Source organism: Actinomadura sp. 3N407, assembly GCF_052245875.1.
Taxonomy (GTDB): Bacteria; Actinomycetota; Actinomycetes; order Streptosporangiales; family Streptosporangiaceae; genus Spirillospora.
The window spans coordinates 228,732-283,160 of sequence record NZ_JBQQBP010000003.1; the positions used below are offsets into that span (position 1 = coordinate 228,732).

General features: G+C 71.8%; 57 protein-coding genes (1 of these 57 cut by a window edge). 33 read left to right on the top strand and 24 right to left on the bottom strand.

What is annotated here, in order from left to right; translation table 11 throughout:
• On the bottom strand, window positions 1-1,642 hold the 5' portion of the coding sequence (gene dxs, locus ACTWPP_RS08795; RefSeq protein ID WP_443103630.1) for a 1-deoxy-D-xylulose-5-phosphate synthase. The gene continues 296 nt to the left of window position 1, outside the view; only the first 1,642 of its 1,938 coding nucleotides appear in the window; the start codon lies at window positions 1,640-1,642; its stop codon lies off the left edge, out of view.
• 170 nt (window positions 1,643-1,812) lie between these two features.
• Here dxs and idi point away from each other — a divergent pair, with 170 nt between their 5' ends.
• The 6 genes from idi (at window position 1,813) to ACTWPP_RS08825 (ending at window position 7,026) form a co-directional block, all read left to right on the top strand.
• Window positions 1,813-2,394 (top strand): isopentenyl-diphosphate Delta-isomerase, encoded by a 582-nt coding sequence (idi, locus tag ACTWPP_RS08800; protein ID WP_443103631.1) that lies wholly within the window; start codon window positions 1,813-1,815, stop codon window positions 2,392-2,394.
• Window positions 2,395-2,581: 187 nt separating this feature from the next.
• Window positions 2,582-3,889, top strand: a complete 1,308-nt coding sequence (locus ACTWPP_RS08805; RefSeq protein ID WP_443103632.1) for an ABC transporter substrate-binding protein — start codon at window positions 2,582-2,584, stop codon at window positions 3,887-3,889.
• Entirely contained in the window at window positions 3,886-4,779 is an 894-nt protein-coding gene (locus ACTWPP_RS08810) for a carbohydrate ABC transporter permease (protein ID WP_443103634.1), read from the top strand. Before ACTWPP_RS08805 ends, ACTWPP_RS08810 begins: the two co-directional genes overlap by 4 nt.
• Window positions 4,776-5,630, top strand: coding sequence for a carbohydrate ABC transporter permease (locus ACTWPP_RS08815; RefSeq protein WP_443103636.1), 855 nt, complete (start codon window positions 4,776-4,778; stop codon window positions 5,628-5,630). The genes ACTWPP_RS08810 and ACTWPP_RS08815 overlap by 4 nt, the downstream gene beginning before the upstream one ends.
• Before the next feature lie 255 nt (window positions 5,631-5,885).
• Window positions 5,886-6,323: a hypothetical protein gene (locus ACTWPP_RS08820; protein ID WP_443103638.1), complete on the top strand. Its 438-nt coding sequence runs from the start codon at window positions 5,886-5,888 to the stop codon at window positions 6,321-6,323.
• 91 nt (window positions 6,324-6,414) lie between these two features.
• Window positions 6,415-7,026 (top strand): Uma2 family endonuclease, encoded by a 612-nt coding sequence (locus tag ACTWPP_RS08825; protein ID WP_443103639.1) that lies wholly within the window; start codon window positions 6,415-6,417, stop codon window positions 7,024-7,026.
• Here the strand turns inward: ACTWPP_RS08825 and mug are convergent.
• From mug to ACTWPP_RS08840, 3 genes are read right to left on the bottom strand one after another with little or no spacing between them, the layout of a single operon-like run.
• Window positions 7,013-7,576: a G/U mismatch-specific DNA glycosylase gene (mug, locus tag ACTWPP_RS08830; RefSeq protein WP_443103640.1), complete on the bottom strand. Its 564-nt coding sequence runs from the start codon at window positions 7,574-7,576 to the stop codon at window positions 7,013-7,015. The two genes, ACTWPP_RS08825 and mug, sit on opposite strands and share 14 nt — an antisense overlap.
• Window positions 7,576-8,295 (bottom strand): sulfite exporter TauE/SafE family protein, encoded by a 720-nt coding sequence (locus ACTWPP_RS08835; protein WP_443103641.1) that lies wholly within the window; start codon window positions 8,293-8,295, stop codon window positions 7,576-7,578. The genes mug and ACTWPP_RS08835 overlap by 1 nt, the downstream gene beginning before the upstream one ends.
• Window positions 8,296-8,340: 45 nt before the next feature.
• On the bottom strand, window positions 8,341-9,270 hold the full coding sequence (locus tag ACTWPP_RS08840; RefSeq protein WP_443103642.1) for an aldo/keto reductase: 930 nt from the start codon (window positions 9,268-9,270) through the stop codon (window positions 8,341-8,343).
• A gap of 82 nt (window positions 9,271-9,352) precedes the next feature.
• Between ACTWPP_RS08840 and ACTWPP_RS08845 the strand changes: the two genes are divergently transcribed.
• Complete coding sequence (locus tag ACTWPP_RS08845; RefSeq protein ID WP_443103643.1) at window positions 9,353-9,979, top strand: LysE family translocator; 627 nt, start codon at window positions 9,353-9,355, stop codon at window positions 9,977-9,979.
• 224 nt (window positions 9,980-10,203) lie between these two features.
• Here ACTWPP_RS08845 and ACTWPP_RS08850 read toward each other — a convergent pair whose 3' ends face one another.
• On the bottom strand, window positions 10,204-10,515 hold the full coding sequence (locus tag ACTWPP_RS08850; RefSeq protein WP_443103645.1) for a hypothetical protein: 312 nt from the start codon (window positions 10,513-10,515) through the stop codon (window positions 10,204-10,206).
• Between the two features lie 550 nt (window positions 10,516-11,065).
• Between ACTWPP_RS08850 and ACTWPP_RS08855 the strand changes: the two genes are divergently transcribed.
• Window positions 11,066-11,665: a hypothetical protein gene (locus ACTWPP_RS08855; RefSeq protein WP_443103646.1), complete on the top strand. Its 600-nt coding sequence runs from the start codon at window positions 11,066-11,068 to the stop codon at window positions 11,663-11,665.
• Here ACTWPP_RS08855 and acnA read toward each other — a convergent pair.
• Entirely contained in the window at window positions 11,611-14,376 is a 2,766-nt protein-coding gene (gene acnA / locus ACTWPP_RS08860) for an aconitate hydratase AcnA (protein ID WP_443103999.1), read from the bottom strand. The two genes, ACTWPP_RS08855 and acnA, sit on opposite strands and share 55 nt — an antisense overlap.
• A gap of 491 nt (window positions 14,377-14,867) precedes the next feature.
• Here acnA and ACTWPP_RS08865 point away from each other — a divergent pair, with 491 nt between their 5' ends.
• From ACTWPP_RS08865 to ACTWPP_RS08875, 3 genes are all read left to right on the top strand, one after another.
• Window positions 14,868-15,644: a lytic polysaccharide monooxygenase gene (locus tag ACTWPP_RS08865; protein ID WP_443103647.1), complete on the top strand. Its 777-nt coding sequence runs from the start codon at window positions 14,868-14,870 to the stop codon at window positions 15,642-15,644.
• A complete protein-coding gene (locus tag ACTWPP_RS08870) occupies window positions 15,641-16,246 on the top strand; it encodes a DUF305 domain-containing protein (protein WP_443103649.1) in 606 nt (201 codons plus the stop codon). The genes ACTWPP_RS08865 and ACTWPP_RS08870 overlap by 4 nt, the downstream gene beginning before the upstream one ends.
• Before the next feature lie 138 nt (window positions 16,247-16,384).
• Window positions 16,385-17,062 carry a response regulator transcription factor gene (locus tag ACTWPP_RS08875; protein ID WP_443103650.1) on the top strand — a complete coding sequence of 226 codons (678 nt, stop codon included), beginning with the start codon at window positions 16,385-16,387 and terminating at the stop codon, window positions 17,060-17,062.
• 8 nt (window positions 17,063-17,070) lie between these two features.
• On the opposite strand, the gene ACTWPP_RS08880 is transcribed toward ACTWPP_RS08875, so the two are convergent.
• Window positions 17,071-17,598: a hypothetical protein gene (locus ACTWPP_RS08880; RefSeq protein WP_443103651.1), complete on the bottom strand. Its 528-nt coding sequence runs from the start codon at window positions 17,596-17,598 to the stop codon at window positions 17,071-17,073.
• Between the two features lie 77 nt (window positions 17,599-17,675).
• On the opposite strand from ACTWPP_RS08880, the gene ACTWPP_RS08885 reads away from it, so the two are divergent.
• Both ACTWPP_RS08885 and ACTWPP_RS08890 read left to right on the top strand, forming a co-directional pair.
• On the top strand, window positions 17,676-19,055 hold the full coding sequence (locus ACTWPP_RS08885; protein ID WP_443103652.1) for a sensor histidine kinase: 1,380 nt from the start codon (window positions 17,676-17,678) through the stop codon (window positions 19,053-19,055).
• Between the two features lie 181 nt (window positions 19,056-19,236).
• Entirely contained in the window at window positions 19,237-19,536 is a 300-nt protein-coding gene (locus ACTWPP_RS08890) for a DUF1905 domain-containing protein (protein WP_443103653.1), read from the top strand.
• 51 nt (window positions 19,537-19,587) lie between these two features.
• Here the strand turns inward: ACTWPP_RS08890 and ACTWPP_RS08895 are convergent, their stop codons facing one another.
• Together ACTWPP_RS08895 and ACTWPP_RS08900 are read right to left on the bottom strand one after the other, a co-directional pair.
• Window positions 19,588-20,925, bottom strand: a complete 1,338-nt coding sequence (locus tag ACTWPP_RS08895; protein ID WP_443103654.1) for a carotenoid oxygenase family protein — start codon at window positions 20,923-20,925, stop codon at window positions 19,588-19,590.
• Between the two features lie 8 nt (window positions 20,926-20,933).
• Window positions 20,934-21,560, bottom strand: a complete 627-nt coding sequence (locus ACTWPP_RS08900) for a TetR/AcrR family transcriptional regulator (protein WP_443103655.1) — start codon at window positions 21,558-21,560, stop codon at window positions 20,934-20,936.
• 174 nt (window positions 21,561-21,734) lie between these two features.
• Between ACTWPP_RS08900 and hpnC the strand changes: the two genes are divergently transcribed.
• The 6 genes from hpnC (at window position 21,735) to hpnH (ending at window position 28,747) form a co-directional block, all read left to right on the top strand.
• Window positions 21,735-22,607, top strand: a complete 873-nt coding sequence (hpnC, locus tag ACTWPP_RS08905) for a squalene synthase HpnC (RefSeq protein WP_443103656.1) — start codon at window positions 21,735-21,737, stop codon at window positions 22,605-22,607.
• A gap of 65 nt (window positions 22,608-22,672) precedes the next feature.
• Window positions 22,673-23,524 carry a presqualene diphosphate synthase HpnD gene (gene hpnD / locus ACTWPP_RS08910; RefSeq protein ID WP_443103657.1) on the top strand — a complete coding sequence of 284 codons (852 nt, stop codon included), beginning with the start codon at window positions 22,673-22,675 and terminating at the stop codon, window positions 23,522-23,524.
• Window positions 23,521-24,852, top strand: a complete 1,332-nt coding sequence (gene hpnE, locus ACTWPP_RS08915; protein WP_443103658.1) for a hydroxysqualene dehydroxylase HpnE — start codon at window positions 23,521-23,523, stop codon at window positions 24,850-24,852. Before hpnD ends, hpnE begins: the two co-directional genes overlap by 4 nt.
• Window positions 24,849-25,859 (top strand): polyprenyl synthetase family protein, encoded by a 1,011-nt coding sequence (locus ACTWPP_RS08920; RefSeq protein ID WP_443103659.1) that lies wholly within the window; start codon window positions 24,849-24,851, stop codon window positions 25,857-25,859. The genes hpnE and ACTWPP_RS08920 overlap by 4 nt, the downstream gene beginning before the upstream one ends.
• Window positions 25,859-27,739: a squalene--hopene cyclase gene (shc, locus tag ACTWPP_RS08925; protein ID WP_443103660.1), complete on the top strand. Its 1,881-nt coding sequence runs from the start codon at window positions 25,859-25,861 to the stop codon at window positions 27,737-27,739. Before ACTWPP_RS08920 ends, shc begins: the two co-directional genes overlap by 1 nt.
• Window positions 27,740-27,742: 3 nt before the next feature.
• Window positions 27,743-28,747, top strand: a complete 1,005-nt coding sequence (gene hpnH, locus ACTWPP_RS08930; protein ID WP_443103661.1) for an adenosyl-hopene transferase HpnH — start codon at window positions 27,743-27,745, stop codon at window positions 28,745-28,747.
• 16 nt (window positions 28,748-28,763) lie between these two features.
• Here the strand turns inward: hpnH and ACTWPP_RS08935 are convergent, their stop codons facing one another.
• Window positions 28,764-30,746: a phosphatase PAP2 family protein gene (locus ACTWPP_RS08935; RefSeq protein WP_443103662.1), complete on the bottom strand. Its 1,983-nt coding sequence runs from the start codon at window positions 30,744-30,746 to the stop codon at window positions 28,764-28,766.
• A gap of 195 nt (window positions 30,747-30,941) precedes the next feature.
• On the opposite strand from ACTWPP_RS08935, the gene ACTWPP_RS08940 reads away from it, so the two are divergent.
• Both ACTWPP_RS08940 and ACTWPP_RS08945 read left to right on the top strand, forming a co-directional pair.
• Complete coding sequence (locus tag ACTWPP_RS08940; protein WP_443103664.1) at window positions 30,942-31,637, top strand: PadR family transcriptional regulator; 696 nt, start codon at window positions 30,942-30,944, stop codon at window positions 31,635-31,637.
• A 2-nt stretch (window positions 31,638-31,639) separates the two neighbouring features.
• On the top strand, window positions 31,640-32,122 hold the full coding sequence (locus ACTWPP_RS08945; RefSeq protein WP_443103665.1) for a DUF1707 SHOCT-like domain-containing protein: 483 nt from the start codon (window positions 31,640-31,642) through the stop codon (window positions 32,120-32,122).
• 61 nt (window positions 32,123-32,183) lie between these two features.
• On the opposite strand, the gene ACTWPP_RS08950 is transcribed toward ACTWPP_RS08945, so the two are convergent.
• Complete coding sequence (locus ACTWPP_RS08950) at window positions 32,184-32,864, bottom strand: response regulator (RefSeq protein WP_443103666.1); 681 nt, start codon at window positions 32,862-32,864, stop codon at window positions 32,184-32,186.
• Entirely contained in the window at window positions 32,861-34,225 is a 1,365-nt protein-coding gene (locus ACTWPP_RS08955) for a sensor histidine kinase (RefSeq protein WP_443103667.1), read from the bottom strand. Before ACTWPP_RS08955 ends, ACTWPP_RS08950 begins: the two co-directional genes overlap by 4 nt.
• Before the next feature lie 130 nt (window positions 34,226-34,355).
• On the opposite strand from ACTWPP_RS08955, the gene ACTWPP_RS08960 reads away from it, so the two are divergent.
• On the top strand, window positions 34,356-36,896 hold the full coding sequence (locus ACTWPP_RS08960) for an ABC transporter permease (protein ID WP_443103669.1): 2,541 nt from the start codon (window positions 34,356-34,358) through the stop codon (window positions 36,894-36,896).
• 13 nt (window positions 36,897-36,909) lie between these two features.
• Here the strand turns inward: ACTWPP_RS08960 and ACTWPP_RS08965 are convergent, their stop codons facing one another.
• Window positions 36,910-37,839: a LysR family transcriptional regulator gene (locus tag ACTWPP_RS08965; protein WP_443103671.1), complete on the bottom strand. Its 930-nt coding sequence runs from the start codon at window positions 37,837-37,839 to the stop codon at window positions 36,910-36,912.
• 73 nt (window positions 37,840-37,912) lie between these two features.
• Here ACTWPP_RS08965 and ACTWPP_RS08970 point away from each other — a divergent pair, with 73 nt between their 5' ends.
• On the top strand, window positions 37,913-38,092 hold the full coding sequence (locus ACTWPP_RS08970) for a hypothetical protein (RefSeq protein WP_443103672.1): 180 nt from the start codon (window positions 37,913-37,915) through the stop codon (window positions 38,090-38,092).
• Here ACTWPP_RS08970 and ACTWPP_RS08975 read toward each other — a convergent pair.
• From ACTWPP_RS08975 to edd, 4 genes are read right to left on the bottom strand one after another with little or no spacing between them, the layout of a single operon-like run.
• The gene (locus ACTWPP_RS08975) at window positions 38,083-38,472 is read right to left on the bottom strand and encodes a PPOX class F420-dependent oxidoreductase (RefSeq protein ID WP_443103673.1); all 390 of its coding nucleotides are present in this window, start codon (window positions 38,470-38,472) and stop codon (window positions 38,083-38,085) included. The two genes, ACTWPP_RS08970 and ACTWPP_RS08975, sit on opposite strands and share 10 nt — an antisense overlap.
• A 36-nt stretch (window positions 38,473-38,508) precedes the next feature.
• Window positions 38,509-39,135 (bottom strand): bifunctional 4-hydroxy-2-oxoglutarate aldolase/2-dehydro-3-deoxy-phosphogluconate aldolase, encoded by a 627-nt coding sequence (eda, locus tag ACTWPP_RS08980; RefSeq protein WP_443103674.1) that lies wholly within the window; start codon window positions 39,133-39,135, stop codon window positions 38,509-38,511.
• Window positions 39,132-40,133, bottom strand: coding sequence for a glucokinase (glk, locus tag ACTWPP_RS08985; RefSeq protein WP_443103675.1), 1,002 nt, complete (start codon window positions 40,131-40,133; stop codon window positions 39,132-39,134). Before glk ends, eda begins: the two co-directional genes overlap by 4 nt.
• A gap of 50 nt (window positions 40,134-40,183) precedes the next feature.
• Window positions 40,184-41,995, bottom strand: coding sequence for a phosphogluconate dehydratase (edd, locus tag ACTWPP_RS08990; protein WP_443103677.1), 1,812 nt, complete (start codon window positions 41,993-41,995; stop codon window positions 40,184-40,186).
• Window positions 41,996-42,144: 149 nt separating this feature from the next.
• Here edd and ACTWPP_RS08995 point away from each other — a divergent pair, with 149 nt between their 5' ends.
• Window positions 42,145-43,266 carry an ROK family protein gene (locus ACTWPP_RS08995; protein ID WP_443103679.1) on the top strand — a complete coding sequence of 374 codons (1,122 nt, stop codon included), beginning with the start codon at window positions 42,145-42,147 and terminating at the stop codon, window positions 43,264-43,266.
• Between the two features lie 219 nt (window positions 43,267-43,485).
• Complete coding sequence (locus ACTWPP_RS09000) at window positions 43,486-44,040, top strand: RICIN domain-containing protein (RefSeq protein WP_443103680.1); 555 nt, start codon at window positions 43,486-43,488, stop codon at window positions 44,038-44,040.
• A 73-nt stretch (window positions 44,041-44,113) separates the two neighbouring features.
• Here the strand turns inward: ACTWPP_RS09000 and ACTWPP_RS09005 are convergent, their stop codons facing one another.
• Together ACTWPP_RS09005 and ACTWPP_RS09010 are read right to left on the bottom strand one after the other, a co-directional pair.
• Window positions 44,114-44,617, bottom strand: a complete 504-nt coding sequence (locus tag ACTWPP_RS09005) for a hypothetical protein (RefSeq protein ID WP_443103682.1) — start codon at window positions 44,615-44,617, stop codon at window positions 44,114-44,116.
• 95 nt (window positions 44,618-44,712) lie between these two features.
• Complete coding sequence (locus tag ACTWPP_RS09010; RefSeq protein ID WP_443103683.1) at window positions 44,713-45,363, bottom strand: hypothetical protein; 651 nt, start codon at window positions 45,361-45,363, stop codon at window positions 44,713-44,715.
• 67 nt (window positions 45,364-45,430) lie between these two features.
• On the opposite strand from ACTWPP_RS09010, the gene ACTWPP_RS09015 reads away from it, so the two are divergent.
• A complete protein-coding gene (locus ACTWPP_RS09015; RefSeq protein ID WP_443103684.1) occupies window positions 45,431-46,018 on the top strand; it encodes a TetR/AcrR family transcriptional regulator in 588 nt (195 codons plus the stop codon).
• 153 nt (window positions 46,019-46,171) lie between these two features.
• Here the strand turns inward: ACTWPP_RS09015 and ACTWPP_RS09020 are convergent, their stop codons facing one another.
• Both ACTWPP_RS09020 and ACTWPP_RS09025 read right to left on the bottom strand, forming a co-directional pair.
• On the bottom strand, window positions 46,172-46,366 hold the full coding sequence (locus ACTWPP_RS09020) for a DUF397 domain-containing protein (protein ID WP_443104000.1): 195 nt from the start codon (window positions 46,364-46,366) through the stop codon (window positions 46,172-46,174).
• A 2-nt stretch (window positions 46,367-46,368) separates the two neighbouring features.
• A complete protein-coding gene (locus tag ACTWPP_RS09025) occupies window positions 46,369-47,181 on the bottom strand; it encodes a helix-turn-helix domain-containing protein (RefSeq protein WP_443103686.1) in 813 nt (270 codons plus the stop codon).
• Window positions 47,182-47,346: 165 nt separating this feature from the next.
• On the opposite strand from ACTWPP_RS09025, the gene ACTWPP_RS09030 reads away from it, so the two are divergent.
• From ACTWPP_RS09030 to ACTWPP_RS09055, 6 genes are all read left to right on the top strand, one after another.
• Complete coding sequence (locus tag ACTWPP_RS09030) at window positions 47,347-47,718, top strand: ATP-binding protein (protein ID WP_443103687.1); 372 nt, start codon at window positions 47,347-47,349, stop codon at window positions 47,716-47,718.
• Entirely contained in the window at window positions 47,715-48,227 is a 513-nt protein-coding gene (locus tag ACTWPP_RS09035; RefSeq protein WP_443103688.1) for an HAD family hydrolase, read from the top strand. Before ACTWPP_RS09030 ends, ACTWPP_RS09035 begins: the two co-directional genes overlap by 4 nt.
• 308 nt (window positions 48,228-48,535) lie before the next feature.
• On the top strand, window positions 48,536-49,024 hold the full coding sequence (locus tag ACTWPP_RS09040; RefSeq protein WP_443103690.1) for a carboxymuconolactone decarboxylase family protein: 489 nt from the start codon (window positions 48,536-48,538) through the stop codon (window positions 49,022-49,024).
• Window positions 49,025-49,169: 145 nt separating this feature from the next.
• The gene (locus ACTWPP_RS09045) at window positions 49,170-49,607 is read left to right on the top strand and encodes a DUF6069 family protein (protein ID WP_443103692.1); all 438 of its coding nucleotides are present in this window, start codon (window positions 49,170-49,172) and stop codon (window positions 49,605-49,607) included.
• A gap of 20 nt (window positions 49,608-49,627) precedes the next feature.
• Window positions 49,628-49,984 carry a YciI family protein gene (locus ACTWPP_RS09050; protein WP_443103693.1) on the top strand — a complete coding sequence of 119 codons (357 nt, stop codon included), beginning with the start codon at window positions 49,628-49,630 and terminating at the stop codon, window positions 49,982-49,984.
• Window positions 49,985-49,990: 6 nt separating this feature from the next.
• Window positions 49,991-51,181, top strand: a complete 1,191-nt coding sequence (locus tag ACTWPP_RS09055; protein ID WP_443103694.1) for an RNA polymerase sigma factor — start codon at window positions 49,991-49,993, stop codon at window positions 51,179-51,181.
• A 22-nt stretch (window positions 51,182-51,203) separates the two neighbouring features.
• Here ACTWPP_RS09055 and ACTWPP_RS09060 read toward each other — a convergent pair whose 3' ends face one another.
• The gene (locus tag ACTWPP_RS09060) at window positions 51,204-52,193 is read right to left on the bottom strand and encodes an oxygenase MpaB family protein (RefSeq protein WP_443103695.1); all 990 of its coding nucleotides are present in this window, start codon (window positions 52,191-52,193) and stop codon (window positions 51,204-51,206) included.
• 85 nt (window positions 52,194-52,278) lie between these two features.
• On the opposite strand from ACTWPP_RS09060, the gene ACTWPP_RS09065 reads away from it, so the two are divergent.
• Entirely contained in the window at window positions 52,279-52,926 is a 648-nt protein-coding gene (locus ACTWPP_RS09065) for a TetR/AcrR family transcriptional regulator (protein ID WP_443104001.1), read from the top strand.
• On the opposite strand, the gene ACTWPP_RS09070 is transcribed toward ACTWPP_RS09065, so the two are convergent.
• Together ACTWPP_RS09070 and ACTWPP_RS09075 are read right to left on the bottom strand one after the other, a co-directional pair.
• On the bottom strand, window positions 52,927-53,538 hold the full coding sequence (locus ACTWPP_RS09070) for an alpha/beta hydrolase fold domain-containing protein (RefSeq protein ID WP_443103696.1): 612 nt from the start codon (window positions 53,536-53,538) through the stop codon (window positions 52,927-52,929).
• 224 nt (window positions 53,539-53,762) lie between these two features.
• Window positions 53,763-54,326, bottom strand: coding sequence for a DUF1349 domain-containing protein (locus tag ACTWPP_RS09075; RefSeq protein ID WP_443103697.1), 564 nt, complete (start codon window positions 54,324-54,326; stop codon window positions 53,763-53,765).
• Window positions 54,327-54,429 lie beyond the last annotated feature (103 nt).

The following is a 54,429-nucleotide window of genomic DNA, read 5'->3' on the forward strand; positions in this document are numbered from 1 at the left end:
GCAGCGCCGGGTCGAGCGGCTTCACCCACCGCGGGTCGACGACCGTGACACCGATGCCCTGCGCGGCGACCAGCTCCGCCGCCTCGACCGCGGGCGCCGCCATCGACCCGGCGGCGACCAGCAGGACGCGGGTGCCGTTGGAGCCGTCGTGGCGGGCCAGGACGTCCATCTCCCCGGCCTTGCCGATGGCCTCGATGTCGTCGGCGGCGGGACCCTTCGGGTAGCGGATCGCGGTCGGGCCGTCCGAGACGGCCACGCACTCGCGCAGCAGCTCCCGCAGCCGGGCCCCGTCACGCGGCACGGCGACGCGCATGCCCGGAACGAGCTGCAGGATCGACATGTCCCACATGCCGTTGTGGCTGGCGCCGTCGTCGCCGGTCACCCCGGAGCGGTCCAGGGCGAACGTGACGGGCTGCCCGTGCAGCGCCACGTCCATCAGGACCTGGTCGAACGCGCGGTTCAGGAACGTCGCGTACACCGCCACGACCGGGTGCAGGCCGCCCATCGCGAGCCCGGTGGCGGACGTGACCGCGTGCTGCTCGGCTATGCCGACGTCGAAGATGCGGTCGGGGAACGCCTCGGCGAACGGCGCCAGCCCGACCGGGTAGAGCATCGCGGCGGTGATGCCGACCACGTCGCGGCGCTCACGCCCGATCGCGACCATCTCCTCGCCGAAGATCTTCGTCCAGGCGGGGCCGCCCTTCTTCCGCACGAACGCGCCGGTGGCGGGGTCGAACGCGCCGCCGCCGTGCATGCAGTCCTCGGTGTCGTTCTCCGCCGGCGCGTACCCGCGTCCCTTGGTGGTGATGCAGTGCACGATGACCGGGCGGCCGAACCCGCGGGCGCGGCGCAGCGCGCGCTCGACGGCGTCCTCGTCGTGCCCGTCGATGGGGCCGACGTACTTCATGCCGAGGTCCTCGAACATGGCCTGCGGCTGCAGGACGTCCTTGAGGCCCTTCTTGATGCCGTGCAGGGTCTCGTAGGCGACGTTCCCGACCACCGGTGCCCGCGGCACGGTCTTCTTGATGAGGTCGAGGGCGTGCTCGTAGCCCTGGGTGACGCGCAGGTCGGCGAGGTGCCTCGCGAGGCCGCCGATCGTCGGCGAGTAGGAGCGGCCGTTGTCGTTGACGACGATGATGACGGGCCGGTCGACGCCGCCCGCGATGTTGTTGAGCGCCTCCCAGCACATTCCGCCGGTCAGCGCGCCGTCGCCGACGACCGCGACCACGGCGCGGTCGGACTCGCCGCGGAGCTGGAACGCCTTGGCGAACCCGTCGGCGTACGACAGTGCGGTGGACGCGTGCGAGTTCTCGATGATGTCGTGCTCGGACTCGGCGCTGCTCGGGTAGCCGGACAGGCCGCCGCGCTTGCGCAGCAGCTCGAAGTCGTGCCGGCCGGTGAGCATCTTGTGGACGTAGGCCTGATGCCCCGTGTCGAACAGGATCTTGTCATGCGGCGAGTCGAAGACACGGTGCAGCGCGATCGTCAGCTCGACCGCGCCCAGGTTGGGTCCAAGATGCCCGCCGGTCTTGGAGACCGCCTGGACGAGGAACTCGCGGATCTCCTCCGCGAGCCGAGACAGTTGAGCGGCGTCCAGTCGTTTGAGGTCGTCGGGACCTGTGATCGACTCCAGCAGGCTCACTCGTTTCAACTCCTCCGTCGGGGATCGGGTCCCCCTGGCTCGGGCGCCGTTCCGAGTTTAATCCCGGTTCGCCCGCGACGCGCCGGAGGCCACCTGCCCGGCGGGTGTGAAACGGCTGACCCCTGGTGAAACGACTGACCATACTGATGGGGATGGGGTAGGAACAGAGCATGGGCGTCGAAGAGATTGTGCTGCTCAACGCGGAAGACGAGGCCGTCGGAACCGCACCGAAGAGCGCGAGCCACCATGAGGACACGCCGTATCACCTGGCTTTTTCATGCTATGTGGTGGATACGGAGGGTCGCGTTCTGATCACCCAGCGCGCCCTGGGCAAGCGGACGTTCCCCGGCGTCTGGACGGGGAGCTGCTGCGGCCACCCCGGCCCGGGCGAGGGGCTGCGCGACGCGGTGCTCCGGCGCCTGCGGGACGAGCTCGGCATTCCGGACGCGTCGATCACGTCCGTCCTGCCCGGGTTCCAGTACCGGGCCGTCGCCGAGGACGGGACCGTCGAGCACGAGCGCTGCCCCGTCGTGCGCGCCACCGTGCCGGCGGCCGGGACGGCCGTCCACCCGAACCCGGAGGAGGTGGAGCGGGCGGAGTGGTGGACGTGGGAGCGCTGCCTGGAGCTGGCCGGGCTGCCCGAGTCCTCACCGTGGTACCGGCTCCAGCTCGCCGAGCTCGCGCCGCTCGGCGCGCCGCTGGACTGGCCGGACGCCGGCCCGCGGGGCCTGCCGCCCGCGCTCGGCTGGTGAGCCCGCGGGCGCCCGGCGCCGTCGAGGAACCCCGCGGACGACACCCCGCGGAGAACACGGCCGGGCGAGTGATTCGCCCCGTCCTGTGACTCGCATCACCGCTTGATCACTTTTCGGTCCCCGGTGTTGACCGGTGCGCCGTTCCGAACGGACGCTTGCTTCTCCGGGGTAACCGAAGGGACGGACGATGCGAGTACGTGCTCCCAGGCGGCGCTGGACGGTGTTCGCGGCCGTGGCGATGACCGGCGCCCTTGCGATGTCGGGTTGCGGCGCCAATGAGGACGAGGGCTCGAACAACGACAAGTCCGAGGTCGAGGTCTTCTCCTGGTGGACCGGTCCAGGCGAGGCCGACGGGCTGAAGGCGATGCAGGCCGACTTCGAGAAGAAGAATCCCGGCACCAAGTTCGTGAACGCGGCCATCGCCGGCGGGTCGGGCACGCAGGCCAAGGCCGTCCTCGCGAGCCGGCTGCAGAACAACAAGCCGCCGGACTCCTTCCAGGGCCACGCGGGCGCCGAGCTGCTCGACTACATCAAGTCCGGGCAGATCGAGCCGCTGGACGACTTCTACGCGCAGAACGGCCTGAAGTCGGTCTACCCGAAGCAGCTCCTCGACCAGATCACCTACAAGGGCCACATCTACTCGGTCCCGGTGAACATCCACCGGTCGAACGTGCTCTGGTACAACCCCGGCATTCTCGATGAGGCCGGGGTCTCCGGGCCGCCCAAGTCGATCGCCGAGTTCATCACCGCGCTGAAGGCCGTCGACGACAAGACCGACAAGGTCCCGCTGTCGCTCGGCGCGCAGTGGACCGCCGACCACCTGCTGGAGAACGTCCTGCTCGGCAGCCTCGGCACCGACGCCTACAACGCGCTGTGGGAGCCGGGCGCCGACTGGGAAAGCGCGGCCGTCACCAAGGCGCTGAACGAGTTCGCCGAGATCATGAAGCACACGACGCTGGAGGCGGCGTCCACCGACTGGCAGGGCGCCGCCAAGGCCGTCGTGGACGGCAAGGCCGCGTTCAACATCATGGGCGACTGGGCGTACGGCTACTTCACCGGCGCCGCGCCCAACGGCCTCGGCAAGAAGGTCGACGTCGACTTCAAGTACGCGCCGGCCCCCGGCACCGAGGGCACCTACATGTGGCTGTCGGACAGCTTCACCCTGCCCAAGGGCGCGCCGCACCGCGGCGGGGCGATCGCGTGGCTGAAGGAGGTGTCCAGCAAGGAGGGGCAGGACCTGTTCAACCCGAAGAAGGGTTCCATCCCCGCCCGCACGGACGCCGACAAGAGCCTCTACACCGGCTACCTCCAGTACGCGTTGGAGCGGTGGACCAGCCCCGACATCAAGCTCGCGGGCTCGTTCTGGCACGGCGTCACCGCGAACAACAAGTGGCACACCGACATTGACACCGCGGTGGGCCTCTTCCTCCAGGACAAGGACGTGGCCAAACTCCAGGAGGGCCTGGTGAACGCGGCCAAGAACAGCGGACAGTGAGGCTTCGCCGTAGCCGGAGGTGGCTGCCGGGACTGCTGCTGGTCTCGCCGTCCATCGTCGCGATCGGCCTGTTCGTCTACGGGCTCATCTTCTGGAACACGCGGGTCGCGCTGAGCGGCAAGCACGACGAGATTTCGGAGTACGGGTTCGACGGGGGCAAGAACTTCGTCGACCTGTGGGATCAGCCGAGCTGGCCGGGCGCCGTGCGGAACGCGCTGGTGTTCACGGCCGTGTTCGTCGTCGGCGCCCTGCTGCTCGGCGCGTTCCTCGCGTTCCTGATGGACAAGGGCATCCGCGGCGAGTCGTCCTTCCGCATCATCTACCTGTTCCCCATGGCGGTGTCGTTCATCGCCACCGGCGTGGTGTGGCGCTGGCTGATGAACCCGGCGCCGCCGCAGCGCGCGGTCGGCCTCAACCAGCTGTTCGACAACCTCCATCTGGGGGCGCTGGCGAACAACTGGTGGCAGAACCAGGACTGGGGCATGGCGGCGATGGCCCTCCCGGCCATCTGGCAGATGTCCGGATACGTCATGGCGCTGTACCTGGCCGGGTTCCGCAGCGTCCCCGAGGACCTGCGCGAGGCGGCGCGGGTGGACGGCGCGTCCGAGTGGAAGGTGTACCGGTACGTGGTGTTCCCGCAGCTGCGCCCGGTGACGCTGTCCGCGCTGATCATCCTCGGGCACATCTCGCTCAAGGTGTTCGACCTGATCATGGCGATCGCCGGCAAGCAGATCATCACCTATGTCCCGGCCATCGCCACCTACGTCGAGATCTTCGACCGGCACGATCCCGCCAACGGCGCCACCATCGCCACGTACATGCTCGTCGCGGTGGCCGTCCTGGTCATCCCGTACCTGGTCTGGTCGGTGCGCGGGGAGCGGCAGCGATGACGGCGATCAAGGCGCCCGCGGCGCGCGGGACGTCCGGCATCGGGCAGATCGCGAAGCTGGCCGTCCTGCTGGCGTTCGTCCTGCTGTTCCTCATCCCCGTGTACGTCCTCCTCGTCACGAGCTTCAAGCCGCTGGAGGAGGCCGACCCGAGCAGCGCGTGGAGCCTGCCGAACGACTGGAGCACCTACGGCTGGAGCGCCGCCTGGAACGAACTGAAGGGCGGCCTGGCGAACAGCGTCAAGATCGCCGTCTCCGGGTCGATCATCTCGGCGGTGCTCGGCTCGCTGAACGGCTACGTCCTGTCCAAGTGGCGGTTCCCCGGCGCGGACGTCGTCTTCACGCTCTTCCTGTTCGGCATGTTCATCCCGTACCAGGCCGTGATGATCCCGCTGGCCGGGCTGCTGACGGAGATGGAGCTGTCCGGGACGATCCGGGGCCTGGTCCTCGCGCACGTCGTGTACGGCATCCCGATCTGCACGCTGATCTTCCGGAACTACTACGTGACGGTCCCGGACGAGCTGATCGAGGCGTCCCGCGTCGACGGCGCCGGGATGCTCCGCACGTACTGGTCGATCATCCTGCCCGTCTCGGGGCCGGCGTTCGCGGTGACGCTGATCTGGCAGTTCACCTCGATGTGGAACGACTTCCTGTTCGCGGTGTTCCTCGGCGCCCCCGACAGCTGGCCGGTCACGGTGATGCTGAACAACACCGCCGGCTCGGGCGCGGTCGCCGTCCAGTACAACCAGCAGATGGCGTCGGCGCTCCTGGCGTCCCTGCCGACCCTCCTCGTCTACCTCTTGCTCGGACGGTTCTTCATGCGCGGACTGATGGCGGGGGCCTTGAAGGGCTGATCCCACGAACACGTCAACCCGAACGCCTTCTCAGGCGTCACATGGATGATCGAAGGAGATCCGCATGGGAATCGAACGGCTTACCGATGGTCCCGTGACGGACAACTACCCGCTCGCCTCCCCCGTTGGCATATCCACTGGGATGCGCCTAGCCTCTCGGGCATCGTCGCTCGGCGCACCGGCGTCCCGCCGTGGCCCCGGCGATCCCGAGACGACGGAGACCGGGCGAGCACTGGAGGTGACCGCGTGCAGGCGATGAGTGTTCAGCAGCCCTGGGCGTTCGCGATAGCGCGTGGCGGCAAGACCGTCTCCAACCAGGGCCTGCCGACCGCCCACCGCGGCCCGGTGCTCATCCACGCCTCCATGCGCGTCGACCTGAAGGCGTGCGACTCCCCGCTCATCCAGGCCGCCGGCTGGGACCCGCGCGACCCCCTCGCCACCATCGGCGCCGTCATCGCCGTCGCCGACCTCGACCACGTCTGCTCCGCGACCGTCCTGCCCGTCGAGCGGGGCTCCTGCGACTGCGGCCCCTGGTCGGACCGAGGCGCCCACCACTGGCACCTCACCGGCGTACGCGCCCTCCCCCGCCCCATCGTCTCCCTCGGCCACCCGGGCCTGTGGCAACCGAAGCCCTCCCTGGTCACCGAGGTCACCACAATGTTCACGGCCGCCACTCTCAACAACGCAACCTGAGAGTAATCGATCCGCTACGTTAGTCGCCGAAGGTCGGGCGGGGTAACCTGGTCCTGCGCTGGTCAGTGACACCATGGATGGGAGCAGGACCGTGAGCGTCGCGCACGACCATGGCGGTTTTGGTCCGTACACGATGGACGATCTGCACGCCCGAGAGGACGAAGGCCGAGGGCTGGAACTCGAGGACGGGTGGCTGATCGAGTTGTCTCCAAGTGCACCCCACAACTGGATGGCCATGCAGTTGCAGGAGATTCTCAAGGCAACCGCAGCGGACGCCGGCGCCACCGTGTTCGTCGCAGGTGGTGGCGAGTGGGAGATCAGCACGCCGGCGGGAATCCGGAAACCCGATGTCTTCGTGGTACCCCGAAGTGTGGCGCGGAACTCGATCGTGGATCGCAATCCGACCGTCATCCCGGGCGGCGAACTACTAATGGTCGCTGAGGTCATCTCTCCTGGCAGCGGCAGTGAACGTGCTGATCGAGTGCGCAAGCTAAAGGAGTATGCGGCACTCGGCATTCCCCAGTACTGGCTCGCCGAATTCTCTCCCCGCCCGAAGGTTCATGTCTTCGCCCTGGACGACGAGATCGGCGGCGTCTACCGGTCCTACGCGGCGGCGATGGCGGGCGAAGTACTCAAGGTCGAGGTTCAGGCAGACGCGGCGTTCACCGTGACGCTCGACCCGGAGATGCTCACAGAGTTCTGAGTGTGTCGGCGGCTTGGCGGAGGCGGGCGAACTCGGCGGCCATCCGGTCGAGGCTCCAACTCGCGTTGAGGCCGCTCGGGTTTGGTAGGACCCACACGCGTGCCGAGCCGAACGTCTCGTCCTGGGGGCCGATCTGGGTGCGCGGACGGGCGAAGGCAGTGCGGTAAGCGGTGACCCCAGCCACGGCGAGGTAGGCGGGGCGATGCCGTTCGACGAGTACTTCGAGGCGGCGTCCGCCCTCGCGGAGTTCGGCGGCGGTCAGCTCGTCGGCGCGGGCGGTGGTGCGGCGGGCCAGGTTGGTGATGCCGAGGCCGTAGGAGGGCAGGAGGTCCTGCTCGGACGGGTCCAGAAGGCGGTCGGTGAAGCCGGAGCGGTGCAAGGCGGGCCAGAAGCGGTTGCCGGGACGCGCGAAGTGGTAGCCGGTGGCACCCGAGTAGAGGCCCGGGTTGATGCCGCTGAACAGGACGCGGAGCGTCCCGCCATCCGGGGGGAGGACGTCGGGGATGACGCGGTCGCGAGCAGCCTCCAGATCGGCCTTCGTGGGGCGCATCAGATCAGGTTACGGACGATCAGCACAGCCGCGGACGTGCCGACGACGATGAGGAGCGCCAGGCGCAGGCGTCCGGCGTCGAGGTAGCGGCGCAGCGGGCCGGCGGCGAGGAACCCGGCGAGGACGAACGGGAGGAGTTCCAGGCCCGCGATGACCTGCCGGGCGGGAAGCTGTCCCGCGATGGCGAGAATGACCAGGGACAGCAGCGCGCCGGCGACGAAGAAGACCGCCAGGGTCGCGCGGACGAGCGGGCCGCTGTCGCGTTGGTAGAGCAGCGCGATCGGCGGTCCGCCGATCCCGGACGCGGTGCCGGTGGTGCCGGAGATGAGCCCGGCGGTGACGAGTGTCCGCCGGTCGCGGGGCAGCTCACGCGACCAGGCCGTCACGGCGAGCGCGGCGAGGACGACGAAGCCGATCACGATGCTCAGCACGCGCGCCGGGGCGGCCGCCACCAGCCAGGCGCCGAGCGGCGTCCCCACGGCACGGCCGCCGAACGCCCAGCCGAGGCCCCGGAGGTCGGCGTGCGCGTGCTCCTGGGCGAGGGTCGCGAGTGGCAGGACGAGCGCGACGACGAGGATGGAGCCCGGCATCAGGGACGGGAACAGCATCGTCACGATCGGGGTCGCGACGAGCCCGACGCCGAGGCCGACGCTGCCCTGCACGATCCCGCCGGCCAGCGCGGCCAGCCCGCCGAACAGGAGGAACTCCAGAGGTGGCACGCCGCGGAGGCTATATCCCCGGCTTCCCGGTCTGCGATGCCGCCATCACGCGGACGCCTCGGTGAGGCGTTTGAGCTGGTCGTCGGTCAGGGTCGTGCGGGCGACGTCGATGAGCGGCGGGAGCTGGCCGAGCGTCCGGGCGCTGGCGATGGGCGCGGCGACGGTCGGCTGTGCGGCGAGCCAGGCCAGGGCCACGGTCGCGACGGCGGTGTCCTTCTCCTCGGCGACGATGTCGAGGGCGGCCAGGACCTTGCGTCCGCGTTCGGTGTCCAGGTGCCGCGCCGCCTTCCCGGCGCGCGCGCTCTCCACGTTGGCCCCGGGACGGTACTTGCCCGTCAGGAACCCGGACGCGAGGCCGTAGTAGGGCAGGGCGGCGAGGCCGTGCCGTTCGGCGATGTCGCGGCGCGGGCCCTCATAGGTGTCGCGGGACACCAGGTTGTAGTGCGGCTGGATGGCGACGTAGCGGGCCGTCCCCTCGCGTTCGCTGAACTCCAGGGACGCTTCGAGCCTGTCGAGTTCGATGTTGGACACCGCGATCTGCCGGACCTTGCCCGCGGCGACCAGCCCGTCCAGCGTCGTCATGATCTCTTCGACGGGGACGGACGGGTCGTCGAAGTGCGTGAAGTACAGGTCGATGCGGTCGGTGCGCAGCCGCCTGAGCGAGTCGTCCGCGGCGGCCTCGATGTTCGCCGCGGACAGGCCCTGGCGTTCGGGATGCCTGCCGACCTTGGTCGCGATGACGATGTCGTCCCGGTTGCCGCGCGCCTGCGCCCACTCGCCGATGATCGTCTCGGACTCGCCGCCCCGGCCGCCGGGCATGGACGCCATGTACGAGTCAGAGGTGTCGACGAAGTTGCCGCCCGCCGCCGCGTAGGCGTCCAGGATCTCGAACGAGGTCTCCTTGTCCGCCGTCCACCCGAAGACGTTGCCGCCCAGGCAGAGCGGGAAAACGTCCAGCTCACCGATCCTGCTCATGTCAGCCATCCCTTGATCCGATCAGACCGTCCAGCACGGCCATTCCCACCGGCCGCCGGAACACTCCTGGCACAATGTCCGCATGGTCACGGCCTGTCTCGCCTTCGCCGCAATGGCCGCACTGCTGACGATCACGCCGGGCGTGGACACCATGCTCGTCCTCCGCACCACTGTGACCGGCGGGCGGCGGACCGGCCTGCTCTCCTCGGCGGGCGTGGTCACCGGCCTGATGTGCTGGGCTATGACGAGCGCCCTCGGGCTGACCGCGCTACTGGCTGCCTCCCGGGTCGCGTTCGACGTGCTGCGCCTCGCAGGCGCCTGCTACCTGCTGTGGCTCGGCGGCCGGGCCCTGTGGAACGCCAGGCGCGGGCGGGCGACGCGTGACACCTCGGATCCCCGGGAGACGCGCACGTCCGGCCTCACCGCCTTCCGCACCGGGCTCACCACCAACCTGCTCAACCCCAAGGTCGGCGTCTTCTACATGAGCCTGCTGCCGCAGTTCCTCCCGGACGGCGCCTCGGTGTTCTGGACCAGTACGCTGTTCGCCGTCGTCCACGCCGCCGAGACCCTGCTGTGGCTCGGCCTCCTCGTCGGCGCGGCGGGTGCCGCACGCCGCACGCTCGCCCGTCCCGCCGTGAAGCGCCACATCCAGCAGATCACCGGCGTGGCGTTCATCGCCTTCGGTGTCCGCCTGGCCGCCGACCACTGACCGCGAACGCCGCCGCCTCGGCGCCGCCGGACGCTCCGCAAGAAGGGAGACGGCCCGCCGTGTGGCGTCGGGATCGGCGAGAGCGAGCATTTCGAGCAGGCCGTCGATGTCACTGGACGCGATCAGGGTGCGGCCGGCGGCCCTCCAGATCCCCGCACGATCCCGCGTGATCACCCATTCGGGGAAGCGGTGCCGGAGCAGCAGCAGCGCGACGGGCTCGTCCATCACCGCTGCGGCGGCCCGTCCAGGAGGAACCGGTCGATGACCTGCGCGGCGTGCTTGATGTCGCCTCCGCAGAAGCACAGGAACCCGCCGCGTCCGCGCGGAGCCTCGTAGAACGCCCAGCCGCCGGGCACCGCCAGCACGCACAGGGTCACGGCGACACCGGCGCCGGAGACCAGCAGCAGCGGCGTCCTCGCCGGGACCGCCTGGGGACGGTAGTTCTTCACGCACCGCCACCCGCGCCGCTCCAGCCCGGACGGACCCAAGCTGCTCCTGGGACGCGACGAGTTCGCGGCCTTGGTGGACGTCCTCAAGCACTGACACTCCCGAGACGCGAGAGTGCCCCGCCCCCTAACCGGGAGCGGGGCATTCTGCGTGACGGACCGTCCGTTCGTGGGTGGGGTTACTTGCGGATGAGGTTGCGGAGGACGTGTTCCGTGCGTCCTGCTACGCCCGTCGGCCACATGGATAAAATCGCGTTTCATGCGCCCCCCGAGGAGCTGTCGTCGGTCGATTGGTCGGCGTTGACCCATGCTTACGGCACCGCCGACGACGTCCCCGAGCTGATCCACGCGCTCTACCCGGAGGACGAGGAGCAGGTCGAGGAGGCCCTCTACGAACTGTTCGGCAACGTCCACCACCAGGGCACGGTCTACCCGGCGACGGTTGAGGCCGTTCCGTTCCTCGCCCACGCCTCGCTACACGCCGTGCTCAAACGCGATGACGTGCTGATGCTGCTCGCCGTGATCGCCGACCAGGCGGCGCCCGCGGACCCGGTGACCGAGGCCGTCCGGGCCCGGTGGGCGGGGGTCCTGGCTGGCCGAGGACGTGGCCAAGGCCTGGCGCGACCACGAAGAAGAGGTAGTGGCAGTCCTCGCCGCCGCGCTGCCGCACCAGATGGACGCCGCCGCGCTCGGGCTCCGCCTGGAATCGATCGCCCGCTGGATCAGCGGGGTGCAGGACGTGGAGGCCGGGCTGCGGGATGTGCTGCTCGGGCATGCGGCCTCGGCGGAACCCCGAGTGGCGCGGGCTGCCCAGCTCGCCCTGGCCCGGTGCGGAGACGAGCGGATCCTGGCCGGTCCGTTCGAGCCGTGTGCGCTGGCACTGGCCGTGGCCCCCGGCGACGCGCTCGCGCACGTCCGGAAGGCGCTCCCGGTCGCCGACGACCGCAGCGCGATCGCGTTGGTCTCCGCTCTGATCCCTGGACCGCCGGGCAACTGCTCCCCGAGCTCACCGATCTCCTCCGCGCCGGGCAGGCCGCCGGCTGGCCGCCGGACATCCCGCATCCGGACGAAAAGCTCCGCGCCACTGCCCTACGCCTGCTCGGTTAGGACGAGTCTCTCGCGCCAAGCCCCTGGGACGCGAACGGGCCGCCCCCGATGTGGAGACGGCCCGTTCGGTGGGTGTGGTTACTTGCGGATCAGGTTGCGGAGGACGTACTGGAGGATGCCGCCGTTGCGGTAGTAGTCCGCCTCGCCCGGGGTGTCGATGCGGACGGTGGCGGTGAACTCCTTGCCGTCGGCCTTCACCGTCACCTCTTCGGGGACGCCGCCCTGGTTCATGGCCGTGACGCCGGTGATGTCGAACGTCTCGGTGCCGGTGAGGCCGAGGGACTGCGCGGACTCGCCGTCCTTGAACTGCAGCGGCAGCACGCCGAGGCCGATGAGGTTCGAGCGGTGGATGCGCTCGTAGGACTCGGCGATGACGGCGCGGACGCCGAGGAGCGCGGTGCCCTTGGCGGCCCAGTCGCGGGACGAGCCGGAGCCGTACTCCTTGCCGGCGACGACCACGAGCGGGGTGCCCTGCGCGGCGTAGTTCTGCGCGGCGTCGTAGATGAACGACTGCGGCGAGCCGTCCCGGGTGAAGTCGCGGGTGTAGCCGCCCTCGACGTCGTCCAGGAGCTGGTTGCGGAGGCGGATGTTGGCGAACGTCCCGCGGATCATGACCTCGTGGTTGCCGCGGCGCGAGCCGTAGGAGTTGAAGTCCTTGACGGCGACGCCGTTGTCCTCGAGGTACTGCGCGGCGGGCGTGCCGACCTTGATGGCCCCGGCCGGGGAGATGTGGTCGGTGGTGACCGAGTCGCCCAGCTTCGCCAGGACGCGGGCGCCGTGGATGTCGGTGACCGGCTCCGGCTCGGCGCCCATGCCGTCGAAGTACGGGGCCTTGCGGACGTAGGTGGACGACGGGTCCCACTCGAACAGGTCGCCGGTCGGGATGTCGAGACCCGTCCAGCGCTCGTCGCCCTCGAAGACGTCGGCGTAGCTCTGGGTGAACATCTCCTGCCCGATGGACGACTCGACGATCGACGCGACCTCCTCCGGCTCGGGCCAGATGTCGCGCAGGTGGACGGGGCCGTCGGTGCCCTCGGCGATCGGGTCGTTGAGGATGTCGATGTCCATCGTCCCGGCGAGCGCGTACGCGATGACCAGCGGCGGCGACGCCAGGTAGTTCATCTTCACGTCGGGGCTGATGCGGCCCTCGAAGTTGCGGTTGCCGGACAGCACCGCGGTGACCGCCAGGTCGTTGTCGTTGACGGCCTTGGAGATCTCCGGCTGCAGCGGCCCGGTGTTGCCGATGCAGGTGGTGCAGCCGTACCCGACGAGGTTGAAGCCGATCTTGTCGAGGTACGGGGTGAGGCCGGCGCGCTCGTAGTAGTCGGTGACGACCTGAGACCCGGGCGCGAGCGAGGTCTTGACCCACGGCTTGCGGGTCAGGCCCTTCTCGACGGCGTTCCTCGCCAGCAGCGCCGCGCCGATCATCACGTACGGGTTGGACGTGTTGGTGCAGGACGTGATGGCGGCGACGGCGACGTGCCCGTGGTCGAGTTCGAAGCTCGTCCCGTCGTCCAGGGTGACCGGGACGCGCTTGTGCGGGCGGCCGGAGCCGCCGGGGTCGACGTGCCGGGGCTTGTCACCCTCGGTCTCATGGCTGATCGTCGGGCTGTCCGAGGCCGGGAAGCTCTCGCTGGACGCCTCGTCGAGCGCGCCCATGACGCTCTCGACGTAGTTCTGCACGTCCCGCCGCCAGGTCTGCTTGGCGTTCGACACGGAGATGCGGTCCTGCGGGCGCTTCGGGCCGGCCAGCGACGGGACGACCGTCGAAAGGTCCAGCTCCAGGTACTCGGAGAACTCGGGCTCCACGGACGGGTCGAGCCACATGCCCTGCGCCTTGGCGTACGCCTCGACGAGCGCGATCTGCTCCTCGTCGCGACCGGTCAGCCGCAGGTACTTCAGCGTCTCGTCGTCGATCGGGAAGATCGCGCAGGTGGAGCCGAACTCGGGGCTCATGTTGCCGATCGTGGCGCGGTTGGCCAGCGGCAGCGCGTGCACGCCCTCGCCGTAGAACTCGACGAACTTGCCGACGACGCCGTGCTCGCGGAGCATCTCGGTGATGGTCAGCACCAGGTCGGTCGCCGTCGTCCCGGCGGGCAGCCCACCGGTCAGCTTGAAGCCGACCACGCGCGGGATGAGCATCGAGATCGGCTGGCCGAGCATCGCGGCCTCGGCCTCGATGCCGCCGACGCCCCACCCGAGGACGCCGATGCCGTTCTGCATGGTCGTGTGCGAGTCGGTGCCGACGCACGTGTCGGGGTAGGCGACGCCGTTGCGGTCGAACACCACGCGCGCCAGGTGCTCGATGTTGACCTGGTGGACGATGCCGGTGCCGGGCGGGACGACCTTGAACTCGTCGAAAGCCGTCTGCCCCCAGCGCAGGAACTGGTAGCGCTCCCTGTTGCGCTCGTACTCGCGCTGCACGTTGCGCTCGAACGCCTGCGCGGTGCCGAAGTAGTCGACGATGACGGAGTGGTCGATCACCATCTCGGCCGGTGCCAGCGGGTTGATCTTGCCCGCGTCCCCGCCCAGCTCACGGACGGCCTCGCGCATCGTGGCCAGGTCGACCACGCACGGCACACCGGTGAAGTCCTGCATGATCACTCGGGCCGGGGTGAACTGGATCTCCTTGCTCGGCTCGGCCCGCGCGTCCCATCCCGCGAGCGCGCGGATGTGGTCGGCCGTGACGTTCGCGCCGTCCTCGGTGCGCAGCAGGTTCTCAAGGAGCACCTTCAGGCTGTACGGGAGACGGGCCGAGCCCTCGACGGCGTCCAGCCGATGGATGTCGTACGACTTGTCGCCTACCTGCAGCTTGTCAAGGCTGCCGAAGCTGTTCGCGACCACGGACTCCTCCTCCGTCACCACCGCGCGTCCGGTCCGGGACATGAGCGCGCGGCGCTTCGTCTTGATCTTCATTTGCCCGCCCGTGGCCGGCGTCCGGCGCGGTGAAGCGGGTGCTCGCTTACTTGATCCTGCCTTAGTCGGGCTTCTGACCGGGAATCAGGTGAGCCTAACTTCGGCCGCTTTTCTCTTGACGTCAAGCTATCTCCAATTTATCTCGACATCGAGCTACTTGCACCCCCGGACGCCGGCCCGGCCACCGCCGGAGCCGCGGTCCCGGCCGGACGCCCGCGGCGTGGCCGCCCGGCCCGCGCCTCACCCGCGTCCCGCGCCGCCGCGGCCATGGGCGGGCATGGCGGCCGCCGCGGACGTTGACGATCACTTCCCCGGTCGTTAAGGCGGCTTTAAAAGAGTTGTCGCTAACGTCCTGACGGCAATCGGGAGTCGCCGAATTTCGGTGGCGGACCAAAAAGACAATGGGAAGGAAGGCCTGTATGCGCAGGACCATCGCCTATCCACTCGCCATTCTCACGGCCGCCGGGTCGACGCTGGTCACCGCCGGTCCCGCAGCCGCGCACGGCTACATCTCATCGCCGCCGAGCCGGCAGGCATTGTGCGCCGCGGGCACCGTGCCCGACTGCGGTCCCATCCAGTTCGAACCGCAAAGCGTCGAAGGACCGAAGGGACTGCGCAACTGCCACGGGGGGCTCGGCCAATTCGCGGTACTGTCCGACGAGAGCCGTAACTGGCCGGCGAAGTCCGTCGGCGACACGGTGACCTTCAGCTGGACCCTCACCGCGCGCCACCGCACCAGCACCTGGGAGTACTTCGTCGGCGGCACCCGCGTGGCCGTCTTCGACGACGGCAACCAGATCCCGAACTCGGTCGTGACGCACCAGGTGGACCTCAGCGGCTTCCCTGGGCGGCAGACCGTCCTGGCGGTGTGGAACATCGGCGACACACCGAACGCGTTCTACAACTGCGTCGACCTGAACGTCGGCGGCGGATCCGGGACGCGGCCGCCGGCCCCGCCCTCCCCCGGCCCGACGGCGGAGCCCTCCGCCGCCCCGACGACCGCGCCCTCCACTCCCCCGACCCGGCCGGCGCCGACCGGCGCCCCCGCCGACGGTGAGGCCTGGAAGCCGGGCGTGACGTACAGCGTCGGCGACGAGGTCACCTACGACGGCGTCCGGTACCGGTGCCGCCAGGCGCACACGACGATCCGCAGCTGGGAGCCGGTGTTCACCCCGGCCCTGTGGCTCGCGCTGTGAGCCCCCGTCCCCGCCGCCGCGCCGTGCTGCCGGCGGTGCTCGTCGTGCCCCTGCTGCTGACGGCGTGCGGCGGCGGACGGGAACAGAGCGCGTCGTCCGACCCGGCGAGCGCCTCCTCGACCGCCCCGGCAGCGCACGGCTACAACGACACCGACGTGATGTTCCTGCAGATGATGATCGCGCATCACGAGCAGGGGATGGAGATGGCCCGGGTGGCCGCGGAACGCGCCCGGAGCGACAAGGTGCGCAATCTCGCCGCGGCCGTCGTGGCGACGCAGTCCGAAGAGGTCAAGACGATGGGCTCCTGGCTCCGCTCGTGGTCGAAGCCGACCACGAACGATCACCCGCCGAGCGTGCACGCCGCCCACGGCGGCATGCCGGCCACCGGCCCGAAGGAGATCAAGACCCTGAAGCGGACCAAGGGGGCCGGGTTCGAACCGGCGTTCCTCAACCTGTTCGTCGCGCATCAGCACAACGCGGTGGAGATGGCGCGGATGGAGACGAGCAAGGGCGGCAACCGCGACGCCAAGGCGTTCGCCAAGCGCGTCCAGGAGTCCCGGACCGACCAGATCCGGCAGATGCTCGGCCTGCTCAACGGCTGAGGACCGGGTGGAGTTTCCGGGCGGGATTTCCATCGCCGGGCGGAGCGCGGCCATAGCGGCCCCGGTCCGCCCGGCGAAGCGTGATCGAACATTTCGAACCGGTTTTTCGACGGGCATATAATGGTCTATTGTCCGACCGTGGCTACCGTGTTGCTGGTGGAAGACGACGACCATGTCCGGCAGGCGTTTCTCCGGGAACTGCGGGATTTGGGGCACGCGGTGCGCAGCGCCGCGCGGGCGCTGGACGCGCTGCGGGACGTGGCGGCCTACCCGCCCGACGTGGTGGTCCTTGACCTGGGGCTGCCCGATCTCGACGGCGGTGAGGCGCTGAAGATGCTGCGCGCGGTCTCGGACGTGCCGGTGATCGTGGCGACGGCACGGGACGGCGAACAGGAGATCATCCGCCTCCTGCAATCGGGCGCCGACGATTATCTGGTCAAGCCTTTTTCCGCCGCTCATCTGCACGCCCGGATCGAGGCGGTATTGCGGCGGGCCCGGACGGAGACCCGGCAGAAATCACTTGTGGTGGGAGAACTGATCGTCGATGTCGACCGGCGGCAGGCGAGAATGGGCGACACCGTCCTGCAACTGTCGCGCAAGGAATTCGACATGCTGGCGTTCCTGGCCCGCAACGCCGGACGGGTCGTGACCCGGCGGGAGCTTCTCATCGAGGTGTGGCAGCAGCCGTACGGAGACGACCAGACCATCGATGTGCACCTGTCCTGGCTGCGCCGCAAACTGGGTGACCGGTCCGCCGCGCCGCGTTATCTGCACACCGTGCGCGGCGTCGGCGTGATGCTGACGGCACCTGAGTGACCTGCGGATCAGTACTCGTAGACCTGGATGATCGGCGCATGGCCGTTCCATTTCGCGAACACCGCCGAGCCGTGGACGTCGTCGGTCAGATCGACGCGCAGCCATTTGGACTGCCGCCACACCTTGGCCCGGAAGCCGTCGTCGGGCGTGGCCGACACCAGCCGTGCCTCGTCGTCGGACAGCGCCAGCACCACGCGCCCGGACTTGACCGTGTAGGTGCGCACTCTCTCGCCCGGCGCGTGGGACGGCTTCGGGGACGCCGATCGCGCGCCGCCGGGCGCGGCGGTGGACGCGCCACCGGATCCGGGGCCGGGCGAGGACGAGGTGGGAGACGGGGAGGGTGCCGGTTCGCCGGAGGCCCCGGAGGACGGACCCGGTGCCGGCGGCCGCCCCTGCCGGACGGGCACCTGGGCGGCGAGGTCGGGGCCGGCGACCACGGTCCCGCGCACCGCGTCCCCCACCCCGGCCCAGCTGATCACCATGCCGGTGACCGTGGTGGCGACCCAGACCGCCAAGAAACCGATTCGTGCTCGCATGGACCTCATTCCCGTCATCGGAGCATATCTTTCACTCTTGAAACGACTGGTCCGCCGTCGGTGGAAAGGTGTGCCGGATGAGAACCGCACTGGCGCGTATCGCGACGGCGGTGACGGCGATGGTGGCGCTGTCGTTCGTCGTCCCGCTGGGCCTGCTGAACGGCCAGATGGCGCGGGACCGGGCGCTGACCGCGGCCGAACGGCAGGCCGCCTCGCTGGTGCCGGTGCTGACGGTCACCGGCGACCCGGCCGCGCTGGACGACGCGGTCGGCTCGGTCCCGGCCGGGACCGCGGGACGGCTGGCGCTCCACCTGCCCACGGGCGAGGTGCTCGGATCTCCCCATGCCCCGACCGCCGACCTGGACGCGGCGCGGCGGCAGGGCCGCACCTCCACCGTCGCGGCGCCGGGCGGGCGGGTGCTGCTGCGGCCGGTGCTGCTGGAGGCCGGGCAACCGGCGCTCATCGAGGTGTACGTGCCGCAGGAGGAGCTGAGCCGGGGCGTCGCCGAGTCCTGGCTGATCCTCGCCCTGGTGGCGCTCGCGCTGGTGCTGGTGTCGGTGGCGATGGCCGACCGGCTCGCCAAGCGGGTGGTGCGGGCCGCCGACCGGCTCGTGCACGCGGTGACCCACGTCGCGGCGGGGGACCTGGCGGCGCGCGTCGATCCGCAGGGGCCCGCGGAGCTGCGCGCGGCCGGCGAGGCGTTCAACCACATGGCCGACCGGCTCTCCCGGCTGCTGGCGGCCGAGCGGGAGGCCGGCGCCGACCTGTCGCACCGGCTGCGGACCCCGCTGACGGCCCTGCGGGTCGACCTCGACGGCCTGGCCGCCAACCCCGGCGATCTCAGCCGGCTGGCGCAGAGCCGGAGCGCGCTGGAACGGCTGGAGACGGCCGTCGACGACATCATCGCGGCCGCGCGGCGGCCCGCCGGGACGCCGGGCACGCCGGCCGCGCCGGTGGCGGGCTGCGACGCCGCCGAGGTGGTCCGCGGGCGGCTGCTGTTCTGGTCGGCGCTGGCCGAGGACCAGGACCGTGACTGGGACCTGGCCGGCGCCGACGGGCCGGCGCCGGTCCCGGTCGCCGAGGCCGACCTGGCCGCCGCGCTGGACGCGCTGATGGGCAACATCTTCCGGCACACCCCGCACGGCACCGCCTTCCGTCTCACCGTCCACCGCGGCCGGCACTCCACCGGCCTGCTGTTCAGCGACGCGGGTCCCGGCATCGCCGATGTCGGCGCGGCGCTGCGGCGCGGGGCCAGCGGGGCCGGGTCCACCGGGCTGGGCCTGGACATCGCCCGCCGCCTGGCCGAGTCCACCGGCGGGTCGCTGCGCGTCGGCACCTCCCCACTGGGCGGCGCCCACATCGAGCTGTGGCTGCGCACCGCCCCGAAGCCGGCCCCCCGGCGCTCCGCCCGCCGCGCCGAGCGCCGTGCCGGCCGGCAGTCACAGCGTTCCAAATGAACGACCGCGCCGGCCCGGCTCCCCGACCTCTTATTCACGTCTTAAGGAAACGCTGAAAGGCCGTTATGGGAGGCAAGCTCCGGGGTGCGGCGGAGCCGGCGGCGATGAGTTTCGCCGTAGAGGGCGGTCTCAATCAGTGACCGTCGAACCAGGGGCCGCCGTGCCCCGGGAAGGACACCGGATGACCACGAAGACCAGCAGCAAGCAGTACGAGCTGGACGTGCAGTTCACCGTGCCCCTGCGGAAGAGCCCGGCCAAGGGCGGCTGGACGTACGTCGTCTGGGACGAGTCGGCGGAGTTCTTCAACACGCGAGGGCTCGTCAAGGTCAGGGGGACCATCGACGGGCATCCGTTCCGGGGGTCGTTCATGGCGCTGGGCGACGGCACCCACAAGCTGGCGGTGAAGGCCGAGATCCGGCGGGCGCTCGGCAAGGACGCCGGCGACGACGTCACCGTCCACCTGGAGGAACGCCTCGGGTAAGCCGTCAGTAAGTACCCCGAGAGATCAGCCACCCGCGCACGGGCGTCCCGCTCAGGAGGGGTCGGGTGCCCAGGAGCCGTGGAAGCCCAGCGGGACGCGGACCGGGAGGTGGACGGTCGCGACGGCCTCGCCGGTGAAGTCCTGGGAGGCGATGACGACGAGGTCGGTGGCCTGCCGGACGGGGTCGAACGCCAGGGTCATCAGGTAACCGTCGTCCTCCGCCGAACCGGGCGCGGACGGGACGAACACGGCCTCGCCGACACCGGAGCCCGCGGAGAACAGGCGCGTCTCGGACGATCCGCTCTCGTAGTCGTGCTTCATCAGGCCCTCGCCGGCCTGGTTCTGGACGACGGCCTCGGCCGTGACGGTGTAGCCGTACCGGTGCCGGTGCGTGCTGAGCCGCTCGTCCACGCGCGGGAACTCCTGCGCGCGGTCGTCGACGGTCTCCTGCACGACCTTCCCGGCGGCGGGGTCGATCGTCCAGCGGTCCAGGGTCGGCGGCGGGTTGCCCTCCAGGCGTCCGCCGTGCAGGAAACTCGGGAAACGGGCGAGGTCCACGACGACGCGGTCGCCGTCGTCGTAGGCGTTGAGGGTGTGGAAGACCCAGCACGGCGGGATGTCGATCCAGCGGACGTCGTCGGCGCCGCCGTCGCGCGGCATCACGCCGACGCGGGCGGGATGGGCGTCGTTCCACGCGTACGGGAGACGCACCTCCGCCTCGGCCATCTCCATGGAGAACGTGATGGGCAGGTCGTAGACGATGACGTACTTCTGCGTCAGCGCGAAGTCGTGCACCATCGGGCCGTCCGAGACCGGGACCTCGACCGAGCGGGTGATCTCGCCGGACGTGCTCAGGACGGTGTACTCCAGGTGCTCCCAGCCGAAGAAGTACCCGATCGCGTGGAGTTCGCCGGTCTCGGGGTCCTTCTTCGTGTGGGCGGTGTAGCCGCCCTTGAGGGTGCCGCCGAAGTCGCACGGGCCGAGGGTGCGGAGTTCGTCGTCGAGCCGGTACGGCCTGGCCCCGGCCTCGACGAGGGCGAGGGTGTCCCCGTTGTGCTCGATGACGTGGGTGTTGGGGGCCATGTCGAAGTCCTCGACGATCGGTCCGGCGGGCCACGGCTCGCCGAGCAGCTCGGCGACCTTCTGCGAGCGGACCCAGCGGTTGCGGTACCACTCGGCGCGGCCGTCGCGGAGCCGGATGCCGTGCACCATGCCGTCGCCGAGGAACCAGTGGTAGGACGAGTCGTCCTCGATCCCGAGGGGGTTCGGGCCGATGCGGAGGTAGCGGCCGCGCAGGCCGGGCGGGATCCGGCCGGTGACGGGCAGGTCGTGGACGGTGACCTCCTCGGTGACGGGTGCGAGGAGCCCTTGCAGGTAGGGGCTGGTCATGGGTGGCCTCACTTCCGGGGGGTGACGAAGAAGCCGGACGACACGCCGCGCATGAGGGTGTCGAGGATCGCGTCCGCGTCGGGCAGGTGGCCGTCGAGTTCGAGGCTGACGAAGCCGTGGATGCCGGCCCAGAAGGAGGCGGCGACGTGCCGGGGGTCGGCGTCGATCAGCAGCCCGGCCGCGGCGCAGGCGGTGACGGCGTCCTCCAGGATCTGGAACGTGGACAGCGCGGTGGACAGGGCCTCCTCGCCGGGCTGGAACCCGGGGAGGGGCTCGCCGAACATCAGCCCGTAGTAGTTGCGCTCGGCGAGGGCGTTGGCCCGGTAGGCGCGGCCCAGTTCCCGGACGTGGACGCGCGGGTCGGGGTCGTGCGGGACGGCGGCGAGGCGCCGGCGGAACCGTTCGAAGCCCTCGATGTAGAGCGCCTCGGTGAGCCCGGCCTTGCCGCCGAACATGCGGTACAGGACGGTGGTGGAGCAGCCGGCCTCGGCGGCGATCCGGCGGAGCGCGAGCGCCTGCGGGCCCTCGGTGGCCAGCAGCCGGCTCGCGGCGTCCAGCAGCGTGGTGCGGATCGCGTCGTCGCCCCGCCGCTGGGCCATCTCGAACGCGCTCGGGGCAACCGTGTCCCCGGCCATCGACCACCTCGCAGTAACGACGTTTTCTTAGCGTAACACTGTTATCGCGCGTAGGCGGGGGAAGGTCAACCTTCGGGACGCCGGTCGCTCAAGAACGGTTCGGGCCCGGCACGCAGCGTTTCAATAAGTCCATACCTTGGCCAGAGTTTCTCTAGTGCCGGTCCGGTCGATCTCATGAAGGTGATCATTGACCCGCCCTGGAGCGCCGACGAGCACGATCGCGCGCTGGACCGGCTCGCCGCCCGGGAGAACTTCCCGGTCGCGGCGCGGCTTCTGCCCGCCCGGCACCGCGCCGGCCTGCGGGCCGTCTACGGCTTCGCGCGGCTCGTCGACGACATCGGCGACGAGGCGCCGCGGGAGCAGCGCGCCAAACTCCTCGGCCTCGTGGACGACGACCTGGACCGCGTGTTCGCCGGACGGACGCCGAACCTGCCGCAGTTACGGAGGCTGGCCCGGACGGTGCACGCCGGCCGGCTCCCCGCGGAGCCGTTCCGCGACCTGGTCCGGGCGAACCGCCAGGACCAGGTCGTCCACCGGTACGAGACGTTCGCGGAGGTCACGGAGTACTGCGCGCTGTCGGCCGCACCGGTGGGACGCATCGTCCTGCACCTGTTCCGCGCCCACCGGCCCGCGCTCGTGGCGGCCTCCGACGACGTCTGCACCGCGTTGCAGCTCATCGAGCACTGCCAGGACGCCGGGGAGGACTACCGGAACGGGCGGATCTACCTGCCCGGCGAGGACCTGCGCCGGTTCGGCTGCGCAGAGGACGACCTGGCCCGGCCGGTGACGCCGACACGGCTGCGGGGCGTCCTGGCGCTGGAGGCGGGCCGGGCCGCCGATCTGCTGGACCGGGGAGCCGCGCCGCTGATGGCGGGCCTGACGGGGTGGGCGCGGTTCGCGGTGGCCGGCTACGTGGCCGGAGGCCGCGCGGCGCTGTCGGCTCTGGCGCGCGGCCGTTACGACGTGCTCGCGCATCCGCCGCGTCCACGACGGGCCGGGGTCCTGGCCCGGTGGGCGTGGGCGGCTGGCAAGGGGGGAACGAAGTGATGACGGTTTCGGAGGCTTGTGAGCGTTCCGAGCGGGTTTTTGAGGCATATCGGCACTGCGAGCGGGTGGTGCGTGAGGAGGCCCGCAACTTCTCCTACGGGATCCGGCTGATGCCCGCCCCGAAGCGGCGGGCGATGAGCGCGGTCTACGCGTTCGCGCGCGGCATCGACGACGTCGGGGACGGCCCGGAGCCGGCGTGCGTGCGGCTCGACCTGCTCGACCGGTCGCGGCGGCGGCTGGCGACCGTGCAGGACGTGCTGCGGCGGCGCGCCGACGTCGCCGCGCTGGAGGGGCACCCGGTGCTGACGGCGCTGGCGGACGCGGCGGGCCGCTACCCGATCCCGCTGGACGCGTTCGACGAGCTGATCGACGGCTGCGAGGCCGACGTGCGGGGCGCCGACTACGCCACGTTCGACGACCTGCTGCGCTACTGCCAGCGGGTCGCGGGGACGGTCGGGCGGCTGTCGCTCGGGGTGTTCGGCTCAGACGGGCGGCAGCGGGCCGAGGGCCTCGCGGACTCGCTCGGCGTCGCGCTCCAGCTCACCAACATTTTGCGGGACCTGCGCGAGGACCGGATGGCCGGGCGGGTCTACATCCCCGCCGAGGATCTGGAGCGGTTCGGCTGCACGCTGGAGCTGGACGAGTCCGGCATGTTCATCGACCCGCCGTGGCGGCTGAACGAGCTGATCGGCTTCCAGGCGGAGCGGGCGCGGGCCTGGTACGCCGAGGGCCTGCGGCTGCTGCCGCTGCTGGACCGGCGCAGCGCCGCCTGCACGGCGGCGATGGCGGGCATCTACCGGCGGCTGCTGGAGAACATCGCGGCGCGTCCGTCGGCCGCGCTGAACACCCGTGCCTCGCTGCCGACATGGCAGAAGGCGGTGGTGGCGGCGCGCGCGCTGTCGGGGGTGGAACGGTGAGCGTCGTGATCGTCGGCGGCGGGCTCGCGGGCATCAGCGCCGCGATCGCGCTGCAGGAGTCGGGCGTGCCGGTCACGCTCGTGGAGTCCCGGCCCTGGCTGGGCGGCGCCACGCATTCGTTCCTGCGGGGCGAGCTGTGCGTCGACAACGGGCAGCACGTCTTCCTGCGGTGCTGCTCGGCCTACCAGGGGCTGCTGCGCAGGCTCCGCGCCGACCACCTGGTGGAGATACAGGACCGGTTCGACGTCCCCGTCCTGCTGCCCGGCACCGAGACGGCGCGGCTGAGACGGTCGAACCTGCCGAGCCCGCTGCATCTGCTGCCCGCGCTGGCGGGATATTCGCCGCTGTCGGCCGCCGACCGGCTCCGGGCCGTCCGCGCGTCGATCGGGCTGCGGAGGCTCGATCCCGCCGATCCGGCGCTCGACGCCGTGTCCGCGGGTGCGTGGCTGGCCGAGCACGGGCAGCGTCCGTGGCCCCGGCAGGCGCTGTGGGGCCTGTTCATCACCTCCGCGCTGAACGCCGATGTGGACGACGCGGCGCTCGGCCTGTCGGCGATGGTGTGCCGCCGCGCCCTGTTCGGACGCGCCGACGCCGCCGACATCGGGCTCCCGCGCGTCCCGCTCGAGGAACTGCACGGAGGCCCGGCGCTGCGGCGGATCGCGGAGATGGGCGGGACCGTCCGCCTCAAGGCCAAGGTCGAGGCGGTCACCACCGACCCGAAGGTCGTCGTGGACGGCGCCCCGGTCGCCGCCGACGCGGTGATCATGGCGGTGCCGCACGACGCGGCGGCGCGGCTGCTGCCCGAGCAGGCGCTGCCCGACCCGCTGCGCTGGCCCGAACTCGACGCCAGCCCGATCGTGAACGTGCACGTCGTCTACGACCGGAAGGTCATGCACGAGCCGTTCGCCGCGGCCGTCGGCTCGCCCGTCCAGTGGGTGTTCGACCGGACGGCGGTGAGCGGCCTCCGCCGCGGCCAGTACCTCGCGATCTCGCTGTCGGCCGCCGACCGCTGGGTCGACATGCCGACCGCCGAGCTGCGCGCCCGGTTCGTCCCCGAGCTGCGGCGGCTGCTGCCCGCCGCGCGGGACGCCGCCGTCGTGGACCTGTTCGTCACGCGGGAGCGGCGGGCGACGTTCCGGCAGCGTCCCGGCAGCGCGAGCGCCCGGCCCGGGGCGGCGACGCGGGCGCCGGGCCTGTTCCTGGCCGGCGCGTGGACCGACACGGGCTGGCCCGACACCATGGAGGGAGCAGTGCGCAGTGGCCTCACCGCCGCCCGCCTGGTCCGCCGCCACCTGGACGGCCACCTGGAGAGGGTGAGGAACCCATGACCGCTGTTCCGGTCTCGATGACCGATGTCCGTGAGCTCGTCGACGGCGCGCTGCGCGCCGCCGTCGGCCGGCTCGACCCGCGCACCTACCGCGTCGCGGCCTACCATCTCGGCTGGGCGGACAAGGAGGGCCGTCCCCGCAAGGCACCGGCGGGCAAGGCGCTCCGCCCGGCGCTGGCGCTGCTCTCGGCCCGCGCCGCCGTGGCACCGCCGGAGAGCGCGCTGCCGGGCGCGGTCGCGGTCGAGCTGACCCACGCGTTCTCGCTCCTGCACGACGACATCATGGACGGCGACCGGACGCGCAGGCACCGCCCGGCCGCGTGGACGGTGTTCGGCGAGGCGTCCGCGATCCTGGCCGGCGACGCGCTGCTCTCCCTCGCCGGTGAGGTCCTGCTGGAGGCGCCCGGCCAGGGCTCCGCGCGGGCGGCGCGGGCGCTGTCGGCCGCCACGCGCCGCCTCATCGCGGGCCAGGCCCTCGACATGGACTTCGAGACCCACAGGCGGATCGGCCTGGACGAGTGCATGTCGATGGCGTCCGACAAGACCGCGGCGCTGCTGGCGTGCTCATGCTCGATCGGCGCCGTCCTGGACGGGGCGCCCGAGCCCCTCTGCCGTGCGCTGGAGGAGTTCGGCGCCGACCTCGGGATCGCGTTCCAGCTCGCCGACGACCTGCTCGGCATCTGGGGCGACCCGGAGGCCACCGGCAAGCCCGCGCTGTCGGACCTGCGGTCCCGCAAGATGTCGCTGCCGGTCGTGGCGGCCCTGAACGCCGACGCGCCCGAGGCCGCGCGGCTCGCCGAGCTGTACGCGCGGCCCGACCTGTCCGAGGACGACCTGGCCGAGGCCGCCGCGCTGGTGGAGGCGGCCGGTGGACGCGCCTGGGCCGAGATGGAGGCCGAGAGCCGCATCCAGCGCGCCGCCGAGCATCTGGTCACGGCGCGGCTGCCCGAACCCGTACGCGCCGACTTCCTGCACATCGCCGACTTCGTCACCGGCAGGGACCACTGATGACGGCGACGCAATCACCGGAGACCGCGCGGACCCGGACGGCCGCCGAGGCCCTCGACGCCGCGCGCGAGCATCTGCTGCTCCTCCAGTCGCCGGAGGGATGGTGGAAGGGCGAGCTGCAGACCAACGTCACGATGGACGCCGAGGACCTGCTGCTGCGCGAGTTCCTCGGCGTCCGCACCGGCGGCGACACCTACGAGACGGCCCGCTGGATCCGGTCGCAGCAGGCCGCGGACGGCACGTGGGCGAACTTCCACGACGGCCCGCCCGACCTGTCCACGACCGTCGAGGCGTACGTGGCGCTGCGGCTCGCCGGAGACCAGCCCGACGCCGGCCACATGATCCGCGCCGCCGCCTACATCCGCGGCGAGGGCGGCGTGCCGGCGACGCGCGTCTTCACGCGGTTCTGGCTGGCGATGTTCGGCCGGTGGCCGTGGGACGAGCTGCCGGTGCTGCCGCCGGAGATGATGTTCCTGCCGCGCTGGTTCCCGCTGAACGTCTACGACTGGGCGTGCTGGGCGCGGCAGACGATCGTCCCGCTGACGGTCGTGGGCGCGCTGCGTCCCGTCCGGCCGCTGCCGTTCGGGCTGGACGAGCTGACCCCCGGCTACGACGTCCCGCGGCGGCGGAGGCGGACCCTGCCCGGGTGGGACGAGGCGTTCGAGACGCTCGACAAGGCCCTGCGCGTGTACGAGCGGCGGCCCGTGAAGGCGCTGCGCAGGGCCGCGCTGCGCCGCGCCGGCGAGTGGATCGTCGCGCGGCAGGAGCGGGACGGGTCGTGGGGCGGGATCCAGCCGCCCTGGGTGTACTCGCTGCTCGCGCTGAACCTCCTCGGCTACGGCCTCGACCACCCCGTCATGCGGCGCGGCCTGGACGGGCTCGAACGGTTCACGATCCGCGACGAGAAGGGACGGCGCCTTGAGGCGTGCCAGTCCCCCGTCTGGGACACCGTCCTCGCGATGAACGCGCTGGCCGACGCCGGCCTGCCGGCCGGGCATCCGGCGCTGGAGCGGGCGGCGGACTGGGTGATCGGCGAGGAGGTCAAGGGGCCCGGCGACTGGTCGGTGCGGCGGCCGGATCTGCCCCCGGGCGGCTGGGCGTTCGAGTTCGACAACGACTGCTACCCCGACGTCGACGACACCGCCGAGGCGGTCATCGCGCTGAACCGCGTCCGGCATCCGCGGGCCGAGCCGGCGATCGAGCGGGGCGTCCGCTGGATGGCCGGGATGGTCTCCGGGGACGGCGGGTTCGGCGCGTTCGACGCCGACAACACCCGCGCCCTGTGCCGCCGGCTGCCGTTCTGCGACTTCGGCGAGGTCATCGACCCGCCGTCCGCCGACGTCACCGCGCACGTCGTGGAGGCGATGGCGCACCGCGGCATGGCCGACTCGCTGCTCGTCAAGCGGGCCGTGGTGTGGCTGCTGAAGGCGCAGGAGCCCGACGGGTCCTGGTTCGGCCGGTGGGGCGCCAACCACGTGTACGGGACGGGCGCCGTCGTGCCCGCGCTGATCGCGGCGGGCGTCCGGCCGGGCAAGCCCGTGATCAGGGACGCCGTGGGGTGGCTGGAACGCCACCAGCGCGACGACGGCGGCTGGGGCGAGGATCTGCGCTCCTACCGCGACCGGTCGTGGGTCGGGCACGGCGCCTCGACGCCGTCGCAGACGGCGTGGGCGCTGCTCGCGCTGCTCGCCGCCGGTGAGCGCGGCCCGGTCGTCGAGCGCGGCGTCCGGTGGCTGGCCGAGCACCAGCGGCCGGACGGGTCGTGGGACGAGGAGCACTTCACCGGCACCGGCTTCCCCGGCGACTTCTACATCAACTACCACCTGTACCGCCTGGTGTTCCCGCTCAGCGCGCTGGGCCGGTACCTGAAGGGTGCATGAGACATGGCGATGCCACTGCGCCAGAGCCTGCGGGTCGGCGGGTACGTGCTGCGCAACAGGCTGGCGGGGCGGTCGAAGTTCCCGCTCCTCGTCGAGCTGGAGCCGCTGTACGCGTGCAATCTCGCGTGCGCGGGCTGCGGGAAGATCCAGCATCCGGCGGACGTGCTGAAGCAGCGGATGCCGGTCGAGCAGGCCGTCGCGGCGATCCGCGAGTGCGGCGCTCCGATGGTGTCGATCGCGGGCGGCGAGCCGCTGATGCACCCGGGGATCGGCGAGATGGTCGCCGAGCTGGTCGGGATGAAGCGGTACGTGTTCCTGTGCACGAACGCGGCGCTCATTCCGAAGAAGATCGATCGGTTCGAGCCGTCCCGCTACTTCGCGTGGGCCGTGCACATCGACGGCCTGCGCGAGCGGCACGACGCGTCCGTCTGCAAGGACGGCGTGTTCGACCAGGCGGTGGACGCGATCAGGATGTGCAAGGAGCGCGGGTTCCGGGTCACGACGAACACGACCGTGTTCAACACCGACACCCCGCAGACCGTCATCGACGTCCTCGACTACCTCAACGACGACCTGCGCGTCGACCAGATGATGATCTCGCCCGCGTACGCCTACGAGAAGGCGCCCGACCAGGATCACTTCCTCGGCGTCGAGGAGACCCGGAACCTGTTCCGGAAGGCGTTCGCGGACGACCGCCGCAAACGCTGGCGGTTCAACCATTCGCCGCTGTTCCTCGACTTCCTCGAAGGGAAGGTCGACTTCCCGTGCACGGCGTGGGCGATCCCGTCGTACTCGCTGAAGGGCTGGCAGCGGCCCTGCTACCTGATGGACGACGGCTACGTCGACACCTACCGGGAACTCGTCGAGACGACCGACTGGAACGCCTACGGGCGGGGACGCGACGACCGGTGCGCGAACTGCATGGCGCACTGCGGCTACGAACCCACCGCCGTCTTCGCGACGATGGGGTCGCTGAAGGAGTCGCTGCGCGCGATGCGGAGCATCTAGTCCGCGAGCGAGCGGGTCACTCCGGCTCGTCCCGCAGTTCCTCGATCACGTCGTGGACGGCCGTCATCAGCGCGTCGGCGTCGTCGGTGAGCCCGGGGTCGACCGAGAGGCCGAAGCACAGCTCGCCGTCGACGCCGAGCCCGGCGATCGCGAACGGCGCGCCGGGGGCGAGCGGGACGATCGGGTACACGGCGGTGAGGGGGGCGCCGGCCAGGCGCAGCGTCTTGTCGGGTCCCGGGAGGCTCGACACGGTGCCCTGGAGGAACCGGCCGCTGTAGGACATCCGGGCGAAGCGGGCGTGCAGCGGTGCCGGCATCAGCCGTCCCGCCTGCCACATCACGAACCACGCGGCCTGCGCCCGGGTCCCGGACCGCAGCACCCGGCCGCGCTTGGCGATCAGCGCGAGGCGGTCGGTCTCGGACATCTTGCCGACCGGCAGGTCCACCATGACGGCGGTGGTGTGGTTGCCGACCATGGCGCTGCCCGGCGGCCGCATCATCAGCGGCACCGCGACACGGCAGGTGCCGGGCCGCCCGTCGTCCTCGCCGACGACCCGGTTCAGGGCGCCGGCGACCGCGCACAGGACGACGTCGGTGACGCGGGCGCCGTGGCGGCGGCCCACGTCCCGCACCGCCGTCAGCGGCAGGTGCATGGTGCCGTACCGGCGTTCGGACGTGCCGGCGGCGGGCAGCCGCTCCGGGCGGGTGACGGCGGTGGCGAGCTGGCCGAGGCCGATCACGGTCGCGAGCGCCTTGCGCAGCGGCCTGCGCGGCGGTGCCGGAACGGGCTCGGGCGGCGGCTCCATCAGGTACACCGCCTGCGCGACGATGCCGACGCCGTCGGCGACCACGTGGTGCATCAGGTACACGACGGCGGTGCGGCCGGGCTCGGCGCCCTTCAGCACGACCATGCGCCACGGCGGCCTGTCCAGCGGCAGGGGATCGGACTGGATCTCGGCGACGGCGGCGCGCAGGCCGGCCATGCCGTCGACGTGCCGCTCGGTGACGTGCCATTCCCAGTCGACCGGGTCGTGGTCGCGCCAGACGGGGCGGCGCCAGCGGCCCCGCCGGACGAGCCGCTGCCGGAACCGGGGCAGCCCGTCCAGCCGCTTGTCGATCTCCCGTACGAGGTCGGCGCGGCCGACGTCGCCCCGCGAGGTGTCCAGCATGATCACGCCGCCGGCCTGCTGGGGGGCGGCGGGCGTCTCCACCGCCATGAAGAAGGCGTCCGGCCCCTGGACCTTCGGGGCCGGGGGCCGGGAGATGCGCTCGGCGACGTACACGGGTATGACGACGAACGGGACGGCGGCGACGGCGTCCAGCAGGAAGTGGTTCGCGGTGGCCATGATGACGTAGAGGGTCACCAGGATGTGCACGATGTTGAGCGCCTGCACCCAGCGCTTCGCCTTCACGCGGGCGAGTTCCACGCCGACCCACATCGTCCAGGCCATGTGCAGCGACGGGACGGCCGCCAGCTGGTCGGCGTGCTCGACCAGGGGCGACCCCCATGATCCCCAGGTGCCGCCGAGGAAGACGGTGTCGATGTACCCGAGTTCGGGCATGAGCCGCGGCGGCATGACGGGATACAGGACGAAGCAGGTGAGTCCCGCGAGGTTCATCAGGATGAACGCGTTGCGGGCCGTCCGGTAGTGCTCGGGGTGGCGCGCGAACAGCCAGATCAGCAGGGCGAGCGCGCTGGCGACATAGGTGATCGCGTACTCGTAGTTCGCGAGGACCCGCACGATCCCCTGGTCGGCCAGCCACCTGTTGAGGGACAGCTCGATGTCGATGCGCAGGGCTATTTCGAGGTTGTAGATCGCCTCGCCGTGCGCGCGCGCCGACCCGATCCTGGTCTGCTGGGGGAGGCTCGCCACCAGGACGTAGACGGCGAACAGCGCGAGTCCGAGCAGCAGTTCCCTGCGGGCGCTCAGCCGCCGCCGGCTCGTCGCACCCGTCGTGAGCACCGCGTCCCGCACGGTCACCGCTTCCTGTGTGCCCATCGTCCTCCCCATACGGCTGTTACCCAAGATTCTGGCGATCAGACGGCGGTGACGCCAGGCGGGGAGCGGCCCCGGATCGCCGCATCGGGAAACGACGATTTCTCCCGGGAACAATCTGGCCCGTCCGTACGTCTACGATATATCGTTGTCGTATCGCGAGGGATCAAAGAGAGGTCTCAGAAGGTGGTGCAGAACATGGGACACAGGCATGGGCACGGCGGCCCCCGGGGGCGCGGCGACTTCCCGAACCTCGGCTGGCTGTTCGGCGGCGGCCCCGGACCCGGACCGTGGGGACCGCCCGGCGGCTTCGGCCCCGGACCGCGTCCCCCGTGGGCGCGCGGTCGCGGCGGGCCGTGGGGCCGGGGGCCCAAGGCGCGCAAGGGGAACGTCCGCGCGGCGATCCTCGTCCTGCTCGCCGAGGAGCCGCGCAACGGCTACCAGATCATCCAGGAGATCAACGAGCGCAGCGGCGGCGCCTGGAAGCCGAGCCCCGGCGCGGTGTACCCCGCGCTGCAGCAGCTCGCGGACGAGGGCCTGATCGCGGGCGAGGAGGCCGCCGGGCGGCGGTCCTTCCATCTGACCGACGAGGGCCGCGCCTACGTCGAGGAGAACGCCGCGCGGCTGGCCGAGCCATGGGCGGAGATGACGCCCGAGTACGGCGAGGGCGTCCCCGAACTGTTCAAGCAGGCCGCGCAGACCGGGGCAGCGGTGATGCAGATCGTCCACTCCGGGTCGCCTGAGCAGGTCGGTCAGGCCAAGGACGTCCTGTCGGAGGCGCGGCGCAACCTCTACCGCATCCTGGCCGACGACATCGACGGCACCGACGACACGGACGACGGGGACGACGACACCGGCGATGCGGGCCCGACGGCCGACGACACCAGGGAGTGACCATGGCACGCCAGGACGAAATGCGCATCGGCGACGCCGAACGGGACGCGGTCATGGTCGCCCTGCACGACCACTTCGCGGCGGGACGGCTTGACCGCGGCGAGCTGGACGAGCGCATGGACGCCGTGCTGTCCGCCAAGACGCGCGGCGACCTGCGTCCCCTCGTCCGCGACCTGCCCTCGCCGACGGGCTTGCCCGAACCGGACGTGCGGGCGCCGGCGGACGTCCCGTGGGGGCCGGGCGCGGCGGTGATGTTCGGCGGCCCGGGGCATCCGGCGTGGCGGCACCGCCGGCACATGGCCCGGGGCCATCACCGGCACGGGCCGCGGTTCCCTGCGTTCCCGCTGCTGCTCGGGGTGTTCCTCGTGCTGGCGTTCACGGTCGGGCCGGGTGCGGGGTTCTTCGCGGTCCTGCAGATCGCGCTGGCCATCTGGGTCGTCCGCGCGGTCCTGCTGGCGTTCGGCGCACGCCGCTCCCGCACCTGAACCGCGCTCCCCTGCGGCGTGTCGCCTTATGCGGCCGCTCACAGGGGCGACACGCCGCAGGTCAACGCAGGCCCGCGTCGCGGGCCAGGAGGCCGGCCTGGGTGCGGTTGGCGCAGCCGAGCTTGTCGAGGAGGCGGGAGACGTGGCCCTTGACGGTGGCCTCGCTGAGGTGGAGGCGTCCCGCGATCCGCGCGTTGGACAGGCCCTCGCCGAGGCAGGCCAGCACCTGCGTCTCCCGCTCGGTGAGGCCGCCGACGAGCGCGCGGACGCGGTCGCGGCCGGACGCGCGGGCGTCGGCCGTGCCGAGCAGCCGCATGGTCGCGGCGGCCGACATCACGGTGTGCCCGTCGGCGGCGACCCGGACGAGCTTCACCAGGTCCTCCGGGGGCGTCGACTTCAGCAGGAACCCCGCGGCTCCGGCCCGCAGCGCCCGGATGACGTACTCGTCGGCGTCGAACGTGGTCAGCGCGACGACGACGGGCGGGGAGCGCAGCGCGGTGATCCGCTCGGTGGCGGCGAGGCCGTCCACGCCCGGCATCCGCAGGTCCATGAGCACCACGTGCGGCCGGTACCGGACGACGGCCTCGACCCCGGCGGCGCCGTCGTGGGCCTCCCCGACCACCTCGACGTCCTCGGCCGCGCCGAGGATGGTGCGCAGATGCGCGCACACCATCGGCTCGTCGTCCACCAGCAGCACCGTGATCGGCGTTTCCCGCCCGGGGGACGACCCTGCGGTGATCATGGGGCCGGCTCCGCCGCCGGCGCGGCGACGGGCAGGTAGGCGGGCAGGGACGCCTCGACGCGGAAGCCGCCCGCGGACGGGCCCGCCGTGAACGTGCCGCCGATCAGCTCGACGCGTTCGCGGAGCCCGGCGAGGCCCATCCCGGACCCGCTGGCCGCCAGCTCGGCGTCCGCGCCGCGGGACGCGGCGGCGTTGCGCACGGTCAGCGTCACGCCGTCGGCCCGGTAGCGGACGTCCACGTGGACGGCGGCGCCCGGCGCGTGCTTGCGCGCGTTGGTCAGCGCCTCCTGCACGACCCGGTACGCGGTGCGTCCCACGGCGGGTGAGGCGGGCGGCGGATCGCCGTGCTCGGCCAGCTCGACCGGGACGCCGACCGCGGCGGACTCGGCGACCAGCGCGGACAGGTCCGGCAGCGGCTCCGCCGCCGCCGCGGACGCCTCCTCGGGGTCGCGGCGCAGCAGCCCGATGACGTCACGGAGTTCTTCGAGGGCCTGGCAGCCGGCGCCGCGCAGCTCTTCGGCGGCCGCGCGGGTCGGCTCGTCCGGGGCCCGCACGCGCAGGGCCCCCGCCTGCAGCACCATCAGCGTCACCCGGTGCGCGACGACGTCGTGCATCTCGGCGGCGAGCCGGGCGCGTTCCTCCGCGCGGGCCCGCTCGGCCAGCAGGTGCCGCTCGCGTTCGGCCCGTTCCGCCCGCTCGGTGAGGGCCTGCACGACGCGGCGGCGCGCGGCGGCGTACATGCCGATCAGCGCCCCGCCGATCACGACGGCCATGCTGCGGAAGACGATCCCTTCGACGGCCCCGGTGTCCTGGGCGGCGATGCTCCGCAAGGCCGATTCGGGGAGGACGTCGTCCAGGCAGCCGATCGGGACGAGCACCGCGGCGACCGGCAGCCAGCGGACCCAGACGGGGCGGGCCCCCTCGCGGGGGAACGCCATCACCGCGTACGCGGCCAGCGGCGCGGTCGGCGGCCACCAGATCGCCGGTTCGAGGGTCCGGTCGGCGTCCACCCGCAGCAGCGTCCCCGGCGCGGCCAGCTCCACCAGCCACACGAGCACGGCCAGCCCGGCGGTGATCCACGCGACCGTCATGGGGGCGCGGCGCCGGAACAGCAGGGCGAGCGCGGGCACCAGGAACAGCACCGGTGCCGCGCCGCCGTGCCACCGGATCATCGTGTCCGGGCCGGCGGCCGTCCACCAGCTCTGGGCCACGCCTGACAGCACGACGGCGGCGTCGGCGACCCGGTCGCGGGGCCGTCCGGACGGGAGGAGCCGCGCGAGGAGGGGACGCGGCGAAGGCAGGCGCACGCCTGCCCCCTGTGGGAGGACGCGCCCCCACACCCCCCGGTCCGCTTCGCTCATCCCATTACCGTACGCACCCGGACCCGGCCTGCCACCCCTACGAAAGTCGCGTCGCACCGCACGTCCGCAGGGGGCGGACGCGACGATTCGCGCTGCCGCCGGGCGGGCACGTCCGGCTGGAATCGGCGGCATGCTCAAGCTCGTACTCCGGGGCCTGGTCGCCCACCGCGCCCGCCTGCTGCTGTCGATGGTCGCGGTCGTGGCCGGCGTCGCGTTCGTCGCCGGGACGCTGATGTTCTCCGCCACGCTGGACCGCTCGTTCGACCGCGCCTTCGACGATCTGGGACGCGGCACGGACGTGATCGTCCGGACCGAGCGGGCGTTCGGGCCGGGGCTCGGCGAGCGGGCGCCGGAGCGTCCCGTCCCGGCACCGGTGCTGCGGACCGTGCGGAACGTGGACGGTGTCGCCAAGGCGCACGGCGTCGTCACCGGGTTCGCCGCCGTCGTGGACCGGCGCGGCCGGGTCGTCGGAGCGGAGCCGCAGACGGGGGTGGCATGGGACGGCGACCCGGACCTGTCGCTCCCCCGGCTCACGTCCGGGACGCCGCCCGCCGCGCCGGACGAGATCGCCGTCGACGTCACGACCGCCCGCGACGCGGGATACCGGATCGGCGACCGGGTCACGGTGGCGCTGCTGTCGGGAACCCGCGCGTTCCGGCTCACGGGCCTGTTCGAGGTGGGCGACTCCGCGCTCGGCGACCACCTCTCGATGACGGCGTTCGCACCGGACACCGCACGGCGCCTGCTGTCCGATGATCCGGGGACGTTCGCGCGGATCGTCGTGCACGCGGACGACGGCGTCTCGCAGGAGCGGCTGCGGGACGCGGTGGCCGCGGCGCTCCCGTCCGGCGTCGAGGCGGTCACCGGGCGCGCGGCCATCGAGGAGCAGGCCGGGCAGCTGAAGACGGTCCTCACCGTGATGCGGACGTTCCTGCTGGTCTTCGCCGTGATCGCCGTGTTCGTCGGCTCGTTCATCATCTTCAACACGTTCGCGATGCTGGTGAGCACGCGGGTCGGGGAGCTGGCGCTGCTGCGCGCGGTGGGGGCCTCGCGCGGGCAGGTGACGCGGTCGGTGCTCGGCGAGGCGGCCGGGGTCGGGGTGGCGGGCTCCACGCTCGGCCTGGCGGCGGGCGCCGGGGTCGCGGCCGGGCTGGCCCGGCTGATGACGGTCGTCACGGGCGGCGAGGAGCTGCCGTTCGGGACTCCGGCCGTCCCCGTCTCGGCGGTGATCGCGTCCTACGCGGTGGGGACGCTGGTCACGCTGGCCGCCGCGTTCGTCCCGGCGCGGCGCGCGTCGCGGATCCCGCCCGTCGCCGCCCTCCGCGAGGCGACGGCGGCGCCGCGCCCGCTGCGGGGCCGGGTGTGGTGCGGCGCCGCGGCGCTCGCGGTGGGCGCGGGGGCGGTCGCGGCCGGGCTCGCGTCGGAGGGGAGGACGGCGCTGACCCTGGCCGGGGCGGGCGCGATGGCGGTGTTCGCCGGCGTGATCGTGGTGTCGCCGGTGCTCTGCCGTCCCGCGATCCGGATCCTGGCCTGGCCGTTCACGCGGTTCGGCGGGAGCACGGGCCGGATGGGCGGACGCAACGCGCTGCGCGACCCGAGGCGGACGGCGGCGACGGCGTCCGCGCCGGCGATCGGCCTCGCCCTCATCGCGGCCGTGTCGGTGATCGTCCAGTCGATGGCGGCGTCGGTGGACCGGCAGCTCGACGCGGGCCTCACCGCCGACTACCGGGTCACCGGCCAGAGCCAGATCACGCCGGTCAGCGCGGAGGCGGCCGGTGCGGTGGCGGCGGTGGAGGGCGTGCGGTCGGTGATCCCGATCCGCACGGCGCGGTTCATGCTGGGCGGTTCCGTGCGGACGGCCACGGCGGGCAGGCCCGGTGAGCTGCTCGGCCACTTCCGGCTGCCGCTCCGGGAAGGGTCCTCCGCGGTGCGCGGGGACTCGTTGCTCGTCGGCCGCAGCGTCGCGAAGTCGCAGGGCTGGGAGGTCGGGACGACGGTCGCCGGCCGATACCGGGACGGGACGAAACGGACGTTCCGGATAGCCGGGATCTACGCCGACCGGCCGTCGCTCACCCCGTCCGCCCCCAGCATGATCATCAACTGGGACGGCTACCGGGACCACGTCCCGGACGCCCCGATCGACCGCATCGAGATCAACGTCGGCGCCGCGGAGAGGGGCGCGCTGGAGGCGGCGCTCGCCCCGTGGCCCGGCCTGGAACTGAAGGACCGCGCCCAGGTCAAGGACGAGGCCGCCGGGGACATCGAGCTGTTCCTCAACCTCGTCCTCGGCCTGCTCGTGCTGTCGGTCCTCGTCGCCGCGCTCGGCATCGTCAACACGCTCGCGCTCGCGGTCACCGAGCGGACGCGGGAGATCGGCCTGCTCCGCGCCATCGGCATGCAGCGCCGCCGGCTCCGCCGGATGATCCGCTACGAGGCGGTCGTCGTCTCGCTGTTCGGCGCGGTGCTCGGCGTCGGGACGGGCGTCGTCCTCGGGATCGTCCTGCAGCACGTGATGGCGGAGGGCGACGGCGGCATGGAGGTCCTCGCGATCCCCTACGGGCGGCTGGCGGTGTGCGTCGCGGCGGCGGCCGTGATCGGCGTCGTCGCCGCTGTGTGGCCCGCCCGCCGCGCCGCCCGGATGAACGTCCTCCGGGCGATCGCGACCGAGTAGGAGGGCGGGGCGGTCAGGCGGCGGGCATGCGGGCGCAGCCGCCGGGAACGGCGTCGTGGAGGGCGCGCAGGCCGCGGGCGATCAGCGGGTTCGCGCGGCTGCCGCGCCGCACGCAGGTCAGCACGCGCCGCCTCGGCACGCCGTCACCGGTCAGCGGGACCCGGACCACCTGCTGGTCGCCGGGCCCGCCCGCCAGCCGCGGGACGAGCGACACGCCGAGGCCGTTGCCGACCAGCGCCCAGATCACCGACCAGGTGGTGGCGTTGTGCACGATCCGGGGCGTGAACCCGGCCGCGGCGCAGTAGGCCATGACCTGGTGGTAGTGGGCGCAGCCCTCGGGCTGGACGCTGATCCACGTCTCGCCCGCCGCGTCCTCCAGCCGCACGCCGCCGCGGCGCGCGAACGGGTGCCCGGCCGGGACGATCAGGTCGAGGACCTCCTCCAGCAGCGGTTCCCGGTCGAAGCGCGGGTCGCCGGGCGGCGGCGCCTCCGGGGTCGGCTCGATGACCGCGATGTCGGTCTCGCCGGCGGTGAGCAGGCCCACGGCCACGTCGGTGTCGCATTCGCGGATCTCGACCGTGAGGTCCGGGTCGACGCGCAGCAGGGCGCCCGCGGCCGGAGCGACGAGCCCGCCGACGGCCGTGGTGAAGCCGCACATGCGCAGCGGCCCCGCGACACCGGCGCGGTGCGACTCCAGGTCGGCGAGGGTCTCCTCCCACTTGGCGAGCAGGCCGTCGGCGTGCTCGATCAGCAGGTACGCGGCCGGGGTCAGCCTCACCTTGCGGCCCTGCGGCTCCAGCAGCGGCACCTTCAGTTCCCGCGCCAGTTCGCGCAGGTGGTGGGAGATCGCCGACGGCGTGAGGTGCATCGCCTCCGCCGCCGACGTGACCGTCCCGTACTGGTGGACGAGCCGGAGCATGTGCAGCCGCCGCAGGTCAATCATGTAACCATCTTGCACGATTCCATGCGGAAAGCTGAAATAGACGGCAACGTTCGACCGGCCGCAGACTCGGATCATGACTCAGCAGAACACGACACTCTCCCGGCATCTCACCAGTGACGGCGTCGTCGTATGGACCCGCTGCGCCTGCGGGCGGCTCCGGATGGACCTCGTCCCGTACGCGGGCGGCACGCCCCTCACCGCGGGCCCGTGCCCGCACTGCGCCTCCGGTCCCGCCCCCGGAGCTCAGTCCTGATCGAGGGTGATCTCGTAATGGAGCGTCCGGAAGCGCTTCAGCCGGTGGAACAGCGGCACCGCGAAACCCTGGAGGAGCGGATGCTTGCGGGCCAGCAGCCTGCGGATCGGCTTCGACTCCTCCTCGGAGAGCAGCCGGGCACGGCCGCGCGACGCCGGCCCGGTGACCTTCCCGCGGAACGTGCTCGGCGCGATCTCCACCTCCGGGTTGCGCGCCAGCCGCTTCGTCTTGACCGCCTGGTCGAAGGTGCGGAAGTAGGCGTGGCCGTCCCGGACGACCACGTTGACGGGGGTCCCGACCGGCGTCCCGTCCTTGCGGTAGGACGTCAGCAGGATCGTGCGCTGGGCTCTCAGCCTCTCAAGCGTCGATGCGATGCTCATGCCCTGGAGACGGGAGGACCGCCGCCGGATGTGACATCAGCCGGCGCGCAGGGCGGCCGCTTCGGAGGCGAGCTTGCGGATGCGGTCCCAGTCGCCGGCGCGGACGACGTTCGCCGGGGTCAGCCAGGACCCGCCGACGCAGCCGACGTTGCCGAGCGCGAGGTAATCGGCGGCGTTCCTCGGGCTGATCCCGCCGGTCGGGCAGAACCGGATCTGCGGTAGCGGCCCGCCGAGCGCCTTCAGGAAGGCGGCGCCGCCCGCAGCCTCGGCGGGGAAGAACTTCATCGCCGTGATCCCGTCCTCCAGCAGCGCCATGGCCTCGGACACGGTCGCGACGCCCGGCAGGAACGGCAGGCCGGTCGCGACCATCGCGGCCTGGAGGCGGGGCGTGCAGCCGGGGCTGACCAGGAAGCGGGCCCCGGCGGCCGCGGACCGCTCGGCGTCCTCGGGTCGGGCGACCGTTCCCGCGCCGACCACCACGTCCGGGACCTCGGCGGCGATCCGCTCGATCGCCTCCAGCGCGGCGGGCGTGCGGAGCGTCACCTCGATCGCCGGGAGCCCGCCCTCGACGAGGGCTCGGGCCATCGGGACGGCCGCGCCGGCGTCGTCCAGCACGACGACGGGGATCACGGGCGCGAGGTCGAACAGGTCTTCGGCGATCATGCAAGCTCCAGGTGCTCCGGGTCGGGCAGGCTCTGCGCGATCCGCATGGTGGCGCCGACCAGGGCCGGGCCGTGGTGAACGATGAGCGCGGTGGGAATGCCGCGCATGTAGTCCTCGACGGGGGGCTTCCCCTCGAAACGGGCGCGGAACGCGCTGTCGCGCAGCACGTCCGCGATGCGAGGCAGGATGCCGCCGCCGAGGTAGACGCCGCCCCGGGTGCCGAGCGTCAGGGCGACGTTCCCGGCGAGCGACCCGAGCAGCGCGCAGAACATGTGCAGCGCCTCGCGGCACACCGGGTCGCCGCGGCGCTCGCTGATCTCCTGCGCGGTGAGCGGTTCGGCCGGCGTGCCGCCGATCGCCGCGAGGTAGCGGTGGACGCGGCTCAGCCCGCCCCCGGACAGCAGGAGCTCGGCGGTGGCGGAACCGTGCTCGGCGCGCAGCCGCCGCGCGACCTCGATCTCCCGGTCGGTCGCCGCCGGGACGTCGACCTGGCCGCCCTCGCCGGGCAGCGGCACCCACCCGGACGGCGTGGGGACGAGGCCCGCGACGCCGAGCCCCGTCCCGGGGCCGACCACCGCGAGGGTCCCGCCGGCGGGCGGGCATGCCTTCCCGATGGGGACCAGGTCGTCCTCGCGCAGGCGCGGGAGCGCGAGGGCGAGGGCCTCGAAGTCGTTGATGATGTCCAGGCGGGGCAGCCCGAGATGGTCGCGGACCTCCTCGGGGGTCCCCTTCGGCCAGCCCGCGTTCGTCAGGTGGAACGTCCCGCCCGTGACGGGCCCCGCCACCGCCAGGCACGCGGCGGACGGCCGGACGTCCGGGGCGTACCGGCCGAGGTAGGCGGCCGCCGCCTCGGCGAGCCCGGCGTGGTCGCGGGTGGGCAGGGAACGGACGCGGTACGGGTCGCCGTCCGGGCCGTCCACCAGCGCGAACCGGGCGTTCGTGCCGCCGACGTCGGCGACCAGCCAGGGCGCGGACTCCGACACCGCCGTCCCGCTCATGCCTGCGTCCTGTGAGGGGGCGACCCCCCACGCCCCCCGGTTCGCTCCGCTCATGCGAAGACTCCGGCGCCCCGCTCCGCCGGGCCCACCGCGTGCCGGAACGCCTGGAACAGCTCCCGTCCGGTGCCCCACGCCTCCTCGGCGGCCCCGGCCGCGGGCTCGCGGGCGGCGAACTCCTCGTCCGGGACGAGGACGTCCAGCGCTCCCCCGTCCGCGTCGAGCCGGACGATGTCGCCGTCGCGGACGCGGGCGAGCGGCCCGCCCGCCGCGGCCTCCGGCGACACGTGGATCGCGGCGGGCACCGCCCCGGAGGCGCCCGACATGCGGCCGTCGGTGACCAGCGCGACGCGGTGTCCCCGGTCCTGCAGGACCGACAGCGGCGGGGTGAGCCGGTGCAGCTCCGGCATGCCGTTGGCGCGCGGCCCCTGGTTGCGGACGACCGCCACCACGTCCCGGTCGAGTTCTCCGGCGGCGAACGCCTCCTGAAGCCGCTCCTGCGAGTCGAACACGCGGGCGGGCGCCTCGATCACGCGGTGCTCGGGGCTGACCGCGGACACCTTGATGACGGCCCGTCCCAGGTTGCCGCGCACCGTGTGCAGTCCGCCGTGCGTGTCGAACGGCTCGGCGACGGGACGCAGGACGTCGGTGTCGCCGGATTCGGTGGCGATGTCCCGCCACTCGGCCCCGCCGTCGGCGAACTCGGGGACGCGCCGGTAGTCGGCGAGAGTGTCCCCTCCGACCGTCGCGGCGTCCTCGTGGAGGAGCCCGGCGTCGATCAGCTCGCCGATGAGGAACGCGGTGCCGCCCGCCGCGTGGAAGTGGTTCACATCGGCGGACCCGTTCGGGTAGAGGCGGGTGAGCAGCGGCGTGACCTTGGACAGCTCGTCGAAGTCGTCCCAGGTCAGCTCGATGCCCGCCGCCGCGGCCATCGCGACCAGGTGCAGCGTGTGGTTCGTGGACCCGCCCGTGGCCAGCAGCGCGACGATGCCGTTCACGAACGCGCGCTCGTCCAGGAGCTCGCCGATGGGCGTGTAGTGGTCGCCCAGGTCGGTCAGCCGCAGGACGCGCCGTCCCGCCGCCTCGGTCAGGGCCTGCCTCAGCTTCGTCCCCGGCGGGACGAAGCTGGCCCCCGGCAGGTGCAGGCCCATGACCTCCATGAGGAGCTGGTTGGAGTTCGCCGTCCCGTAGAAGGTGCACGTGCCGGGCGAGTGGTAGGACGCGGCCTCCGCGGCGAGCAGCCGTTCCCGCCCGACCTCCCCGGCCGCGAACCGCTTGCGGACCTTCGCCTTCTCATCATTCGGCAGGCCGGACGCCATCGGCCCCGCCGGCACCAGGATCACCGGCAGATGCCCGAACGACAGCGCCCCGATCACCAGCCCTGGGACGATCTTGTCGCAGACGCCGAGCAGCAGCGCGCCGTCGAACATGTCATGCGACAGCGCCACCGCCGTCGCCATCGCCACCACGTCCCGGCTGAACAGCGACAGCTCCATGCCGGCGCGTCCCTGCGTGATGCCGTCGCACATCGCGGGCACTCCCCCGGCGAACTGCGCCGTCCCGCCCGCAGACCGGATCGCGCCCTTGAGCAGGTCCGGGTAGTGCTGGAGCGGCTGGTGCGCCGACAGCATGTCGTTGTACGCCGACACGATCGCGATGTTGGGCGTGACGTCGCCCCTGAGCCACAGCTTGTCCTGGACGCCGCAGGCCGCGAAGCCGTGGGCCAGGTTCGCGCACCCCATGCCGCCGCGCACCGGGCCCTCCGTCCGGGCGTCCCGGATCCGCCGCAGGTACGCGCCGCGCCGCTCGGCGCTCCGTTCGGCGACGCGCCGGGTCACTTCCGCCAGCACGGGATGCACAGCCATGGGACGCCTCCAGACCAGGGGGAACTCCAGATCATCAAGCTACCGAGACATACGTAACCGGCACAAGCCGACTTATGAACTTCTTCTTACAAAACCATGCATCTTCCACCAACTGGACGTACCGAATAACGCCGTGCTTGACTGGCCGGATGCCGCGCCCCGTCACCCGCCCCTCCACCAGCGGCGACATGCTGCGCCTGATCCGCGAGGACGGCGTCGCCACCCGCGCGGACCTGGGCCGCATCACCGGACTGTCCCGTCCCGCCGTCGCCTCCCGCGTCGCCGACCTCATCGCGCGCGGCCTCGTCACCGAACGCGCCGACGGCCCCTCCACCGGCGGACGCCCCCCGGCCCGCCTCGAGTTCAACGCCGCCGGCGGCACCGTCCTCGTCGCGAACCTCGGCCAGTCCCGCGGCCAGCTCGCCGTCTGCGACCTCGCCGGCACGATCATCACCCGCGCCGACGGCCCCCCGGCCGAGGTGTCCCCCGGCAAGACGCTCCCCCGCCTGCTCGACCAGTGGACGTCCCTCCTCGCGTCCTCCGGCGTCGACGCCGCCACCGTCCGGGGCGTCGGCCTCGGCGTCCCCGACGCCGTCGAGCACGTCGCCGGACGCTGGGACGCCGTCGAGATCGGCCCCCCGGTCTCCGGCCGCTTCGGCGTCCCCGCCTACCTCGACAACGAGGTCAACGCCGCCGCCCTCGGCGAGCACCAGGCCCACCCCGGCGTCGACGACCTCCTGTTCGTCAAGGTCTCCACCGGCATCGGCGCCGGCCTCATCGCCGGCGGCCGCATCCAGCGCGGAGCGCTCGGCGCCGCCGGCGAGATCGGCCACGTCCCCGTCCCGTCCCCCGTGAACGCCCCCTGCCGCTGCGGCAACGTCAACTGCGTCGAGGCCATCGCCGGCGGCACGGCCCTCCTCGCCCGCTCCCCCGCCGATGACCTGTCCGGCCTCGCCGCCCTCGCCCGCTCCGGCGACCCCGCCACCGTCGCCCTCCTCCGCGACGCCGGCCGCCGCATCGGCGAGGTCGTCGCCACCGCCGTCAACCTCCTCAACCCCGCCGTCGTCGTCCTCGGCGGCGACCTCGTCGGCGCCGACGAGCCCCTGATCGCCGGCCTCCGCGAGGTCGTCTACCAGCGCTCCACCGCCTTCGCGACCCGCAACCTGCGCATCGAACCGAGCCGCCTGGGCGAGGCCGCCGGCCTCACCGGCTGCGCCGCGATGGTCCTCGACCGCATCCTCGCCCCCGAGACCATCGACGCCACTCGTTGACGGCCGCGCCGCCGTCCTGGCACCGGCCATGAGCCGCCCTGCCTGACGGGCTAGGACGGCTTCCGACACGAACGCATCCATATAACTACCAGGCAATACTACTGAAAGTAGTTTATCAACTACATTTAGTCGCGGTCATCTCACCCGCTCCCATGGAGCCCTCTCGGAAGGGGTACCGCCATCTCCGCCTCCACAGTCCGCCGCGCCGCGTCCTGCGTCGTGTCCGCGCTGTCCCTGACCGGCCTGCTGGCCGGGACCGGTGCCGTGGCCACGCCCGCACACGCCGACGACTCCACCTCCCGGCTCGCCCGCCAGGTACCACTCGAGCCGGTCAAGATCCGCAACGTGGCCAACCAGGGCGCCCTCGTGCCCTACGAGGCCGGCACCGCGCCCGGCACCCCCGTGGTCATGACCAAGGTCTGGCCCCGCGGGCAGGAGTGGCAGTTCGAGCCCGCCGGCTCCTACCACGGCGTCTTCACCTACAAGATCGAGAACATCAACGCGGCGGGAATGTGCCTGACGGTCATCGAACCGCTGCCCCCGGACAACTTCTTCTACGACACCGAGATCCAGCCCTGCACCGCACCGGTGAACGACAGTCAGCAGTGGATCTTGCGCCAGGCGCTGAACGACCGCCACGCCTACCAGATCATCAACGCGGACCACCTTCGGCGGGGCCTCGTCCCCTACACGACGGCCACGCACCACACCGGCGTCAAACTCAGGCCGCTGAACAACACCACGGCCTTCTCCTGGCGGCTCGAACTGCAGTAGCCGCCACCCGCCGGGCCGCCTCCGGGTGGCCCGGCGGACGCCCCTACCCGTCCCGCCCATGAGCGCACGGAGGTCAACGGCTGTCGCGCCTCGCTTGGCGGCGGGCGCCCTTCGCGCGGGTGGCGGCGTGCCGCCGGTTCAGCGCGGCATCGGCGCTCGTCGGCCGCCCGCGCGCCGTGGTCTGAGCCGCCCCCGGCCGCGCTTCCGGCACACCCGCCTGCGGCGCGGGCGTCCCCACCGGGTTCGCGGCGGCGATGCGCTCGGCCTTGAGCTCGGACGCGCTGCGCCGCGCGGCCCTCGCGAGGTACCAGCTCACACGGGCCAGCGCGTCCTCGAACACCTCCGCCTTCTGGGCGTTCCGGGCGTTCTTCGTACGGGCCTTGCCGCGTCCCCCGTACTCCGCGACCCGCTCGCCGGCGGTGCGCCGGTACAGCTTGCTGTACTTGTTGCGGGCGCGCCGGATCCGCGTGTGCAGATCGACGAGTCCGTCCTCCTCCAGGTCGGCGAGTTCCCCGCTCCCGGTCTCCCGGACAAGGGCCTTCTCATCCTCGTTCAGCGAATTCAGCAGCGCCTTCATCACCCCTCCATGCCTTGGTCCCCCACCCCGAGCGTCGCACGGAGAATTTCAACAAAAGGCACCGAAACCCCCCAGAAACAGCAAGCTGACCCCGATCAGCCGGTGCGACGACGACGGCGTACGACCACCGCCCACACGAGCGGAGCCGCCCCGGCCGCCAGAGCGAGGATCGCTGCGGGGAACAGGAAACCGAACCGCAGACTGATCGAGGCATACGCGTCCACACCGGGTCGGCCGTCCATGCGCATCACCACGACGGACCATGCGCCACCGGTCTTGTCCCACCTGACGGTGCGCGTACCGGTGCCCGACGAACTCGCCGCCCAGAACCGCTGCGCGGACGGCCGAGCGGCCTCGGACGTACCCGGCAGTCGCCGGAAGACCGGCGTGAACGGGCTGAGGTCGGCCGACACGAACTCCTCGTGCGACACCCCGCGCAGATAACTCTCGACCCGATCCTTCGGCCCGATCCCCACGAACAGGGGAACGCCGGGATCGACCGGCCAGACCACAATCTCGACCTCGGCGAGTTCACCGAGGTCGGGCATGGGGTCCCCGGCACGGGCCGTCTCCGCGCCCACCTCGACCTCGTCGGTCTTGAACGCCACAGTGGACGTGGTGAAGCGCCGTTCCGAGGTACCGAACGCCCCGCCGGAGGCGGCCTGCACGCCACCCGCCACGGCGAGCCCGGAACCGGCGAGCAGAAGCGGAACCGCGATGAAGACGACCAGAAGGCCACGGCTCATGACACATCCTTTTTAGTACGGCTGTGCTATCAGCCTCAAAGTAACACAGCCGTGCTATAAAAGTTCCATGCCGAAGGTGGTGGATCCGGCCAGGCGCCGGCAGGAAGTGGTCGCGGCCGTGTGGCGAGTCATCCGGCAGGACGGCCTGGACCGGGCCTCGGTCCGCAACGTCGCCCGCGAGGCGGGCCTGTCGGCGGGATCGCTGCGGCACTACTTCGCCACCCAGCCAGAGTTGCTCGCGTTCACCCTCCGCACGATCATCGAGCGGATCGAGGAACGGATCGCCGCGGCCCTGCCGGCGGACGGCGACCCCCGCATGCGCGCCGCCCGCGTCCTGGACGAACTCCTCCCGATGGACGCCGAACGCGCCGCCGAAAACCAGGTCTGGCTCGCCTTCACCGCCCGCGCGCTGGTCGATCCCGAACTGCGCACCCTGTGCGAGGAGGCCCACGACGCCCTGCGCTCAGGCTGCCGCGCCCTGGTCGAGTCCCTGGCCCCGAACGCGGACACCGAACTGGAAACCGACCGCCTGCACGCGCTGATAGACGGCTTGGCCGTCCACGCCGCCCTGCACCCGCGAACCACCACCCCGACCCGAATGCGCGCCGCAGTAGCCGCCCACCTCAACGAGTTGCACACCCGAGGCACCCACTGACCCCATCCCTGCGGGCAACCTCGGAGGCGGTCCACTCCGATCAAACCGCCAAGCCGAGCCACCTCAACCCACGCGTCTCGTTGCCGCCACCGGTGTACGAACTCTTGCGCCACTTGATCATTTGTGGACCCTGATCAATCGAAGAACATGTCCTCAGCCGTCAGCACGCAGAGTGAACTCACCACGCTTGATACGCACGACCAGCTCAGAGAACTCCTGGGAGTTGAGGCCGAGACGTTCGCCGTCCGGGTTCTTCGAGTCACGCACGCCGATGCGGTCGCCCAGTTGAGCCACTTCAACGCAGGCGTCGTCATTCATCCCGCCGCTGTGTGAACTCTTCCGCCACATGGTCACTCGTAGTCCCTCATCCCTTGCTCGATCAACTTGCGGGACGCGTCCTGACTAAGGGCAAACGCCCCAATCTGGTCAAACCGTACCCCGAGGGTGGTCACCTCGTCACTGGCCTCGATTAGACGTCCACCGATCTGGGCTCCCGCATATGCGACGCTGCGTGAACCGATCGTGAGGATCTGGAACGCCCCATCCTGCCCTGGATGCGCTCCCGCAGACCTGGGGATGATGCGAATGACCACACGTGGGTGTCGGGAGAGTTCAAGTAGCCGCTCGCGCTGTCCGCGCATGACCTCCATGTCCCCCACCCAAGACTCCAGCGCCTCCTGGTCCAAGAGAATCCACACGTAAGGCGGCTTGGGCCTGTTGAGGATCTCCTGACGCTTCGTGCGCGCGTCGATCTCCTGCTTCAATGCGTCTTCGCGGCCAGCGCAGACCAGCAAGGCGCGGATGTAGTCCTCGGTCTGCACCAGAGCGGGCACGGTCTTCCCGTGGTACACCTTGATGATCTCCGCGGCATTTTCATACTGAATGTACTGCTTGAACCAGTCGGGATCGTGCCCAGTGGTCGCGTAGTGGTGGAGCCTCTGGAAGTGGCCGCCGGTGTTCCACGCCTTGTCCAGGATGGCCATGTACCGGTCACCAGGGCGAAGGCGGCCCGCTTCCCAGTTGGAAACAGTGCCACGCGCCACCCGGACGATTTGCGCGGTTTGCGCGAGCGAAAGGCCTCGCTGAGTCCGATAAAACCACAGGTCAAAGGCCAGCCACGCCCACAGTGACGAGTTCGGGTCGATGGTCTCGCGAACACTCACGCTGATCTCCGGTGTATTTCATGGATTCCAATCCATCACAGGGTAAACACGCGCCGCCGATCCTGTGAAGGGAATCACAGGTAAACCAGGACGGCGGATATGAACGATCAAGTGCCAGCAGTCGAAATGCCCAAATCGGACGAAATTCGGATGACTCTTCTCGGAGTGGACTCTTCGGTCTCGCTCGCCCGCGAACTCGTCCGTTATGCCCTTCTCAATTGGGGCTACGGCCGGGACCTGATCGATGACTCGACGGTCGTCATGAGCGAAATCGTGACGAACGCGGTCGAAGCCGCACGCGGACATCTGCTCAGAATCCGGGTCGCGTTGGACAACGGCGCCCCGGTGCTGGAGTGCTGGGACCCGTCCCCCGAACTCCCGCGCGCCTCCGCCGCCGGACTGGACGCCCTGAGCGGACGCGGGCTCGCGATCATCGCCGCCTACGCCAAGGACACCGGCATCCGACCGTCCGCCACCGGCCATGGCAAGATCGTCTGGGCGCTCATGCCCGTCCCCGAGAACGCCCCGGCTCAGTGACTCCGGCCATCCTCCTCGGCCTGTCCGGTGTCCTGGTGGACGACGCTCCCCTCCACCGGCACGCGGCCCACCAAGCCGCGAGCGAAGCCGGTCTCTCGCTGACCGCCGAAGACCACCGAACCTTCTTCGCCGGACGGACGGCACACGAAGGCTTCCGAGCGTTCCTCACTCATCGCGCGCCGAACCGGCTAGGAACCATCGGCGACCTCCTGGCCGGCAAGGCCCGGTCATACCGCGCTCTCGCTGAGACCGACCTCCGCCCCTACCCGGGAGCCGTCGACCTGGTCATGGCCCTATGCGGGACGCGACACCGGCTCGCCTTGGTCACTGACTCGACCACCCCAGAGGTCGCCGCCGCCCTCCGTGTCCTGCGCTTGGACGATGCGTTCGACGCGATCGTGACCGCCGAGGCCGTCCCTGAAGACAGGCCGTCATCGGCGCGCTACCTCGCCGCAGCCCGGATGCTCGACCTTCCGCCTCAGCACTGCCTGATCATCGAGCGCGTCTGAACCGGTGTCTCGGGTGCCACTACGGCCTCGACGGTCAGTAGAGCACGGCGGCTGGCGATGGCACCGCCTGTACTGCCGCGCGCCCGGGGCGCGGAGTGAGATCGGACGGAATCCGGCGGCACGGGTGGTGCTGAGGAGTGGCACGTCCCGCGAAGCGCAGGCGCAGAAACTGCGGTCCTCGTCCGGTCTTGTTCGTCGGCGTGCCCGTGTGCGCGTTGCCGACCGGGTGATCCGGCCGTGCGCGGGGCGGGACCTTGCCCGGAAGCCGAACGGCGCGTGCGCCGCGTGACTGCGGCGATCAGACCGCCTTGAGCGGGGACGGCTTCGGGAAGAAGGACCCCTACTCGGGGAGGTCCCGGCCGTCCGACCCGGTCGGCGCATCCGCCGGATCCAAGGCCACCTCGAACGGCTCGATCCCGAAGACCACCATCAGCCTGGTCCAGTTGCGCGCCGGTCAGATCGTCGGCAACGCCTACCTGACCGTCCAGCACGCCGGCAACCTCCGCAAGGCCGGGGAGACCGAAGAGCGCCTGGCCGCCGTGGCGTCCTGGCAGGACGCGCCCTACTTCACCGACGCCGAGCGGGTCGCGCTGGCGCTGGTGGAGGCAGTCCTCACCCCGAACCCGGCCGGCGAGCGCGTCTCCGACGAGCTGTACGCCGCGGCGTCCGCGCACTACGACGACAGGGCGCTCACCACCCTCATCATGGCGATCGGCCAGGTCAACTTCTTCACCGCCCTCGCGCTCATCGGCAAGCCCCTCCCCGGCGTGTCACCCGCCAAGCAGTGGAGGAAGTGACCCCCAACAGTCCCGGGGTGAGGGCGCCTCACCCCGGGACCGCCTTCAGATTTTCTTCTGCGGTGGTGTCGAATGGCGTCGAGCCCGTTCGTAGCCAAGGTGAGAGGCCGGCAACGGGCCGGTCGCCACTCACCGGAGGCCCACGATGTCCGTCACCACCACCGCCACCACCACCGCCACCACCACCGCTACCGCTACCGCCACCACCGCCGCGAAGCCGCTGATCACCGGTGGCCTGACCGCCGCGGCCGTCGCCGCGGCGGCGACCTCGGCCGTCGCCGCGGCGGGTGAGCTCGCCGGTATCAGCCTCGCTGTCGGCGGCAACCCCGTCCCGCTGTCCGGGTTCGCCGTGCTGACCGCCATCTTCTCCGTGGCGGGCCTGCTGCTCGCCCTGGTACTGGCCCGCTCGGCCCGCCGTCCGCGCACGGCGTTCGTCCGAACCACGATCGCGCTCACCGCGTTGTCACTGGTACCGGATGTGCTGGCGGACGCGTCCGCGGCCACGAAGGTGCTGCTGATGCTGACGCACGTGGTCGCCGCCGCGATCGTGATCCCGGCCATCGCCCGCCGCCTGTCCGCCTGAATCCTCCGAAGGAGTTCGCCATGAAGCAGTACCTGCTCGCCGTCCAGTTCGACGAGAGCGCGCCGACGCCGTCCGAAGAGGAAATGCAAGAGCAGATGGCCCGGACGTCCGAGGTCACCACCGAGATGCAGTCCGCCGGTGTGTGGGTGTTCGTCGGCGGTCTGCTGCCCTCGCCCGCCACCACCGTCGTCCACCCCGGCAACGGCACGACCACGATGACCGACGGCCCTTTCGCCGAGACCAAGGAACAGCTCGGCGGGTTCTGGGTGATCCGGTGCGGCGACCTGGACCAGGCGCTGGCCTGGGCCGACAAGTGCGCGCTGGCCTGCGGGGCCCCGATCGAGGTGCGCCCGTTCGAAGACGCGCAGTGGAAGTGAGGACGGATGGATCTGGACAGCGTCTACCGGGCGGAGTACGGCCGGTGCGTGGCCACGCTGACGCGCATCCTCGGTGACATCGGGCTCGCCGAGGAAGCCGTGCAGGACGCGTTCACGGTGGCCGTCCAGAAGTGGGACGAGGCGCCGCCCAATCCCGGGGCGTGGATCGTGACCACCGCCCGCAACCGGGCGATCGACCGCCTGCGCCGGGAGTCCACCCGCGAGGCCCGCCACGCGCAGGCGATGCTGCTGCAGCAACCCGACGAGCCGGAAGAGGTGGGACCGGTGCGCGACGACCAGCTCCGCATGATCTTCACCTGCTGCCACCCGGCGCTGTCGCCGCCCGCGCAGACCGCGCTCACCCTGCGGCTGATCGGCGGGCTGGAGGTGGCCGAGATCGCGCGGGCCTACCTGGTGCCGGAGGCGACCGTCTACCAGCGGATCGTCCGCGCGAAGAAGAAGATCCGCGACGCCGGCATCGCCTACCGGGTGCCCGACGCCGCCGAACTCCCCGATCGGCTGCCGCCGGTGCTCACCGTGCTCTACCTGGTCTTCAACGAGGGATACACCTCCACGTCCGGGGAGCTGCTGCGGACGGACCTGTGCCTGGAGGCCGTCCGCCTGGCCAGGGCGCTCGCCGAGCTGATGCCCGACGAGCCGGAGGTGATCGGGCTGCTGGCGCTGCTCCTGCTCACCGAAGCGCGGCGGCCCGCGCGGGTGGGGCCCTCGGGTGAACTGGTGGTGCTCGCCGAGCAGGACCGGTCGCTGTGGAACCGGGAGCTGATCGCCGAGGGACACGAGCTGGTGCGGCGGTGCCTGCGCCGAGACCGGCCGGGGCCGTACCAGTTGCAGGCCGCGATCAACGCGGTGCACACCGACGGGCCGGCGACCGACTGGGCGCAGGTGCTGGCGCTCTACGACCAGCTGCTGCAGCACACCCCGACCCCGATCGTGGCGCTCAACCGCGCGGTCGCCGTCGCCGAGGTGCACGGACCGGCACCGGCGCTGGCCGCCATCGACGAGCTGGACCTGCCGGGCTACCACCTGCTGCCCGCCGCCCGCGCGGACCTGCTCACCCGCCTCGGCCGTACCGCCGATGCCGTCGCCGCCTACGACGAGGCGATCACCCTGGCCACCAACGACACCGAACGAGCCTTCCTGCGGACGCGACGGGCCCGCCTGACCCCGGACACCTGACCACCGCCCCACCTGCCGCGACTCAGGCGGTGGCTTCGATTTCTTCGCGGGTGAGGACCGGGTCGGGGGCCGTGGGGGCGGTGGAGACGAAGGGGCTCGGCTTCTTGCCGGCGGCGCGGGCCTGGGCCTGGCGGAATTCCGGGAGGGGGCCGGTGGCGTCGTGCAGGCCGTTGAGGGCCAGCCAGAGGGACGTGCGGCGGAAGCGGAGCGCGACCGGGTTGGGCTTCTGGTAGAGGGCGAGTTTCTGGGCCCAGCGCGGGAGCATGTCGCGGGCCGCCCAGTCCATGAAGGCGCTGCCGGGGGCCCAGGGCGGGACGCCGTTGCCGCGCAGGTTGGGGCCGGTGGCGAACGCCTTGATGGGGGTGAGGGCCAGGCGGGGCAGGTAGGACTCCAGGCATTCGGCGGTCTCGGCCTTGGTGGCGGGGAGGCCGGTGCCGCCGAGGGCCTCGCCGACGCGGACGAACTCTCGGTAGTAGCGGTCGATGTCGTACAGGGGGCGGCGGTGGTAGCGCTCGTGCGCCGTGGCCAGGCCCCAGACGACGGTGGCGTAGTTCCAGCGGAGCCATTCGGGGTCGTCGGCGTCGTAGGCGAGACCGTCGGGGCGGGTGCCCTTGATGGTGTGGTGCATGGCCCGCACGGTGCGGGCGAGCTTCTCCGCGGTGGGGGTGGAGCCGTAGGCGGTCCCGATGAAGAACGAGATGGAGTGCCCGAGGCGGACGGCGCCGCCTTCGGGGTCGATGTTCCCGGTGGGGATGCCGTCGACGCGTTCGGCGAGGCGGGAATGGTCGTAGCCCATCCAGCTGATGCTCGGGTCGAGGCCCTCGATGTAGGCGGCGCCGACGAGGCCGAGGATCAGGGTGGGCAGGTGCGAGTGGACGTACCAGACGGCGCTGCCGGGACCGAACCAGCCGGGGTCGCCCGCCGGGCCGCCGAAGTCGAGGCCCTTGAAGAACCTGGAGCGGATGTCGGTGTCGAAGGACCGCTCGAACCGCTTGGCGATGGGGTTGTTCATCCCGGCTGCTCCCACTTCTGGCTACGGCTGTAACCAGAGTAAGTGATTGGTTACGGCCGTGTCCAGACTTGCTAGTGTGAGCGCCATGGCGAGCGTCCGGACGGCGGCGTCCACCCGGTGGGCGGGAGTGCCCGTGGCCAGGCGGAGGGACGAGCGGCGCGCGATGCTCGTGCGGGCCGCGTTCGCGCTGTTCGGGGAGCAGGGGGAGGGGGCCCTGACGGTGCGGGCGGTGTGCCGGCGGGCCGAGTTGCACACCCGGTACTTCTACGAGAACTTCACCGGCACCGATGAGCTGCTGGCCGCCGTCTACGACCAGGAGGCGGCCGCGCTCGGGGACGTCCTCGCGAGGTCGCTGGACGAGGCGGGCTCCGCCCCGGAGACCCGGACCCGCGCCGGCATCCGCGCCGTGCTGCGGTTCATCACCGACGACCCGCGGAGGGGACGCGTCCTGTTCACCGAGGCGCGCGGGAACGAGGTGCTGGCCGTCAGGCGGCGGGCCGCGCAGACGGCGCTGCTGGAAGGGCTCGTCGCCATGGGCGGCGCCGAGGTCGGGCGCGCCGGGTCCGGGCTTCCCGTCGTCATCGCGGCGACCATGTTCACCGGCGCCATGACCGAGCTGGCGCAGCAGTGGGCGGACGGACGGCTGGGGCGCGATCTCGAAGCGGTCGTCGACCAGGCCGTCGAGCTGTCCCTGGCCATGCGCGTGTCGGCCGCGGAGCGGCTGCCGCGCTAACTAGGCTGCGTCCTGGCGGGCGGACGCGGCGGTGACGCGGCGGGCGAAGGCGCCGATCTCCTCGATGGCGGCGAAGCCCTCGCGTGAGATGTCGGCGAATATCTGGAAGACGTGCACCTGGCCCTCCCAGATCTGCAGGGTGCAGGGCACGCCGGCGGCGCCGAGGCGGTCGGCCATCAGCTCGGCGTCGGCGCGGATCACCTCGATCGAGCCGGCCTGGATGAGCGTGGGCGGCAGGCCGGTGAGGTCGGCGTCCACGGGGCACAGCCACGGGTCGGTCATCTCCGCGTCCGGGAAACAGGTGCGGATCATGTCCCGCATGCGGCGGGCGGGAATGAACGGGTCGAGCGGGGCGTTGACGTGCGCGATCTTGTTGGTGAGGTCGAGTTCGGTGAAGGGTGACAGGGCGACGATGCCGGCGGGGCGGGGCAGCCCGTCGCGGAGGGCGTACAGCGGGGACATGAAGGCGAAGTAGCCGCCGGCCGAGTCGCCGGCGACGACGACGTCGTCCGCGTCGTGGCCGTTGCCGAGGAGCCGGCGGTAGGCGTTCACGCAGTCGCCGATCGACGTCTGGATGGTGACCTTGGTGACCTTCGTGCCGCGCGGCGGCACCAGGAGCGCCGAGGTCGAGGAGCGGGGCGAGGCGCAGCGTGAGCGGGGTCCAGGGGAGCCGGGCGACCAGCGGCCGCAGGAACCACCGCATCAGCCGCGCGGCCACCCGGGCTCCGCGTCCGCACCCGGCGCGTTCCTCCACCGTCGGTGTGATCGGCATCGTCCGCCCCTCTCGCCGCCGTCCCGCCGAGAGGGTACTAGCAAGTAAGTGCTTGGGTACAGCCTCAGGCGTGAACGGCCCCGTCGGGGGCGCCGATGGACGCGCGGGTGAAGCGGACGGTCAGGCCGTCGCGTTCGGGAGCGCAGCAGTAGGGGCCGGCCGTGGCCGGGACGCCCACCGGGAAGGGGGCCAGTCGGATCAGGTGCCACGGGTCGTCGCCGGCGCGGGCGCGGATGGTGACGGCGTCGCCGCTGCGGCTGGCCCGGAGGGTGACTTCGCGGCCGGTCCAGGGGACGGGGGCGGACGACCAGTCCGAGACGTCGTGGGTGACGACCGCGCCGAGCTGGAGTTCGCCGTCGCAGTATTCGGCGCCCGCTTTGATCCAGGTGGTCTCGTCCAGGCGGAGCAGGAGACCGGCCTGGTCGAACTGGTGGTCGTAGTCGGCGATGAAGGAGACTTCGGCGGCGGCCTCGGGGCCGAGCGGCGACAGGAGCGCGTGGCCGCTGTCGCGGTTGTAGCCGTAGGACGTCGTCCGCCAGAAGTCGCTGCCCTTCCCGGCGGTGACGAGGAGGTCGGATCCGTCGTGGTCGGCGACCGGGGGCGGGTTGAGCCATTCACCAGTGATCATGCGCCGGAATCTACGGGAGTGGTGGGGTTAACTCCACCGTCGCCAAGGGGCCTTCCCTCCTCCGGTCGGGTGGCTGGGACCAGTGCCCCGGAAAGTGTCGGAC

What these genes read in the sequence shown, in the direction of transcription:
- idi (WP_443103631.1), top strand. Translation starts at nt 1,813, where the DNA reads ATGGGCGTCGAAGAGATTGTGCTGCTCAACGCGGAAGACGAGGCCGTC.
- ACTWPP_RS08805 (WP_443103632.1), top strand. Translation starts at nt 2,582, where the DNA reads ATGCGAGTACGTGCTCCCAGGCGGCGCTGGACGGTGTTCGCGGCCGTG.
- ACTWPP_RS08815 (WP_443103636.1), top strand. Translation starts at nt 4,776, where the DNA reads ATGACGGCGATCAAGGCGCCCGCGGCGCGCGGGACGTCCGGCATCGGG.
- ACTWPP_RS08820 (WP_443103638.1), top strand. Translation starts at nt 5,886, where the DNA reads ATGAGTGTTCAGCAGCCCTGGGCGTTCGCGATAGCGCGTGGCGGCAAG.
- mug (WP_443103640.1), bottom strand. Translation starts at nt 7,576, where the DNA reads ATGCGCCCCACGAAGGCCGATCTGGAGGCTGCTCGCGACCGCGTCATC.
- ACTWPP_RS08840 (WP_443103642.1), bottom strand. Translation starts at nt 9,270, where the DNA reads ATGAGCAGGATCGGTGAGCTGGACGTTTTCCCGCTCTGCCTGGGCGGC.
- ACTWPP_RS08845 (WP_443103643.1), top strand. Translation starts at nt 9,353, where the DNA reads ATGGTCACGGCCTGTCTCGCCTTCGCCGCAATGGCCGCACTGCTGACG.
- ACTWPP_RS08865 (WP_443103647.1), top strand. Translation starts at nt 14,868, where the DNA reads ATGCGCAGGACCATCGCCTATCCACTCGCCATTCTCACGGCCGCCGGG.
- ACTWPP_RS08880 (WP_443103651.1), bottom strand. Translation starts at nt 17,598, where the DNA reads ATGCGAGCACGAATCGGTTTCTTGGCGGTCTGGGTCGCCACCACGGTC.
- ACTWPP_RS08885 (WP_443103652.1), top strand. Translation starts at nt 17,676, where the DNA reads ATGAGAACCGCACTGGCGCGTATCGCGACGGCGGTGACGGCGATGGTG.
- ACTWPP_RS08890 (WP_443103653.1), top strand. Translation starts at nt 19,237, where the DNA reads ATGACCACGAAGACCAGCAGCAAGCAGTACGAGCTGGACGTGCAGTTC.
- ACTWPP_RS08895 (WP_443103654.1), bottom strand. Translation starts at nt 20,925, where the DNA reads ATGACCAGCCCCTACCTGCAAGGGCTCCTCGCACCCGTCACCGAGGAG.
- ACTWPP_RS08900 (WP_443103655.1), bottom strand. Translation starts at nt 21,560, where the DNA reads ATGGCCGGGGACACGGTTGCCCCGAGCGCGTTCGAGATGGCCCAGCGG.
- hpnC (WP_443103656.1), top strand. Translation starts at nt 21,735, where the DNA reads ATGAAGGTGATCATTGACCCGCCCTGGAGCGCCGACGAGCACGATCGC.
- ACTWPP_RS08920 (WP_443103659.1), top strand. Translation starts at nt 24,849, where the DNA reads ATGACCGCTGTTCCGGTCTCGATGACCGATGTCCGTGAGCTCGTCGAC.
- shc (WP_443103660.1), top strand. Translation starts at nt 25,859, where the DNA reads ATGACGGCGACGCAATCACCGGAGACCGCGCGGACCCGGACGGCCGCC.
- hpnH (WP_443103661.1), top strand. Translation starts at nt 27,743, where the DNA reads ATGGCGATGCCACTGCGCCAGAGCCTGCGGGTCGGCGGGTACGTGCTG.
- ACTWPP_RS08935 (WP_443103662.1), bottom strand. Translation starts at nt 30,746, where the DNA reads ATGGGCACACAGGAAGCGGTGACCGTGCGGGACGCGGTGCTCACGACG.
- ACTWPP_RS08940 (WP_443103664.1), top strand. Translation starts at nt 30,942, where the DNA reads ATGGGACACAGGCATGGGCACGGCGGCCCCCGGGGGCGCGGCGACTTC.
- ACTWPP_RS08945 (WP_443103665.1), top strand. Translation starts at nt 31,640, where the DNA reads ATGGCACGCCAGGACGAAATGCGCATCGGCGACGCCGAACGGGACGCG.
- ACTWPP_RS08950 (WP_443103666.1), bottom strand. Translation starts at nt 32,864, where the DNA reads ATGATCACCGCAGGGTCGTCCCCCGGGCGGGAAACGCCGATCACGGTG.
- ACTWPP_RS08955 (WP_443103667.1), bottom strand. Translation starts at nt 34,225, where the DNA reads ATGAGCGAAGCGGACCGGGGGGTGTGGGGGCGCGTCCTCCCACAGGGG.
- ACTWPP_RS08960 (WP_443103669.1), top strand. Translation starts at nt 34,356, where the DNA reads ATGCTCAAGCTCGTACTCCGGGGCCTGGTCGCCCACCGCGCCCGCCTG.
- ACTWPP_RS08965 (WP_443103671.1), bottom strand. Translation starts at nt 37,839, where the DNA reads ATGATTGACCTGCGGCGGCTGCACATGCTCCGGCTCGTCCACCAGTAC.
- ACTWPP_RS08970 (WP_443103672.1), top strand. Translation starts at nt 37,913, where the DNA reads ATGACTCAGCAGAACACGACACTCTCCCGGCATCTCACCAGTGACGGC.
- ACTWPP_RS08975 (WP_443103673.1), bottom strand. Translation starts at nt 38,472, where the DNA reads ATGAGCATCGCATCGACGCTTGAGAGGCTGAGAGCCCAGCGCACGATC.
- eda (WP_443103674.1), bottom strand. Translation starts at nt 39,135, where the DNA reads ATGATCGCCGAAGACCTGTTCGACCTCGCGCCCGTGATCCCCGTCGTC.
- glk (WP_443103675.1), bottom strand. Translation starts at nt 40,133, where the DNA reads ATGAGCGGGACGGCGGTGTCGGAGTCCGCGCCCTGGCTGGTCGCCGAC.
- edd (WP_443103677.1), bottom strand. Translation starts at nt 41,995, where the DNA reads ATGGCTGTGCATCCCGTGCTGGCGGAAGTGACCCGGCGCGTCGCCGAA.
- ACTWPP_RS08995 (WP_443103679.1), top strand. Translation starts at nt 42,145, where the DNA reads ATGCCGCGCCCCGTCACCCGCCCCTCCACCAGCGGCGACATGCTGCGC.
- ACTWPP_RS09005 (WP_443103682.1), bottom strand. Translation starts at nt 44,617, where the DNA reads ATGAAGGCGCTGCTGAATTCGCTGAACGAGGATGAGAAGGCCCTTGTC.
- ACTWPP_RS09010 (WP_443103683.1), bottom strand. Translation starts at nt 45,363, where the DNA reads ATGAGCCGTGGCCTTCTGGTCGTCTTCATCGCGGTTCCGCTTCTGCTC.
- ACTWPP_RS09015 (WP_443103684.1), top strand. Translation starts at nt 45,431, where the DNA reads ATGCCGAAGGTGGTGGATCCGGCCAGGCGCCGGCAGGAAGTGGTCGCG.
- ACTWPP_RS09020 (WP_443104000.1), bottom strand. Translation starts at nt 46,366, where the DNA reads ATGTGGCGGAAGAGTTCACACAGCGGCGGGATGAATGACGACGCCTGC.
- ACTWPP_RS09045 (WP_443103692.1), top strand. Translation starts at nt 49,170, where the DNA reads ATGTCCGTCACCACCACCGCCACCACCACCGCCACCACCACCGCTACC.
- ACTWPP_RS09050 (WP_443103693.1), top strand. Translation starts at nt 49,628, where the DNA reads ATGAAGCAGTACCTGCTCGCCGTCCAGTTCGACGAGAGCGCGCCGACG.
- ACTWPP_RS09055 (WP_443103694.1), top strand. Translation starts at nt 49,991, where the DNA reads ATGGATCTGGACAGCGTCTACCGGGCGGAGTACGGCCGGTGCGTGGCC.
- ACTWPP_RS09060 (WP_443103695.1), bottom strand. Translation starts at nt 52,193, where the DNA reads ATGAACAACCCCATCGCCAAGCGGTTCGAGCGGTCCTTCGACACCGAC.
- ACTWPP_RS09065 (WP_443104001.1), top strand. Translation starts at nt 52,279, where the DNA reads ATGGCGAGCGTCCGGACGGCGGCGTCCACCCGGTGGGCGGGAGTGCCC.
- ACTWPP_RS09075 (WP_443103697.1), bottom strand. Translation starts at nt 54,326, where the DNA reads ATGATCACTGGTGAATGGCTCAACCCGCCCCCGGTCGCCGACCACGAC.